Raw genomic sequence first — 56660 nt, 5'->3', positions numbered from 1 at the left:
CCACCGCCGCCGGAGGCGTCGCCTGTGATGGGTATGTCCTCCCGGCAGCTTCGAAAAGCAGGGACCTTTCGTAGCAGCGCCACAGGGATGTGCAAGCAGCGCCGGCCGCGATAGCGGGCGGCGGCGGGTGCGCGGTGCCGGGAGGACATACCCATCGCAGGCGACGCAAGCCACTGAGGCCGACTCTTCGTTCCGGTAGTGTCGGCATATTGCGAATCCGCCGTGTGCTATGGCGCGAATGCGAACTACCTACTTGCATTTCGCGCCGTACTACAGACACTGGCCGGCGAAGAAGCCGGAGAGCGCATGAATTCCGCGATTCCTACTCTGATCACTCAGGCCGACCCCATCGAGCTGATCGCTACCACGGCGGCGCAACTCAATCGGGTGATCCTGGGCAAGGAACACCAGGTTCGACTCTGCATTTCTTGCCTGCTGGCGCGCGGCCACTTGCTCATCGAGGACATCCCGGGCGTCGGCAAGACCACGCTCGCGCATGCGCTCGCCGAATCGCTGGGCATGTCGTATCAGCGCATCCAGTTCACCAGCGACCTGCTGCCCGCCGACATCATCGGCGTGTCCGTGTTCGATCGCGAGACCAGCAGCTTCCAGTTCCACAAAGGCCCCGTGTTCTCGCAACTGGTGCTGGCGGACGAAGTGAATCGCGCCACGCCCAAGGCGCAGAGCGCGCTGCTCGAAGCGATGGAAGAACATCAGGTCACCGCCGACGGCAACACCTATCCATTGGCCGCGCCGTTCTTTGTGATCGCGACCCAGAACCCCGTGTATCAGATCGGCACCTACCCGCTGCCCGAATCGCAACTGGATCGCTTCCTGATGCGCCTCGAATTGGGCTATCCCGATCCGGCGCTGGAACGCCAGCTGCTGCTCGGCCAGGACCGTCGCGATCTGCTGGCCACCCTGGCGCCGACGCTGTCACCGCAGCAACTGTTGCTGATGCAGACCATGGTGCCGAAGGTGCACGTGTCCGAAGCCTTGCTCGACTACGTGCAGGCGATCGTTCGCTACACTCGCGAATCTCCTTTGTTTGAATCGGGCATCTCGCCCCGCGCCTCGATCGGTCTGCTGCGCGCGGCTCAAGCGTGGGCCCTGATTCATGGCCATCAGGGCGTCATACCCGAAGACGTACAAGCAGTGCTGGCCGCTGTCGTCGGCCATCGCCTCAAGCCACGGGACGACGCCGCGCCGAAAACGCCGACCGAAGTAGGTCAGTTCGTTCTCAAAGAAGTGCCGGTGCCCTAGCCACCGCGGCGCCGGACCTCGCCGACCCTCGCATGCCCATCAATCTCGATTTCGGCATCGTTCGTCGCATCCGCCAGTTCTCGCGGCGCTGGGCATTCAAGCGTCACGGCGTGGATCCGGACCCGCTGACCCTGTCGAGCCGGCGCATCTACATCATTCCCACCGGACTGGGCGTCGCGTTCGCACTGATGTTATTTGCGATGTTCATCGGCGCGATGAACTACGCAAACAACCTGGCGCTGGGTCTCACATTCCTGCTCGGCTCGCTGGCGCTCACCGCCATGCACTACTGTCATCGCAATCTGGCCGGCCTGGTGATCCGGTCCGCGACCAGCGAGCCGGTCTTCGCCGGCGGCATCGCGAAATTTCACATTGCGTTGGAGAACACCGCGCCGCTGGCCCGGCACGAGCTCACTGTCGCCAACGATCATGGCATGGCCGAGCCGCAACGCGTACCGGCGAACGGACGGGCCGTGTTCGAGTTGCCGTTGCCTGCCCCCAAGCGTGGCCTGCTGACACTGAACCATTTCGAGACCATCACGCGACATCCATTCGGGTTGTTTCGTGCGTGGTCTCACCTGCACATGAATCTCACGTGCGTCGTGTATCCGAAGCCCAGCCCGCGCGGCATCACACCGCCGCCCGTGGAAACGGACACCGGCGGGGCGCAGGACTCGCTGTTGGGCGATGAAGAATTCGCCGGCATGCGTCCATTCCAGGCAGGCGACTCGCCAAGGCGAATTGCCTGGAAGGCCTACGCGCGCGAGCAGGGTTTGCAGGTCAAGGTGTATGCCGGCACGGCAGTCACCTCGCACGTCTTCGATTGGGACGCACTGCCCGGCCTCGGCACGGAAGCTCGCCTGTCACAGTTGTGCCGATGGATCGAGGACGCTCATGCCGCCGGCAGCGCCTTCGCACTGAAGCTGCCGAATCTGCAGATCCCGGCGAACATCGGGCAGGCGCATCGCCAGCGCTGCCTCACCGCGCTGGCGTTGTTCGACCAATGAACGCCGTCACCCTGGATCATCGACTGGAACAGCTCACGCCGCTCGGCCAGCGGCTCGCGTGGGTGATCGCGGGACTGACGTTATCGGTGCTGCCGCACGTTACGCACATTCCAGCCTGGACGTTGCTGATTGCCGGCGTCGCCGCCGCCTTGCGGATGACCATCGAGCTGAAGCGCTGGCCCTTGCCGCCAAAATGGATTCGCACACTGGTCGCGTTCGCGGCGCTGCTCGGCGTGGTCGCGAACTTCCGCACGATCAACGGCATCGATGCCGGCACATCACTGCTGATCCTCATGGCGGGCATGAAGCTGCTGGAGACCCAGTCCATTCGTGACCTGACCGTGGTGGTCTTTCTCTCGTACTTCGCGCTGTTCGCAGCCTTCCTCTACAACCAGAACATCATGTTGCTGCCGTACATGATGCTCACGGCGTGGCTGATAACGGCGACGCTGATGCGGGTCCATCAGGCGGAGGCCATGTCGATTCGCGAAGCGGCCGGCACGACTGCGAAAATGATTCTGCAGGCACTGCCGCTGGCCGTGCTGCTGTTCCTGTTCTTTCCTCGCTTGCCCGGGCAGTTCTGGGCCGTGCCGCCGCGCGAGAAGGCCTTGACTGGCTTGAGCGAGGAGATGACGCCGGGCGATGTGTCCGAGCTGAGCCTGTCCAGCGCGATCGCGTTCCGGGTGAAGTTCCAAGGCGAACCGCCACCGGCCCGGGAACGTTACTGGCGCGGCCCGGTGCTGCATCACTTCGACGGTCGCACGTGGCGGCGCGTCGCCACGCCGTACTCACAGCAGGACATTGCGACTTCGGGCACCACTTATCGCTATCGCATCACGCTGGAGCCACAGGAACGGAACTGGATTTTTCCGCTCGACATGGTTACTGGCTGGAGCCGCGAGCGCGCATTCCGCACGGGTGACTTCCAGCTGTACGCGCGGCAACCTCAAATCTCCGTGCTCACGTCGTTCGATCTCGAGTCGTCGCCGACCTATGTCACCACCACGGCGTTGCGCAATGACCTGCGATACTTCGACACCGCGCTGCCCAACAATCGCAACCCCCGTACCGTTGAGCTCGCGAGGCAGATGCGCGAGCGCGCGGGCAGCGAAGAGGCTTTCATACAATCGGTGCTCACCAAGTTCGGCAGCGAAGAGTTCTATTACACCTTGCAGCCGCCGGCGCTGGACTCGAACGCGGTCGATGACTTCCTGTTCAACACCAAGCGCGGCTTTTGCGAGCACTTCGCATCAGCCTTCACCGTCATGGCACGAGCCGCGGGAATTCCGGCTCGCATCGTGACCGGCTACCAGGGTGGCGAGTACAACCCAATGGGCGACTACTTCATCGTGCGCCAGTCGGACGCACACGCCTGGTCGGAAGTGTGGCTGGAAGGCAGAGGTTGGCAGCGCATCGATCCCACCGCGGCGATCGCTCCCCAGCGCATCGAGCGCGGGCTGGACGCCGCGATTTCCGAACAGGAGGACGTGCCCGGCAGAGAGCTACGCCAGAGCGCGCTGTTCAGCCAGGCCCGCATGCTGTGGGACGCGGCGAATACGTTCTGGAACGATCAGGTCGTGCAGTTTGGCGAAGTCCAGCAACGCTGGCTGCTGGAGAAGCTCAACGTCAAGGATCCGCGTTGGGAATATCTGGGCGTGGCCATGATCGTTGCCCTGCTCGGATTCTTTGGCGTGCTGTCCGCGTATCTCGCCTGGAAGTTCAAGCCGCGAGCGCGGGATCCCGTCGCGCACGTCTATGAGCAGCTGTGCCGCAAGCTCGCGAAGCTGGGCGTGCCTCGCTTACCCCACGAAGGACCGAATGACTATGTCGCGCGCGCCGCGCAAGCGCGGCCCGAATTGGCCGCACAGTTGTCGGAGTTCGTTTCGGTGTATGTGGGCTTGCGCTACGGCCCGGCGCCGTTGCCGACTCAGTTCAGCCGGCTGAAGTTTCTGGTAAACCAGCTGCAGGCGTAGTGCCACTCGCCACTCGGGTGGCGAGGAACAGAACGATCGCGCCACCGGCGAACAACAACGCCACCGACAGAATGGCCATGCGTGAATTGCCGGTGAGCAGCGCCGTTGTGCCCATCAGCAGCGGGCCCAGCACCGCGGCGAACTTGCCCATCATGTTGTAGAAACCGTAGAACTCGCCGGCGCGATCGGCGGGAATCAAACGTCCGTAGTACGAACGGCTCATCGCCTGCACCGCGCCCTGCACGCAGCCGATGGCCGCGGCCATGACATAGAACTCCGTGACGCTGGTCATGAACACGGCATAGAAAGTCACCGCGCAATACACGCCAATACCCACGAAGATGCCCACCAACGGGCTGAAGCGATCGCCGAGCGTGCCGAACAGCAACGTGGCCGGGAATCCGATGAACTGGATCATCAGAATGCCCGAGATGAGGCTGTCGGCCGGAAAGCCCAGCGCCAGGCCGTAGTCCACCGCCATTTTCATGATGGTGTTCACGCCATCGATGTACATCCAGTATGCGAGCAGGAACAGAATCACCGGGCGATACTTGCGCACTTCCTTGAAGGTGCGCGCCAGTTCCTCGAATCCTTCACGGAACGCGCGCGCAGCGCCGATGGGCGCGCGGTCCTGCGTCCGGGGGAACGTTCGAAAGATGGGAATGGCGAACAACGTCCACCACACGGCGACTGAAAGAAAAGCAACGCGAATGGCCGCTTCGGGATTCTCCAAGCCGAACATGCCCGGCTTGGCGAACATCAGCACATTGATCGTCAGCAACAGCGCGCCGCCCAGATATCCCAACGCATAGCCGAAGCCGGACACCGAATCGATGCGCTTGGGCGGCGCGACCTTCACCAGCATGGAGTCGTAGAAAATCAGGCCGCCCCAGAAGCCGAGCGACGCCACCGCAAACAACACGGCCGCGGCCACCCAATCGCCGACGCCCACGAACCCGAGCATCGCGGTCGGAATGACGCCGATCGCAGTGAACGCTGCGAGGAAACGCAGATGCGCACTGGTCCGATCCGCCAGCGCACCGAGCCACGGCGCCATGACGGCCAGCACGAAACTGGAAACACCGTTGGCGATGCCGAGCCAGAAGGTACTGGTGGTCGCGTCCTGCCCCGCCGTGAGGTACTGCTTGAAGAACAGCGGGAAGAACACGACCATCACGGTGGTCGCGAATGCCGAGTTCGCCCAGTCGTACAGCGCCCAGGCAAAGACCTTCTTGGTGATCAGCGGCGACTTCATGTCGGATGAGTTCGTTACGCGGCGGCTGCCAGATGTTCGCGCGTCTCGCGAAAATCCAGATCCGGCCAGCGTTCCAGGGTGAGTTGCAGATTGACGCGCGTCGGCGCGAGATAGACCAGTGCGCCGGAGTGGTCGATCGCCAGGTTCTCATAAGCCTTGGCGCGGAATTCCTCCAGCTTCTTCGCATCCTTGCCGTACACCCAGCGCGCGGTGTACACGTTGACGTTGTCGAACGCGGCCTGCACGGAATATTCATCCTGCAGGCGGAAGGCGACCACGTCGAACTGCAGTTGGCCGACCGCGCCGAGAATCAGATCGTTGTTGCGCAATGGCCGGAACACCTGGGTCGCACCCTCTTCGCACAACTGATCCAGCCCCTTCTGCAACGCCTTCATGCGCAGCGGATCCTTCAACACCACACGACGGAACATTTCCGGCGCGAAGTTGGGAATGCCGGTGAACATCAACGATTCGCCTTCGGTGAAGGTGTCGCCGATGTTGATGGTGCCATGATTGTGCAAGCCAATAATGTCGCCGGCGAACGCTTCATCGGTATGCTGACGGTCCGCGGCCAGGAACGTGAGCGCATCGTTGATGCGCATTTCCTTGCCGAGCCGCACATGGAACAAGCGCATGCCACGCGTGTACTTGCCGGAGCAGATGCGCATGAAAGCGATGCGGTCGCGATGTCCCGGGTCCATGTTCGCCTGGATCTTGAAGACGAAGCCGGTGAGCTTTTCTTCCATCGGCTCCACGACGCGGCTGGTGGTCTCGCGAGCTTGCGGCCCCGGCGCATGTCTCACGAACGACGCCAGCAGTTCCGTCACACCGAAATTGTTGATGGCCGAGCCGAAGAACACCGGCGTCTGTCGCGCGGCCAGATATTCCTTGGTATCGAGCTCCGGCGCGGCACCGCGCACCAACTCGACTTCGTCACGGAATGCCTGTGCCCGGTCGCCGAGAAACTCCGTCGCCGCATCGCTATCGAGCTTGTCGATGGTCGCGTGCGTGCCCGCCCGCCCCTTCTCGCCGGCCTGATAGACATAGATGCGATCTTCGAGCAGGTGATAGATGCCCCGCAGATCGTGCCCCATGCCGATGGGCCAGGTGATGGGCGCACAGGAAATCTTCAGCACCTTCTCGATCTCGTCCAACAGCTCCATGGGCTCGCGGCCCTCGCGGTCGAGCTTGTTGATGAAGGTCATGATGGGCGTATCGCGCAGGCGGGTCACTTCCATCAGCTTGATGGTGCGCTCCTCGACGCCCTTGGCGCAGTCGATCACCATCAGCGCCGAATCCACCGCGGTCAGCGTGCGGTAGGTGTCCTCGGAAAAGTCCTCGTGGCCCGGCGTGTCGAGCAGGTTGACCATCCGGCCTTCGTAGGGAAATTGCATGACCGAGGAGGTGACCGAGATGCCGCGCTGCTGTTCGAGCGCCATCCAGTCCGAGGTCGCATGCCGGGCGGCCTTGCGCCCCTTCACCGTGCCCGCCAGCTGAATGGCACCGCCGAACAGCAACAGCTTTTCGGTCAGCGTGGTCTTGCCCGCGTCCGGATGGCTGATGATGGCAAAAGTTCTTCTTCTGCCGATTTCCTCGGATAAGGGGCCATTCGCCATCGTCAAGAAACCTCTGAGCGCACCGGCAGTGCGCGCCTGCACGAGTAAAAGGGGGCGAATGATAGCCCAGAACGCTGTCGGCACGATGACCGGGAAAGCAGACGGCTCGCTGACCCGAGGGCGCGCAGCCCCCAATCACATCAAGGACTTATGCCGTGCCCGCGGCAGGCTCAACTCAGGGCGCGTTCAACATGCGAGTGCCGACTTTGACGGAGCCCAGCGACTCGTGCAGCTTGATGGCCACCGGGTTGGAGGGGCGCACTTCCGGAACACGTCCTGCATCTCGGCCTCCTGGGCGCGGCTCAGCAGGAAATCCATCAGGCGCCGGCCGACACCGCTGCCGCGCAGGCCAGTAGCTTTCGCCGAACGTGGCGAGCGTCGAGCGCAACGTGGCAACCATCGTTGTGAGCTGCAATCGTTGCCGGCGAGGGCAGCCAAGCTTGACTTCGGCTGCGGTCGGCGAAAAGATCGAACCACGTGGCCGCCCCAGTTAGAGATGTCACAATCGCGCAAGCGTGTGACATTCAAATCATATCTGGGAAATCTCACTTTGTTGAGCGCTTACGCTGGCGGCACAGCGCGTTGCCAAGCTCAAGGAAGATCCGACTTACCACCATTCAGGAATCCTTCAGTATGGGAGTGACGGAGCTCGCAATCACTGCCTTGCGTCCGAGGGATTTGGAATGGACCGCCGAGACACGCGACCGGCGCGCCAGTCGCTGGCGGAAGATTCTCGGCGATTCGCCGCTTGCCGATTGGCTCGCCGGCTTTTCACCGACTCATCTCTACGTCGGAAGCGAGCTCTGCGAGGAGTTGCTGCCTTCGAGGCGGACCGTGCGGACCGCCATCGACTGCGCGACGGGACGTGGGCTTCAGATTGCGCTTCTGACGCCGATCAGCTCGCCGGGCGCAATACGCCAGCTGGCCGATCTCCTGCCGCTGCTCCCTGATGGCACGGAAGTCATCGTCAACGACTGGGGCGTCGCCTACTTCGCTCGCGAGCACTTTCCCGCACTCGTGCTGGTCGCCGGTCGCCTGCTCTGCAAGATGATCCGGGACCCGCGATTGCCGGGCACCGAATGGGCGCCCCACTGCGCCCACAGCCTCGATTCCGAACACCTGCAGCGCACCTTCCGTCTGGCAGGATTCCGCCGCCTCGAGATCGACGTACCGCCATTTGCGACTGCCGAGTCCTTCTCGCGTCTGCCTCTGCCAGCCGGCGTGCACGTGCCGTTCGCGGTGGTCGCGAAGGGCCGGATGTGCCGCATCGGCTCGATGTCCCGGCAGGGTCCCGAGCGCTTTGCGCCGGGACGCCGGTGTCGCAAAGAATGCCTGCATGTCTCAGCGACGATGACTCGTCCGGCGGCGGTCGACAGCTACCGCACCGTACAGCTCGGCAACACGATTATGAGTCAGCACTCCCGAGGCATGCTCGATGCCGTGGCCACGGCAGTTGCCGACGGGCGCATCACGAGGTTGATCGCGCCGGTGGAGCCGCTGTGAAAATCGTTGCCCCCATCAGCCGGATCCCGGATATCGAAGCAGTGGCGCGGGCGGGCGCGAACGAGCTGTACTGCGGCATCGTCCCCAGAGAGTGGCTGCAGGCGTTTGGAGCGGCCACCGCCAATCGAAGACCAACCGGCAATCTCGCCAGCAGCGAGGACTTGCGGTGCGCAGTGGCCACCGCGCACGAACACGGCTGTACGCTGGCTCTCACCTTGAACGCGCAGCAGTACTCCGCTGATCAGACGGCCGCAGCCCTCGAGATCGCGGCAGCCTTCCTCGAAATGGGCGGCGACGCGCTGATCATCAGTGATCTCGGCCTGATGCAGGCCGTGTCTGAGAGCCTGCCCTCCGCACGCATCCACGTAAGCTCAGTGGCGACTTGTCGCAATGCCAACGCGGTGAGGTTCTACCAGAAGCTCGGCGCCGCGCGGGTGATCCTGCCGCGCGATGTGATGCTCGAGGAAGCCGTCGAGATCGCCGCGGACGTCCCGGATGTCGAGATCGAAGTGTTCGTGCTGAACGACGGGTGTGTGTTTGAGGAAGGTGTGTGCAACACCATCCACCTGCCGAACCAGCTCGGCGGGCCGATCTGTCTCGACAAGTATCACTACGTCTATCGGCGTCGCGACGGGCGCGACCTGAGCGCGCGGCTGCAGCGACTGGCGGCGGAAACGGATCGGGAGTATCAGAAGTGGCTGTGGTATCGCTTTTCCTGCGGGTTCTCGAGCACGCCGGATGGACTGCCTTACGGCCCTTGCGCGCTATGCGCAGTGCCGCGCCTGCGGAGCGGCGGCGTGAGTGCTGTGAAGATCGCCGGGCGCGAGGCGTCCACCGCTCGCAAGGTCGCGAGCGTCAAGATGGTGCGAAAGATTGTGGAGGCGGCAGCTGCCGGCGCGCCGGAGCGGGCGGTCGCGGAGCTGGCCCGGAACCTGCGCCCCTCGCCCGAGCACTGCGCAACCGGCTACATGTGCTACTACCCCGAGGTAGTAACGAGCTTTGTCGAAAATCAGTAAACACTGAGCCCGACACGGCGACCACGGGTGCGAAGCACCCTCACATCAAGGACTCATGCCGTGCCCGCGGCAGGCTCGAAACTCAGGGCGCGTTCAACACACGCTTGTAGACCAGCGCGTCTTCACGGCCGCCCGCGGCCTGATAGTACGCCTTGCGAATGCCGACTTTGACGAAGCCCAGCGACTCGTACAGCTTGATGGCCACCGGGTTGGAGGGGCGCACTTCCAGGAACACGTCCTGCATCTCCGCCTCCTTGGCGCGGCTCAGCAGGAAATCCATCAGGCGCCGGCCGACACCGATGCCGCGCAGGTCGTTGCGAATACAAATATTCAGTATGTGCGCTTCGCCGGCGCCGTAGGACATGATGCCGTAACCGGCGACCTGTCCTTCGAGCTCGACCACGCGGCACAGATAACCGACGCGCACGCAGTCGCGAAACACGCCCTCGCTCCAGGGAAACAAGTACGACGCTCGCTCGACCGTCACCACGGCGGGCACGTCGACCAGCGTCATCGGCCGGAAACGGACCGCTTGATAGAGCGCGCTGCGGTCGATCTCGGCGCTCACGCCATCGCCCCACTTTGCAACGTCTCGAAGGTACGCATGGCCAATAACAGATCGGCCCATGATTTGCGTTTCTCCACCGGACTGCGTAACAGATAAGCCGGATGATAGGTCACCACCATCGGGCGGTTGGTCGCGATTCTATGCACCGTGCCCCGCAACTTCCCAATCGGTGTATCCACATCCAACAAGGTTTGCGCGGCGATGCGCCCGACGCACAGGATCAGCGCCGGATCGACCAGCTCGATCTGGCGGTACAGATAAGGAATGCAGGCACGCACTTCTTCGGGCTTCGGATCGCGATTGTTGGGGGGCCGCGATTTCAGAATGTTGGCGATGAACACCTGTTCCCTGCTCAGGCCCACGGCTTTCAACATGGCATTGAGCAACTGGCCGGCGCGCCCGACGAAAGGCTCGCCTTGCCGATCCTCGTCCACGCCGGGTGCCTCGCCGATGATCATCCAGCGGGCCCGCCGATCGCCGACGCCGAATACACCGTTGGTGCGTGTGGCATGTAGCGGGCACTTCGTGCAGGAACGCACCGCGGTTGCAAGCTCGTCCCAACCCAGGCCCACCACGCCCGATTCATCCAATTCCCGGACCGGCAGCTCTCGAACCGGCGCACGAGGAGTGTCGGCTTCGGCAGCCGGCGCCTTGGCACGAGCCATTGCCGGTGCCATCGACTGCATCGCAGGTTCGGGCGTTGCCTGAATGGGCGCCGGGTCGGCCGCCCGCGACGGAACCGCCTCGGCAACCGCCGCGCGCGCGCTGCCGTCTCGACGTTCCCAGACGTCGATCTCGAGTGCCTTGAGGTAGGCCAGGCGGCGGGAATCCATTGCGAGACGATGCTGTGTGGATGGTTATGGAGGAAGCTTACCGGCAGCCGCCCGGCGAGACCATCGGCAATCGTCAGTCAGGTCGGCGTCTCGGCGACGCGCTTCCTGCGAGTCAGCTTGCGCCACACCCAGTGCAGCGGCGCGGAGGCCGCGTACAGCCCGAACAAGGTGAACAGAGACACCGGCGCCAGCGAGACTGCCACGTAGATCAACGGAATCAGCGCCGCATACACCCAGGGAATGCGGCCCCGCACGTTCAGCTCCTTGCCGCTCCAATAGGAGAACTTGCTGACCATCAGCGCGCCGATACAGATGGTGATGGCGAACGCCAGGGCCAGGGCCGGCAGGCCGGTCACTGGAAACTCGCTGACCAGCCAGATGAAGCTGGCCACCGCGGCCGCGGCCGACGGGCTCGGCAGGCCTTCGAAATAACGCTTGTCCGCCACGGCGGCGCGCGCATTGAAACGGGCCAGGCGCAGGGCCGCGGCTACCGCGTAAAAGAAGCAGGCCAGCCAGCCGAATCGCCCCCAGAAAGTGCCGTAGCCGTAAATGCGCTCGATGCCCCACTGGTACACGACGATGGCCGGCGCCAGGCCGAAGGCGACCATGTCGCAGATGCTGTCGTACTCCTTGCCGAAATCGCTCTGGGTGTTGGTCCAGCGGGCCACCCGTCCGTCCAGGCCATCGGCCAGCATGGCCACGAAAATGGCAATGCCGGCGTTGGAGAAGTTGCCGTCGATGGCCGCGACGATGGCGTAGAAGCCGCCGAACAGCGTGCCGGTGGTGAACAGATTGGGCAGCCAGTACACGCCGCGGCCCGGCCGCTGGTTGGAGTCCTCCACCGGGTCAAGATCGCTGCTGTGATATTCGGCGCTCATGAATTAGCTGGGACGATTAGCTCGGACTCTGGGCCAGTGAATGCGAACGGCGTGGCTTCCATCGCAGGACGGCCGCTGCAGGATGAATGTGTCGCCACGCGCCAGGTTCCGGGAGGTTGCCGCCATTGCAGCTCCCGATCCACCCCTTCCATTTGGGCATGAGTCTCGGCCATGACCTCATGGCGAATCCCGGCTGTGACGCAGCTCGATCTACCGCCGCGGGCGCGCATGATATTGTGCGGCCCGCAACGCGCACAACCTACACGGTTCAGCTCTTTCGTTCAGCTACCTGTTCAGACTCATGGCGTACAGAACAGCGACTGCACCAGGCTGCCTGCTCCTGCTGATGATGGCCTTCATGGCCCTGCCCGCCCTCGCCGATCGCCAGCAAGACCCGGCGCTCGGCCGCTTCCTGCAGAAAACCCTCCAGGAAGCGCCCTGCTTCGAGGATGAATTCGAGAAGAAGGTCTGGCTCGCGGCCATGGAGCCGAAGCTGCTCAAGCTGGTCAAGGACGAGAAAGAGCGCGGCGAGATCCTGCACCACGTGTTTTGCGAGGCGCGCCGCCTGCAGTTGCCGCCGGGGCTGGTCATGGCAGTCATCGACGTGGAAAGCCGTTTCGACCGGTGGGCCGTGTCCTCGGCCGGCGCCGTGGGGCTGATGCAGGTCATGCCGTTCTGGCCCAATCAGCTGGGCATGACCAATCAGGAGCTGGTGCGCATTCCACAGAACGTGCGCATGGGCTGCACCATCCTGAAGTTCTACCTCGATCGGGAAAAAGGCGATTACACCAAGGCGCTGGCGCGCTACAACGGCAGTGTCGGGCGCCGCAACTACTCCGACCTGGTGCTGGTCAGGTTGGCCAATCGCTGGCAGTACCGTTAACTTGGGTTGACGCCAATGGCACTTAGTTAGCGCCCTGCAGTGGTTGGCGGTTAGCGGTTGGGGCAGAACGGAGGCCAGGATTTAGCTCATTTCTGGCTAACCGTAACCGCTATCCGCTATCCGCTATCCGCGAACCGCTGCGACAAAGACGGTTAACTAAGCACCATTGGGGTTAACGCTGCGCGAATCCTACCGGCACGTCGCCGAGATCGTCCAACGACAGCTCCAGCACATCTACGAGCTTCACTTCCGCCGCGGGCGGGCCCTGCCACAACCACTCGAGCAGGGAATGCACTGCCTGGGGCTCACCCACCGCCAGCACTTCCACACGCCCATCGGCCAGATTGCGCGCATAGCCGGAACAGCCAAGCTCGGTGGCCTTGTGCCGGGTGGAAGCGCGGTAGAACACTCCTTGTACCCGGCCGGAAACATAGCAACGGCGCGCGATCAGGGTCGACATGGCGCGAGATTAACCCAGGCGGGCGGGGACGAAAATCGACAAGGCGCGAGAGAAGAATGCTTAGCTGGCGCCGCCGTCGTGGTCGTCCGCGGTGCGCGCCGAGCTGAGGGCTTCGGCGGCCTTGCCTCGGGCGGCAATCGCATCCCGGCGGGCCTGCTTGTAGGCTCGCCGCTGCAGACTGACTTCGGCGCGGTTCAACAAGGCTTCGGCTTCAACCAGCGAAGGCGGTGCGCTGACCGAAGAGCCGGCGGCATCGCGCGCGGCCTTGATGGCCTGCCGGGCATTGCTCATTTCCTGCACGGGAGCGCCTGCGCACGCGGCCAGCCCCATGCACATTCCAAGCATGAGCAAAGTGGAACAACGAAGGACGAGCTGACTTACCATGGCGATTTTTTCAATCGACCGTAGCAATCGCAATCTACACCGTCAAGGCGCCGCTGAATACAATGCAAGCGCCTCGACTGCGAGCCTCGCGTTGCATTCCACCCACATGACGCGTGCAGCGATCGATTTTGGGAGCATCCGCGCGCATGGCTGAAATTCTGGTTTTGTTTTATTCACGCAAAGGCAGCACTGCCGAACTGGCTCGACAGGTTTGCCGAGGCATCGAATCTGTGCCCGGCGCGCGCGCCAGATTGCGCACGGTTCCGCAAGTCACGGCGGTGATAGAGCAACCAGAACCCGCCGTGCCGAGCGAAGGCCCGCCATTCGCCACGCATGACGACCTGCGCGAGTGCGACGGCCTGGTCATGGGCAGCCCCACCCGCTTCGGCAACATGGCCGCGCCGCTGAAGTATTTTCTGGACGGCACCAGCGCGTTGTGGGCCAGTGGCGCATTGGCTGGAAAACCGGCCGGCGTATTTACGTCCACACAGACCATGCACGGCGGTCAGGAAACCACCTTGATGAGCATGATGATGCCGCTGATCCATCACGGCATGTACATCGTCGGGCTGCCTTACACGGAACCGGCGCTGACACAGACGCGCGCCGGCGGCTCGCCGTATGGCGCCAGTCATGTTGTAGGTTCCAACGCCCCGGGCAAGCTCACGGATGACGAACGTGTGCTCGCCTCACTGCTGGGCAAGCGAGTCGCCGAGCTTGCAGTCCGGCTCGGCAACGCCCGATGAGCATCACCGCCGAGGTGCTGGCGCAGCGCGCCCGGATAGCGGTCGTGTCCACTCTCAGTGCATTGATCGCGGGTCTCATCATCTGGCGTGTCCGGACGGGCCTGAGCGTCGGCGATGTCGTGCTCATCGTTGTACTGATATTGCCCTTGCTCGTCGCACTGCCCCGCCTGCTGGCGGGTCACCGGCGCACCTATGCGTGGATGACGCTCGCGGTCACGCCTTTTCTGGTGGTAGGGATCACCGAAGCTGTCGCCAATCCGTCGCAGCGAGTATGGGCCGCGCTTTGCATCATGATCGCATTCTTGTTGTTCGTGTTGCTGATCGCGTATCTGCGAGTCACGCGTCAGCAGAGCTAATCGGCCAGGCGCCGCTCCAGCACTTCCTTCACGAACGGCACGGTCAGCCGCCGTTGCGCTATCAATGACGCCGCATCGAGCTCATCGAGCACGGCATAGAGGTGAGTCATGTCTCGGGGCAACCGCCTCAACATGAACTGCGCGGTTTCGTCGGGCAGCTCGAGGCCGCGCAGCTGAGCCCGTAGCTGCAACGCGGATATCTGTTCGGGTTCGTCCAACGCTTGCAGCGTCAATACCAACCCGCCATTCAAGCGCGAGCCGAGATCGCGGAGCTTGAACGGTAGGGCGGCGGGCGGCGTGGCACCGGAGACGAGCAAGCGCGCGTCACGTTCCTGCAGCTCTTGATGCAAACGAAACAAGGCGCGCTCCCAATTCTCGCGCCCCGCGATCACCTGCGCGTCATCGAGGCAAACGACGGACAGATCGCCAAAGCCCGCCAGCACTTCTTCGCCAAGCGAGATCACATCGGGCAGCGGCAGATACGCAGCGCTGCGCCCTTCGCGGCTGGCTCGCGCGCAAACAGCCTGTAACAAATGAGTCTTGCCAGTGCCCTGCGCGCCATGAATCCAGATGCACGTCGGCGTGCCTGTTTGTTTCGAGGCACGACTTTCGATTGCGAGAAACGTGAGCAAGGCATCGACCACCGGTTGGTTGCGGCCGGCGAAATAACTTTCGAATACCGAGCTGTCCGGTAGACGAATGCCGAGCGGCAGTTGTCCTGGTGAACGCACCATCACGCGAGGCCGCGTTTGCGCCGGCTCGCCTCGATTGCCTTGCGCGTGTAAGTCAGGACGTAATCGATGCCGCTCACCACGGTGGTCACGAACACCAGCGCACCGAGGACCAGCAGTGCTGTATCTGGCGTCCACTCGCCAGCCTTCGCCGCGACCGCGAGCAGCAGATACAGGATCTGGCACAGCGTGTTTATCTTGCTGATGAAGGTGGGATTGCCCTGCGGGTCCCCATAAAGGGCGTTGTAAGTAATGGCTCCCGCGGTGATCGTGACATCGCGCAGGACCGCGGTCGCCGCGAGCCACACCGGCACGATGTCGAGCACGGCCAGGATGATGAACACGCTGACCAGCAGGATCTTGTCTGCCAGCGGATCGAGAATCTTGCCCAGCTCCGACCTCCAGCCGCAGCGCTTGGCAAGAAAGCCGTCGAGACCATCAGTGAGGCCCGCGAATGCGAAGACCCACAACGTGAGCCCGTATTCGCCGATGCCCAGCAGCCATGCGATGGGCACGACCAGCAACATGCGCAGAATGCACAGTGCATTGGGAATATGCCGCATGGCGTGCCGGGATCGAGCCTGATTGAAGTTCGTTAGGTTCGGTCGAGGACGATGGTCTATGGGCGATAACGGAAGGTGAGCCGCTCGCCCGCCGGTGCCGTCTGGTCGTCCTGCGAGACCAGTCGGCTATCGAGCGCGATGGCGCGACGCAAAGTCGCCGCATCACCGCGCACGGCGAGCTTGAAGCGCATGGTGTCGCCCGAGACTTGTTCCAGCGCGACGGAACGCACCAGCGTCATGCCTTCCAGATAGTTCAACGTGCTCGCATAGGCGTCGAGATCGCCGATGCCCGACACCTCGACGAGAACGTTGCCGAGCGAAGAACCCGACGCCGCGAACACGCGAGCAAACGTATCGGCCGCCATGTGAACCCCGTCATCCAGGCCGCCGCTGATCTGTGAAGCGCCGTCCACCGTGACCAGCGTCCACCGCACCATGCCGCCTTGTACGCGACCGAGCAGCGCCGCGTTGGCGCCATAGCGCTCGGCTTCCTCGAGCGCGTTCGACTCGCCGATTCCCTGCGGATCGACTGCCGGCCACTTCAGCGGCAAACCGCGCGCGCGGGCCGCTCTACCGAGGACGTCCTTTTGCGCGTTGGGCTGATCGCCGGTGATCCAATGCGCGTAACCGTCCGGCTCGATCACGTTCAGCAACACGAGCGTGGCGGGCCGCTCGCGGCCCCAGATGGGCAGACCGGCTTCCTGCAGCATGCGGTCCACCGACACACTGTCGAACCCCACTTGCAGCACATTGTCGACGGTAAAGCCGAAGCGTTGGACATACTTGCGTGGATCGTTCAGAGCCGCCCCCAGGCGCTCCGGCGCATCGCGCTGGCCGCTGACGCGGATCACCACGGTCTTCAGTGCTTCGACGAACGCAGCGTCCCGCGCATTGTTCAGGACCGGCTGATCGGCCTCGTAAAGGTCGCTCAGCGTGACCGCGCCCACGGGCGTCGCGATCGTGGCCAGTATCCAGGTCACGCACAACGACAGCCGGCGGAGCAACGCCCTAGTCCCGATCATCTGCCCTACCCATCCTTTAAAAAAGACACGCGAATCGCGGCCGTTAAGCTTCACAGCCCCATCGGCCGCGACGGCGTGTAAAATAACACAGCCCACATCCACTCCCGCCCTCAGCCCCGTCCGATAATTCCGACCCATGCAACCCTCCGAGCCCATCACCTACAAGGACGCTGGCGTCGACATCGAAGCCGGCGACGAACTGGTCGAACGCATCAAGCCGGCGGTCAAGCGCTCGATGCGGCCCGAAGTGCTGGGCGGCCTGGGCGGCTTCGGCGCGCTGTTCGAAATTCCGCTGGACCGCTACAAGAAACCGGTGCTGGTATCGGGCACCGACGGCGTCGGCACCAAGCTGCGCCTGGCCATCGAGACCGGCCGGCACGGCACCATCGGCATCGACCTGGTCGCGATGTGTGTCAACGACGTCGTGGTGCAGGGCGCCGAGCCCTTGTTCTTCCTGGACTACTACGCCACCGGCAAGCTCAGCGTCGATGTCGCCGAGACGGTGGTCAAGGGCATCGTCGAAGGCTGCGTTCAGGCAGGCGCCGCGTTGATCGGCGGCGAGACTGCCGAAATGCCGGGAATGTATGCGGATGGCGACTACGACCTCGCCGGTTTCTGCGTCGGCATCGTCGAGAAGGATCACATCATCGACGGCCGCAACACGCGCCCCGGCGACGTCATCATCGGCCTGCCCTCTTCGGGCCCGCACTCGAACGGCTACTCGCTGATCCGCAAGCTGCTGAAGACCAGCAAGGCCACCACCGCCACGAAGCTCGAAGGCGGCCTGCTGTACGACGCGCTGCTTGCGCCAACTCGCATTTACGTCAAACCGTTGCTGGAACTGACCAAGGTCGTGCCGGTACACAGCTTTGCTCACATCACTGGTGGCGGCCTGACTGAAAACATTCCGCGCGTTCTCCCGCACGGCCTGGAAGTGATGCTGAGCTCGCAGACATGGCAACTGCCGGCGGTGTTCGACTGGCTGCAAAAGGCCGGCAGCATTCCCGAAGCGGAGATGTATCGCACCTTCAACTGCGGCATCGGCATGACGGTGTGCGTCGCTGCCGAACATTGCGACAAGGCCATTCGCTCGCTCACCGATCATGGCGAGAAGCCGGTGGTCATCGGCGAAGTGCGCCGGGGCGACGGCGGCGTCGTCATTCGCCGTTAACTCGCCTGCTGCAGTCCAGATCAGGATGACTTCCGCTGCCAGCGGCTCGCCGCAACAGAAACTTCCGATCGTCATCCTGATTTCAGGTCGCGGCACCAATATGCACGCGATCGCTCAGCAGGCGGCGAGCGGTGCTGTCCCGGTCGAGATTCGCGCGGTCATCAGCGACAAGGCCGAGGCGGCGGGACTTGCGACGGCCGCAGCGATGAACATTCCCACTCGCTCGCTGTCGGCGCGCGACTTTCCGGACCGAGCGAGTTACGACCAGGCGCTCGCCGCGCTGGTTGCGAGCTTCGAGCCGCAGTTGGTGGTGCTCGCCGGCTTCATGCGAATTCTCAGCCCCGGCTTCATCGCCGCCTTCGCCGATCGCATCCTGAACATTCATCCGTCGCTGCTGCCGCTGTATCGCGGCCTGCACACGCATCGGCGCGCACTCGAGGCCGGTGATGCTTTGCACGGCTGCAGCGTGCATTTCGTCACCGAGGAACTTGACGGTGGGCCGCTCGTTATTCAAGCGCAGGTGAAAGTACGGCCGGATGACAGCGAAAGCACGCTTTCAGCGCGAGTTCAGCAGCAGGAATACAGGATCTATTCGCAAGCCATCGACTGGTTCGCGCGCGGGCGCTTGCAACTGCGCGAGCAGCGAGCCTGGCTCGATGGCCGGCCGTTGGATACTCCAGTAGTCATTTCCGCGGACGACTGACGAGGTACTGAATGCGGCGACTGGCTCGGTGGACTACATATTCATTCGCATGTTTGTTTGCGGTGCTGTCGTTCGCAACCGCCGCGAGGTCCGACGCCATTCTCCCCAAGCCCGTCACCGCCACGTATGAAGTGAGCTATCGCGGCATGCGCGCCGGACAGCTGACGTTCAAGCTCTCACGCGACGAAGCGACCGGCCGTTATATCTACGAAACCACCGCAAACCCATCGCTGCTCGCACGGTTCGTCGTCAGCAGCGCCGCAGTGGAACGCAGCGTGATGGAAATCGGTCCGGACGGCGTGCGGCCCATTCAATGGCAGCTGGAGGATGGCAAGTCCAGCACCGCCCGGGACGGGCGACTGCAGTTTGATTGGAACAACCAGGTCGCCACCGGCGAAATCGAGGGCGAGAAGATCGAGCTGCCCCTGGAAGACGGACTGCAGGATCGACTGTCCATCCAGATCCAGGTGGTAACTTCACTGCTGCGCGGCCAGGAACCCGGTGTCATCCCGCTCATCGATGACAACCGCATCAAACGCTACAGCTACGAGAAAAAAGACACCGCCACGATCGACACCAAGCTCGGCAAGCTCGACACCATCCTCTACGAAAGCACCCGCCAGGGCTCCAACCGCCAGTCCCGCTTCTGGCTGGTCCCCAAGATGGAATACCTCGCCGCCCGCGCCGAACAGGTGCGCAAAGGCAAGGTCGAGACGGTCATGACGTTGCTGTCGGTCCAGTAAGCCGCAGCGCATTCTCTCGCGGGCGGCTCACCGTATCGCGCTTACGCGCGCGGCAGAGTGACGCCTTGCTGGCCTTGGTATTTGCCGCCGCGGTCCTTGTATGAGGTTTCACAGACCTCGTCGGATTCCAGGAACAGCATCTGCGCGACGCCTTCGTTCGCGTAGATCTTGGCAGGCAGGGTCGTGGTGTTGGAGAACTCCAGGGTGACGTGGCCTTCCCATTCCGGTTCCAGCGGCGTGACATTCACGATGATGCCGCAGCGGGCGTAGGTGGACTTGCCGAGGCAGATCGTCAGCACGTTGCGCGGAATGCGGAAGTACTCGACGGTGCGGGCCAGCGCGAAAGAGTTCGGCGGGATGATACAAACCTCCGAAGTCACATCCACGAAGCTCTTCGAATCGAAGTTCTTCGGGTCCACGATGGTGGAATTGATGTTGGTGAAGATCTTGAACTCGTTCGCGCAGCGGACGTCGTAGCCGTAGCTCGACGTGCCGTACGAGATGATCTTGCCCTCCACGCCATCCTTGCGGACGGTGCGGACCTGCCCGGCTTCGAACGGCTCGATCATCCCGGAGGCGGCCATGCGACGGATCCAGCGATCGGATTTGATGCTCATTAGGAGATGTGAGAAGTGATGAATGACGGGTAATGAAACAAGAGCCGGAGTAAACCCGAGCGCCGCTCAAGTATCTTCGGTCGAGATGTTGGGGAACGCGGCGGTGGGTTGCAAGCCGGTCACGACCAGGCGCGCCGCCGTCCGGCGCGCCAGATCGATATAAGCCTGGCCCAGCTTGCTGTCGGGCTCGGCAACCACGGTCGGCCGGCCGCCATCGACCTGCTCGCGAATGCGAATATCCAGAGGCAATTGCGCCAGCAGCTCGACACCATATTGTTGCGCCATGCGCTGCCCCCCGCCCGCGCCGAAGATGTGCTCCTCGAAACCGCAATTGGAGCAGACATGCGTGCTCATGTTCTCGACCACGCCCAGCACCGGCACCGCCACCTTCTCGAACATTCGCAGCCCCTTGCGGGCATCCAGCAGCGCGATGTCCTGCGGCGTGGTCACGATCACCGCGCCGCTCACCGGCACGCGCTGTGACAGCGTCAGCTGCGTATCGCCAGTGCCGGGCGGCATGTCCACGATCAGATAATCCAGCTCGCCCCAGCGAGTCGTCTCGAGCAATTGCACCAGCGCCTGGGTCACCATCGGCCCGCGCCAGACCATGGGCTGCTCGACATCCACCAGGAAGCCGATGGACATCACCTTGATGCCATAGGCCTCGGGCGCAATCATGGTCCGCTGGTCGGGACTGGTGGGCTTCTCCTGGCTCAGGCCCATCATCTGCGGCTGGCTCGGCCCGTAGATATCGGCATCCAGCAGCCCCACGGCTGCACCATCATGAGCCAGACCCAACGCCAGGTTGGCCGCGGTGGTCGACTTGCCAACGCCACCCTTGCCCGACGCTACGGCAATGATGTTGCGGATGCCCTGAATGGGCTTGAGATTGTTCTGCACGCTATGAGATACGACGCGCCAGGCGACATCGATCTTCACTTGCGTGATCCAGGGCAGCGAGCGGGCGAGCCGCTCCAATTCGGCCGCGAGCTGCGCGGCGTAGCGCCCCGCTGGAAAGCCCAGCTCCACACTCACGTGTGCGCTGCCGTTGCTGACCTGCACTGCCTTGAGGGTTCCCGCCCGGTCGAGCGTCAGGCCAAGATAAGGGTCCACGTAGCTGCCCAGCAGCTGACGTAGCTCGGATTCGGGAGGCGTGTTGGCGGAGCTCATCGCATTGAACGTTCAGGCAGCCGTGGAGGTCCGGACCCATGGAGGTTGGACGTGGCCGCGAATTGTAGCGGATCGCGCCGCGCCTGGTTTTTCCGATCGTCCCGCAGGGGGACGAGGGGTCGACGCAGCCCCTGCGCAGAGACAGCGAATCGAGAGGAAATGCCCGACCGGACCTAGTGGGCACTTCAGCCGTGGCATAATGCGCGGCAATATTCGCCGCGCACGGCAGCTGCGCCACCAAGATGCGCCACTAAGAAATGGATAACCGGAACACTCGATGAGTTTTTTTTCCGATCTCAGAGCCGAGCGCCTGATCGCCGAGATCCGCGGGATTGGGGACCCGCTGCATCCCGAGTCGCAGAAAGCGCTGCAGAAGCTCATCAAGATCGGCCCGGGCGCCATCCCCAAGATCCTCGATGCCCTGGCCGTGGCCGATCGCAAGGAGACGGCCTGCTATGTCGACGTGCTGAGCCAGCTGATCGACAACAAGAGCTTTCCCATTCTGGTCGAGGGCATGGCCGAGGGCAGCCCGCGCACCCTCGCGGCCATCGGCCAGGCGCTGACCGCCAGCCGCAACTACAGCGCCAACCTGCTGATCGAGCTGCTCGGCCGCGACGACATGCCCAAGCCGCTGCTCCTCGAAGTCATCGGCGCGCAGAAGGGCCGGTTCACAGTGCGCGACCTGCTGCAGCACGCCTACAGCCAGGAAGCCAACGAAAAAGCCGCGCTATTCCGCATCGTGGCCGAGCTCGCGGACGAAGCGGCGCTGCCTGAGCTGATCAGCCGCATCGAAGGCAAGGACTCGACCGCGCGCATCCACATCATCAACATCCTGTCGCGCTTCAACCGGCCCGAGGTGTCGCAGGCCGTCCAGACGCAACTGCGCGACCCGAACAAGATGATTCGGCAAGCCGCGCTGAACGCGCTGTCCAAGATGGATGGTCCGCTCAACATCGAGCCCATCTGCCAGCTGCTGCGCGACCCGGACCTGGAAGTGGCCAACCGCGCCATCGACGTCGTGGTCCGAGCCAAAGATCCGGACACGATGAAATACCTCATCGACGTCCTCAAGGATGAAAACGAATACGCCCGCCGCGCCGGCGTGGAGGTGCTGAACCATCTCGGCACCGCCAACGACATCAAGCATCTGCTGCACGTCATCAAGGACGACGACTGGTGGGTGCGCACTCGCGCCGCCGACGCGCTCGGCAAGATCGGCGGTCCTCGGGTCGTGGATGCCGTGATCGAGCTGATTCGCGACGAAGACGAGGACGTGCGCCGCGCCGCCATCGAGATCCTGAACCAGACCAAGGACGAGCGCGCCATCAACTTCCTGATCGAGGCCACCAAGGACAAGGACTGGTGGGTCAGCGAGCGCGCGGTCGATGCGCTGGCGGAAATCGGCAGCAAGAAGGCCGTTCCCGCGCTGCTGGAGCTGCTGAAGACCGACAACACCCGCTCGCTGCCAACCGTGGCGCGCGCGCTCGGTAAGCTCGGTGACACACGCGTGATCGAATCGCTGGTCGGCCTGCTGGAGCGGCCTGAGAAAGAGATCAAGGTCGAGGTCATCAACGCCCTCGCCCGGCTCGCCGACGACAAGCGCGCCGACGCGGTGCGCAGCTACATTCAAGCGGCAGGATCGAACGCCAACGATCCCACCATCGAGCACGCCGCGATTCGGGCCATCGAAGACATCGATCTGCGTTATTCGAGCACTGCGGTGGCTGCCGCCCTCAAATCGGGACGCACGCTCGCCGAACCGGCGCGCGCCAGCAAGATCGGCTCGGCGGAACCGGCACGCACGCTGCTCATCGACCGCGGCGATGTCGATCAGGTCCTCAAGAAGGTCGAAGAATCCGCGGCCGCCACGGCCAAGCTCGATATCAGCACGCTCAAGCCCGGCGACGTGGTCGAGGGCCGCTACAAGTTCATCGAGAAGATCGGCAAGGGCGCGTTCGGCACCGTGCTGCTCATGGAAGACACGGTGGTCGAGGAGCGGCTGATCCTGAAGTTCCTGAATCCCAACGTGGCGCAGGACGAAGAGATGATGAAACGTTTCGTGCACGAGCTGCGCTACTCGCGCAAGATCACGCACAAGAACGTCATCCGCATCTACGACTTCCTGTACATGCGCGGCAACTACGCCATTTCGATGGAGTACTTTCCGTCGCACACGCTGGGTAGCGAGATCGTCAACGAGAAACCACTGCCGTTGCCTCGCGCCATTCAATACGGCATCGACATCTGCACCGGCATGACCGTCGCACACCACGCCGGCATCGTGCATCGCGACTTGAAGCCGGCGAACATCCTCATCAACAACGAAGGGCTGCTCAAGATCGTGGACTTCGGCGTGGCCGCCGCGCAGAAGGAGGGTGATACCCAGCTCACCAAGACCGGCTATGTCATCGGCTCGCCCAAGTACATGGCGCCCGAACAGATCCTGGGCAAGAAGGTCGACGACCGCGCCGACATCTACAGCGTGGGCGTGATCCTGTACGAGATGGTTACCGGCGTGCCGCCCTACAGCCGCGGCGACCACATGTCGGTCATGTACCAGCACGTCCAGGGCAAGGCGAAATCGGCCATCGAGGTCAACCCGCAGCTGCCCAAGGCGCTGTCCGACCTGGTCTCCAAGGCCATGGCGGTGGACAAGACCAAGCGCTTCCAGAGCATGGAAGAGCTGCGACAGGCGCTGGAGAAAGTGCTTACCTGATCCGATCGGCGCCGATCTTGCGCGAAGTCGCGCCGAACTGCGCTCCACCAGGCTGGTTGAGACTCCCTCACCACCGATCGCCCGGATAGCCCCGCCTGTCAGAATCCGGGTGGCGGCAGCCTGGCTTTACACGGTAGGCTCCAGCCGCCGCGAATCTCCGTCGCTGTAAACGTTGCTGCATGGCCCGAATAGACGCCTTTCTCAAGCTCGGCACCGATCAAGGCTGCTCCGACATCCACTTCGCCGTCGGCGTGCCGCCCATGCTGCGGATGCATGGCGACCTGCTGCCCATCAAGTTTCGCGACCTGAGCCAGGCCGAGCTGGAGAGCTACATCGTCGAGATCATGAGCCGCGCCAACCAGGACCAGCTGCGGCGGGGCCATGACGTCGACTTCTCCTATGTCTCCAGCAACGGCGGACGCTTCCGCGTCAACATCTTCCGCAAGGAAACCGGCGTCGGCGCCACCTTCCGCGCCATTCCTTCCGACGTGCCGACCATCGACCGGCTGTCGCTGCCACCCATCGTCAAGAAGCTGTGCGACAACCATCAGGGCATGATCCTGGTGACCGGCTCCACCGGCACGGGCAAGTCGACCACGCTGGCCGCGATGATCGACTACCTCAACTCGACGCGCCGGCTGAACATCATCAGCCTCGAGGACCCGATCGAGTTCGTACACAAGAGCAAGCAGAGCCAGGTCATCCAGCGCGAGCTGAACACTCACCTGCCCTCGTTCTCCGAAGGCGTCCGCGCGGCGATGCGTGAAGACCCCGACGTGATCCTGGTCGGCGAGTTACGCGATGCGGATACGATTCGCTGGGCAATGACCGCCGCAGAAACCGGCCACCTGGTGCTCGGCACGCTGCATACGACAGGCGCAGTGAAGACCATCGACCGTATCGTCGACGCGCTGCCCGCCGACGAGCGCGAGCAGACCAAGGCGTTCCTGTCGAACAGCTTGATCGCGGTGATCACCCAGGTGCTGGTGAAGACCGCCGATCAGCGTGGCCGCAAGGCGATCTGCGAAATCATGGTGGTGACGCGCGCCATCGGCAAACTGATCATGACCGACCAGACGCACCAGATTCCCTCGCAGCTGCAAATGGGCAAGGACCTGGGCATGCAGATGCTCGACCAGGCGTTGCTCGCCAACGTGCAGTCCAAGGAAATCGACCCCGACGACGCGTATGTGTATGCGAACGACAAGAAAGTGTTCGCGCGCTTCGTCACCGATACCAGCGTGCTGCCCAAACTCGACCTGGCGCCGGGTTGATCATGAGCACAGAACCCAGCCAAGCAGTTACCGGGACGCAGAGCACTTACACGCCGCGTCGGATCGATGAATTCCTCAAGGAAGTGCTGAGCAAGAACGGCTCGGACCTGCACTTCATCGCCGGCGATCCGCCGCGCATTCGTTTGTATGGCGAGCTGCACAACCTGCGGCCCGAGCCACTGACTCCGCAGTTCGTCGAAGAAACATTGCGCGAGATCATGCCGCGCGCGGCGCAGATGCGCCTCGAAGAGAAGCATGGCGCCGACTTTGCCTACATCATTCCCGGCGTCTCGCGATTCCGCGTCAACGTCATGCGGCATCTGTACGGGCTGGGGTGCGTGTGCCGGGCGATCCCTTCCAAGGCCATGTCGCTGGATCAGCTCGGCGTGCCGGACGCGATCCGCAACCTGTGCAAAGTGAACAACGGCCTGATCCTGGTCACCGGCAAGACCGGCTCCGGCAAGTCGACCACGCTGGCGGCGATGATCGACGACATGAACTCGCGCCTGAAAGGTCACATCCTCACCATCGAGGACCCGATCGAGTTCGTGCACCAGCGCAAGAACTGCCTGGTGAGTCAGCGCGAGATCGGCACGCATAGCCCGTCGTTCGCCGAAGCGCTGCACTCGGCTCTGCGTGAAGATCCCGACGTGATCCTGGTCGGCGAGTTGCGCGACTACGAAACGATGAGCATCGCGGTGACGGCTGCCGAAATGGGCATTCTGGTCATGGGTACGTTGCACACCAACGGCGCCGCGCCGACCGTGGATCGCATCGTGAATGCGTTCCCGGCCGATAAGCAGTCGCACGTACGCGCGATGCTCTCGACATCGCTGCGAGGCGTGATTTCGCAGCAGCTGATTCCCCGGGCGGGCAAGCCCGGCCGCGTCGCGGCCCACGAGATCCTGGTGAATACCCCCGCTGTCGCCAACCTGATTCGCCAGGGCAAGCTCGACCAGCTCGAAAACGCCATGCAGAGCGGCGCCGCGTTCGGCATGCGGCTGATGGACAGTGCCATCCAGGACCTGCTCGACAAGGGCGTCATTACCGGCAAGTCGGCGTACCTGAAGGCCATCAACAAGTCGAAGTTCGAGGCCGTGAAGGACATCGGCTAGTCGCTAGTGGCCAGCGGTTAGTGGTCAGTAGGAAGACCGGTCCAGCGATGTCCATTTCCTACTAACCACCAGCCACTAACCGCCAACCGCTGGCCATTGAGGCATAATTCGGCCCTTGTCGCCGCCGAACCCTTGTCCTTTCAATGACCACCCAGCGCAACTATTTCGTTACCACCGCCCTGCCGTACGCCAATGGCCCGTTCCACATCGGCCATATCATGGAGTACATCCAGGCGGACATCTGGGTGCGGTTCCAGCGCCTGCAGGGCCACAAGGTCCATTGGATGGGCGCGGATGACGCGCATGGCGCCCCCATCATGCTCAAGGCCGAAGCCGAAGGCATCACGCCGGAAGAATTGGTCGCGCGCATCGCGGCCGGCCGGCCTCGTGCGCTCAACGGGTTCCTGCTGAGCTTCGATCACTGGCACACGACACACTCGCCGGAGAACATCGAGCTGTCGCAGGACATCTATCGCGCGCTCAAGGCCAACGAACTGATCTACAGCAAGCCCGTCGAGCAGTTCTTCGATCCGGTGAAGAACATGTTCCTGGCCGATCGCTACATCAAGGGCGAATGTCCCAACTGTCACGCCAAGGACCAGTACGGCGACGCCTGCGAAAACTGCAGCTCGGTGTATTCGCCCACCGACCTGATCAACCCGTACTCGACCCTCTCTGGCGCCACGCCGGTGCGCAAGACCTCGGATCATTTCTTTTTCAAGCTGTCCGATCCGCGCTGCGTCGAGTTCCTCACCGAGTGGACCAAGCGTCTGCAGCCTTCGGTGGCGAACAAGGCCGGCGAATGGCTCAGCGGCAAGGGCGACCAGGAACTGGGCGACTGGGACATCTCCCGGGACGAGCCCTACTTCGGCATTCCGATTCCCGACGCGCCGGGCAAATATTTCTATGTGTGGCTGGACGCGCCAGTGGGCTATCTCGCGGCGCTGAAGAACTACTTCACCACCGGCAAGGCCAAAGCCAACGGCGAGACCCGCAGCTTCGAGGAATTCATCAACGCCGATGACGTCCGCCAGATCCATTTCATCGGCAAGGACATCATCTATTTCCACACGCTGTTCTGGCCGGCGATGCTGAAGTTCGCCGGGCGCAAGACGCCCGAGAACGTTTACGTTCACGGTTTCATCACCGTATCCGGCGCAAAGATGTCCAAGTCGCGCGGCACGGGCTTGAGCCCGGTGCGCTATCTCGACATCGGCATGAATCCCGAGTGGCTGCGCTACTACCTCGCGGCCAAGCTCAACGCGCATGTCGAGGACACCGATTTCAATCCTGACGATTTCGTCGCTCGCGTGAACTCGGACCTGGTCGGCAAGTACGTGAACATCGCCAGCCGTTGCGCTGGCTTCATCACCAAACGTTTCGGCGGCAAGCTCGGCGCACTGGACCCGGCGGCCCAACAGCTGCAGCAGGATTTCGCGAGCGACAGCGAATGCTGGAACCGCATCGGCGCACTGTATGAAGGCCGTGAGTTCGGCAAGGCCATGCGCGAGATCGGCAGCCTGCTCGATCGCGTCAATCAATACATCGACACCGCCAAGCCTTGGGAGCTCGCGAAAGTCGCCGGCGAAGAACAGCGGCTGCATCAGGTGTGCTCGACCAGCCTGAACTTCTTCTGGTATCTCACGGTGCTGCTGTCACCGGTGCTGCCTGAAACCGCGCGCAAGGTGCAGGGTTTCCTGCGCCTCAGCGATGAGCAAATGCGCTGGGGCCAGCACAGCTGGTTGCCGGCGGGTCACGAGATTGGCGCATACGAGCATCTGCTCCAGCGGGTCGATCCGAAACAACTGGCCGCGCTGTTCGACACGGGCGAGCCTGAAGTGAAGCCGGCCGCGAAAGTCAAGACGGTCGCGTCCACGACCCCTGCACAAAAGCCTGCCACTTCCGATGAAGTCGGCGCGCTCGCCGAGATCACCATAGACGACTTCGCGAAGCTCGACCTGAGAATCGCAAAGATCCTCGCCGCGGAAACGGTCGAAGGCGCGGACAAGTTGCTCAAGCTCACATTGGACCTGGGCACCGCGCAGCGCACTGTCTTTGCAGGCATTCGCTCCGCTTACACGCCGGAGCAACTGGTCGGCCGCTTCACGCTGATGCTGGCCAACCTCAAGCCTCGCAAGATGCGCTTCGGCACGTCCGAAGGCATGGTGCTGGCGGCCGGACCGGGCGGCAAAGAAATCTTCCTGCTCTCGCCCGATGCCGGCGCGACCGCGGGCATGAAGGTGAAATAGCACTCGCGGAGAGTTATGTCCGCGCTCCTTCTCATTCTGCTCAGTGCCGTGCTCGTGAATGTGATGGCGCTGACGCGCATGCCGGCATGGCGGCCGTTCGAGAACGTCACTGGAATCTACGCTGGCGCGCAGGCCCTGGCAGTGGCTTCATTCGTCGCGGTGCCGTTGGTCGCGGCATTCACGTGGACGGTATCGGCACTGCTGCTGGAGCCTGGCGAGCTTGGGTATCTGCGAACGCTGGCTTTCGTCATCATCGCGGTGGCCGTTGCGCCCTTGGTGGAGATAGCCATGCGTCGCGACGGACGATTTCTGCCACGACGCCCGGGATTTCCGCTGCTGCTCACCACCAACTCGACAGTGCTCGGCGTGGCCCTGATGGTGGACTCCCGGATGCAAAACATCATGGACGCCGTGGGATTCTCGATCCTGGCGGCAGCGGCACTCGGCTTCTTGCTGCTGGCATTCGCAGCGATGCATGAGCGCCTGCAGCACGCGGACGTGCCCGATGTCTTTCGAGATGCGCCGCTCGCGCTCGTCAGCGTCGGCATCATGGCGCTCGCTTTCATGGGCTTTAGCGGATTGATTCAGGAGTGATGCGGGCTCGCTCCGACCAGTCATTATTCATTAGTCACCAGTCACTTCTTTCTTACGGATGATCACGGCGCTTGTCACAATCGTCTTTCTGACCGCGCTGGCGGGTGTCGCTACCGTGGCGACGGCAGGTCGTGCCAGTGAAGTCTCGCTGGCGGAACGCATCGATGCGTTGCTGCCGCAGACGCAATGCCGGCGCTGCACATTCGAAGGCTGCCGTCCCTATGCGGAGGCCATCGCGCAAGGCACCGCCGATATCAATCAATGTCCGCCGGGCGGCGAACGCACCGCCTTGGCGCTGGCCCGGCTCATGGGCGTCGATCCCAAGCCGGTCGGCAAGGAATACGGCGTCGTGCCCGACTATCCCGCTGTCGCTTTCATCGACGAGAGCGCGTGCATCGGCTGCACGAAGTGCATTCAAGCCTGTCCGGTGGATGCGATCATCGGCGCCTCGCGCCACATGCACACCGTCATCGCCGCCGACTGCACCGGATGCGAGCTGTGTATTCCGCCTTGCCCGGTCGACTGCATCGAAATGCAGCCCGCGCCTGCCGCCCCACGATGATCCCGAGTCACGCACTTCCGGGCGGGCTGAGGCTCGACGCTCACAAGGAGCGATCCACCAAACAACCGATCCGTGCCGCCAGCCCGAGCGAGCGTCATGTGATTCCGCTCGATCAACATGCTGGGGCGCCCGCACGGCCGCTGGTGAAAGCTGGCGAGCGTGTGCGCATGTATCAGCCGATCGCGCAGCCGGCTCCAGGCATCAGCGCCTGGCTGCATGCGCCGGTGTCGGGTGAAGTCATTGCCATCGAACCTCGACCTGCACCTCATCGGCTGGGGGCGCCAACGCTCAGCCTGGTCATCGCGAACGATGGCCGCGACGAGCCGTTCGAGAACGCAGCGGCAGTTGTCTCTTTCGAACAGATCTCGCCCACCGAAGCCTGCGAGCACATTGCACGCGGCGGCATCGTCGGCCTTGGTGGCGCCGCATTCCCAACGGCCAACAAACTCGAAAGCTCCCTGTGCGAGGACGGCCCGCGGTTGTTGCTCAACGGTGCCGAGTGCGAACCGTACATCAGCTGCGACGAGATGCTGATGCGTGAGCGTGCCGAGGACATCGTATTCGGCGCGCGTGCGCTCCTACATGCACTGTGTGCGCCCAGTTGCACGATTGCCATCGAAGCTGGCGTTCCTGAAGCACACGAGGCGCTGCGTCGAGCACTCGACAAGGCTGCCGATTCGAGAATCCGCATCAAGATCGTGCCGGCCATCTATCCCGCAGGCGGCGAACGCCAGTTGATCGCGTCCGTGTTCGGTGTCGAAGTGCCCTACGACGGCCTGCCCGCGGATATCGGCATCGTGTGTCAGAACGTCGGCACAGCCGCCGCCGTCGCGCGCTGGATTCGCGATCGCCAGCCGCTGATCAGCCGCATCGTCACGGTCACCGGGGACGGTGTGAGCGCCCCTGCAAACCTCGAAACACGCATTGGCACTCCATTCGCCAGCCTCATTGGAGATTGCGGCGGCTACACCGAGCGCATGTCACGTTTGATCATGGGCGGCTCCATGATGGGAGCGTCACTGCCTCACGACGACATGCCGGTCGTCAAAGCCACCAACTGCATCGTGGCCGCATCCGCCTTGGACCTGCAACCCCGCGGCCCGGAGATGCCGTGCATTCGCTGCGGCGCCTGCTCGTATGTATGCCCCGCCTTTCTGCTGCCGCAGCAACTCCATTGGTATTTGCATCCTTACGATGGGACGCAACTCGATCGACACGGCCTGCTCGATTGCATCGAATGCGGGTGCTGCGACTACGTCTGCCCGAGCCAGATTCCGCTCGCCGAACGCTTCCGAGAAGGGAAACCTTTGCTGGTTCGCGAGCTCGACGCCAAGCGCAGCGCCGACACGGCACGCGCTCATTTCTACGCTCGCAACGAACGCCTGGCGCGCCTGGAAGCCGAGCATCGTGCCAAACTCGCAGCCATGCGCCGGCCGAAACAACAATGACTTTTCCCACTTCACCCGCACCGCATGTGGTCGCACCCAACAGCGTGGGGCGAGTCATGCGCATCGTGCTGTATGCGTTGCTGCCGATGATCGTGCTGCACGTCTACTTCTTCGGCGTGGGCCTGCTCGTGCAGATCTTGCTCGGCTCATTGACCGCGCTGGTTGCGGAGGCCGTGGCGTTGCGATTGCGCCAGAAGCCGGTCGAGCCGTTCTTGAAGGATGGCAGTGCCATTCTCACGGCCGTGCTGCTGGCGCTGTGCCTACCGCCGCTCGCGCCGTGGTGGCTGGTCGTCAGCGGCACCGCGTTTGCGATTCTACTGGCAAAGCATTTGTTTGGCGGGCTTGGCGCCAACCCATTCAATCCCGCGATGGTCGGCTATGCCGTGCTGCTCGTGTCGTTTCCGGTGCAGTTGCTGCAATGGTTACCACCCACCGGCATGGATGCCGAGCAAGCCAGGCTCACCCTCAGTGAAACGATCCAGACCATCCTCACCGGCTCGCTGCCGCCGCGACTGACCTGGGATGCGATTACATCGCCAACGCCACTGGATGCGCTGCGCACCAGCCTGAAGATGGGTATGACCATGGCCGAGGCCCAAGCGGCACCGATCTTCGGCACACTCGGCGGTCGGGGCTGGGAATGGATCAACCTGGCCACCCTCGCCGGCGGCATCGCGCTGCTGGCGTTGCGAATCATCCGCTGGCACATTCCGGTCGCCATGCTCGGTGCCATCGTCGTCTGCGCGTCCCTGATGTATGTAATCGATCCGGGCGCGTATGCGGGCCCGATCTTTCATCTAACGTCGGGCGCCAGCCTGCTCGGCGCGTTCTTCATCGCCACCGATCCGATTTCAGCAGCCACCAGCGATCGCGGCCGCTTGATCTACGGCGTCGGCATCGGCGTGCTGACCTACGTCATCCGCACCTGGGGCGGTTACCCGGACGGCGTGGCCTTCGCTGTGCTGCTGATGAATCTCTCCGTGCCGTTGATCGATCGTTATACGATCCCGCGCATCTATGGCCACGCCCGCTGACAAGCGCAGCTTCATCGTTCCGACGGCGACGTTGGCCGGCATCGCCGCGGTGCTTACGGTTGGTCTTGCAGTCCTGGCGAATGTCACGCGCGAGCGCATCGTTCACAACCAGCAGGCGTGGATCAAGGAACATCTGGACGTGCTGGTGGCTCCGCCCAACTACGACAACGATCCGCTCGCCGATACGATCGAGGTCACCGCGCCTGGCTTGCTCGGCACCCAGGCCCCGGTAACCGCTTATCGCATGCGCAAAGCGGGCCTGCCCGTCGCGGTAGCCATCCGATCGATTGCTCCAAATGGCTATCGAGGACCGATCGAGTTGCTGGTGGCCATCGCCCCTGGCGGACAGTTGCTCGGCGTGCAGATCATTCGCCACAACGAAACGCCGGGGCTGGGCGACGCGTTCGAGAATCGCGACCGCGGCTGGTTGGAGAGGTTTCGCGGACTGTCGCTTTCGAACCCACCCCAACAGCGCTGGAGCGTGCGACGCGACGGCGGCGACTTCGACGCGTTCACGGGGGCCACCATTACGCCACGCGCCATCGTCGGGGCAGTGCGTAAGACTCTGGAGTTCTATCAAGGCAACGAGGACCGTTTGTATCGGGACGGCCGGCCACAATGAACACGCCACCGCCAACCGTCGCACCGTTGAGCACGCAGCCGTCGACAGATGCTGCAGCAAGAGGGCGGCATCACGCATTCAACAGCACAGTGCAACTGCTGGCGCTGTGCCCATTGCTCGCAGTCAGCGACACTGTGGTCAAGGCAGTGGGCTTCAGTGCCATCGTGTTGATGCTGTTGCCGCTCGCAACATTTCTGTTCGACATCGTGCGCCGCTGGCTGGACGACACCATCATCCTGCCGGCCAGCCTGCTGATTACAGCAGGCCTCGTAACCGCTGCCGAGTTGATCACGAGAGCATGGTTTCATGATCTCGGTCAGTCATTCGGCCTGTTCCTGCCGTTGCTCGCAGTGAACATCGTGGTGATCGATCACCTTCAGGCACCCGCGCAGGATCGCCTCGCGCAGCTATCCCGAAGCGTGCGTATCGCGTTGGGCATCTCGCTGACGCTGATCGTGCTGGGGTTTGCACGCGAGCTGGTGGGCCGAGGCTCACTGCTGAATGGCGCGGGCGCGCTCGGCAGCTGGGCCGAACATCTGGAGATCAAAGTGTTCAGCGTCGACATGGGCTTCCTGCTGGCCATGCTGCCGCCGGGCGCCTTCATTTCCTTGGGACTGCTGATCGCGGCCCGCAACTGGCTGGCCCGCCGTCGCAACTCTCACGCCAGTGTTGATCCATGAACAGAAAAAAAATCGCGGCCATTTTCGAGCGGCTCAAGGCCGCCAACCCCAAGCCGACCACCGAACTGGAATATTCCACGCCGTTCGAGCTGCTCATCGCCGTGATCCTGTCGGCGCAGGCCACGGACAAGAGCGTCAATCTCGCGACCCGCGAGCTGTACAAACATGCGAACACGCCGCAAGCCATTCTGGCCCTGGGCGTGGAGGGACTGTCGCGTTACATCAAGACCATCGGCCTGTTCAACACCAAGGCGAAGAATGTCATCGCCACCTGCAAGATCCTGGTGGAACAGCATGGCGGCCAGGTACCCGAATCACGCGAAGCGCTGGAAGCGCTGCCCGGCGTGGGCCGCAAGACCGCGAATGTGATTTTGAACACAGCGTTTGGCCACCCGACCATCGCCGTGGACACCCACATCTTCCGCGTCGCAAACCGCACCGGCCTCGCGCCCGGTGACAACGTCCGCCAGGTCGAAGATCACCTGGTCAAAGTCGTGCCGGAGGAGTATGCGCACGACGCGCACCACTGGCTGATCCTGCACGGCCGCTACACCTGCATCGCGCGCAAACCGAAATGTCCGGAGTGCGTGATCCGCGACCTCTGCGAATACAAACAGAAGACACCGCCCGAGACCAAGCCAGTCAAGCGCAGCATCTTCGCTCCGCGCCCTAAAGTGGCGCCAACCAAACCCAAGCTCGCTCGGAAGCTCCGCAAGCAGCGCGCTTGATTATTTTGCTGAACGACCCAAAGCTATCTGGCCCGAGGCTGGACTCGCCGCATGCCGATCTTCGACACCCAATCCCGCGATCAACTGCGCCGCGCCTACATCGACGCCTGGCGCAAGCACCGCGAGGGTCTGCCGATGGAGCCGCTGGAAGCGCAGATTGCCGACGTGGTCGCGCTCCACCCTGAATATCAAGCACAGCTGGAGCGTTCGGACGACGTCGTTGACCGCGACTACAGCCCGGAGGGTGGGCAATCCAATCCGTTCCTGCACATGGGCCTGCACCTCGCGGTCCGCGACCAGATCGGCACCGATCGGCCGCCCGGAATCCGCGCCGCCTTCGAAGCGCTGGCGGGGCGCATGAGCGAGCCACACGACGCTGAACATCAAATCATCGAGTGCCTGGCTGAAGCGTTGTGGGAAGCGCAGCGCGCCGGCCGGCCGCCCGACGAGCAAGCCTATCTGCGACGGGTGCAGGGACTGGCTTCGCGCCCGGTCAGAGGCCGCTAAATCGCCCGCCCTGCCCGGCGCTGTCAGCGGCCCGGCCCCCTGCTTTCGCATCCAGTGATAGCAGCGTTCGCGGTCCGCGTGGTGGCCCGGCCAGGACGTGAATGGTAGATTCCGCGCCTCCTGCCGATCCCAACCGATTGGCCAACCGAAACGGCGCCAGCCATCGCCAACCATGCCGACCATCAAGCAAGCCGATGTGATCCAGAGCGTCGCCGACGCCCTGCAGTACATTTCCTATTACCACTCGCCCGATTTCATCCAGGCCATGGCGGCCGCGTATGAACGCGAGGAAAGCCCCGCGGCCAAGGATGCGATCAAACAGATTCTGGTGAATTCGCGCATGTGCGCCGAGGGCCACCGGCCAATCTGCCAGGACACCGGCATCGTCACCGTGTTCGTCAAGGTGGGCATGAACGTGCAATGGGGCGACGCCACGATGTCACTGAGCGACATGATCAACGAAGGCGTGCGCCGCGCCTACAGCCATCCGGACAACACGCTGCGCGCCTCGATCGTCGGCGATCCGTTATTCGATAGAAAGAACACCAAGGACAACACGCCCGCGGTGATTCATATGGAAGTCGTGCCGGGCGACACCCTCGACATCGCGGTCGCGGCCAAGGGCGGCGGCTCGGAAAACAAGTCCAAGATGGTGATGCTGAATCCGTCGGATTCCATCGTCGACTGGCTGGTGAAGACCGTGCCGCAGATGGGCGCGGGCTGGTGCCCGCCCGGCATGCTCGGCATCGGCATCGGCGGCACCGCCGAAAAAGCCATGGTGATGGCCAAGGAATCGTTGTTCGAGCCCATCGACATCCACGAGATCCGCGAGAACGGCCCGAAAGACAAGTACGAAGCGCTCCGCCTGGAGATCATGGACAAGATCAACGCGCTCGGCATCGGCGCGCAGGGGCTCGGCGGCCTCACGACCGTGCTCGATGTGAAGATCAAACATTGCCCGACGCACGCAGCGTCGTTGCCAGTGGCGGTGATTCCGAACTGCGCCGCGACTCGTCACGCGCACTTCGTGCTGGATGGCTCCGGACCAGCGAAGCTTGACCCACCCGACTTGGAGTTGTGGCCCAAGCTCACGTATCAAGCATCCGCCGATTCGCGCCGCGTAAATCTCGACGCGCTCACGCGCGAAGACGTGGCCTCGTGGCAACCCGGCGAACGTTTGCTGCTCTCGGGCAAGATGCTCACCGGTCGCGACGCCGCTCACAAACGCTTGAGCACGCTGATCGAGTCCGGCCAGCCCTTGCCGCCGGGCCTGGATTTCAAGAATCGCGTGATCTACTACGTCGGCCCGGTCGATCCCGTGAAGGGCGAAGTGGTGGGTCCCGCCGGTCCGACCACGGCGACGCGGATGGACAAGTTCACCGACATGATGCTCGGCAAGACCGGCCTGATCGCCATGATCGGCAAGTCCGAGCGCGGTCCCGAAGCGATCGCGTCCATTCGCAAGCACAAGGCCGCTTACTTGATGGCCGTCGGCGGCTCGGCGTATCTTGTCTCCAAGGCGATTCGCTCCAGCCGCGTGGTCGCGTTCGGCGACCTGGGCATGGAAGCCATCTATGAATTCGAAGTGAAGGACATGCCGGTGACGGTCGCTGTCGATGCGCGCGGCGAGTCGGTCCACGAGACTGGCCCGGCGGAGTGGCGCCAACGTATCGCCGGGATTCCAGTCAAAGTCGTATAAAACCAGAAGGAGTCGGCGGTGGACGGCACGCTGCAGATCAAATACGCGATCCTGTTGCCTCCCACCGCCCTGGTGTTGCTCACCGGCATCGTGTTCGTGCGGTTGTATCTCGACCGCATCGGTGAAATTCGCGCCCGGCGCATTCATCCGCAGAAGCTGGCGAGCGCCAAGGCGACACAAGAGACCCTGCAGAACGTGGCCGCGTCCGACCACTTTCGCAACCTGTTCGAAGTGCCCGTACTGTTCTATGCGCTGTGCGGGTTCCTCGCCATCACCGGGCTGACCAACCTGTTCTTGCTGGCCAGCGCATGGGGCTATGTCGTGCTGCGCGCCGCCCACGCATACGTGCACTTGGGCACCAACACAGTCATCCGGCGCTTTCAGCTGTTCCTGGCGAGCAGCTTCGTGCTGTACGCAATGTGGGCCGTGTTCGCGGTGCGCCTGCTCACTGCATGAAGCCGACCTTGACGTCCTCCTGAGAGAGCAGACGAATAGGCACGCTGGGCGCACGCCAGATGTCGCGGCAATACTCCTGGATGGTGCGGTCGGACGAGAACTTGCCGCTGCGCGCGCTGTTGAGAATCGACATGCGCGTCCAGTGATCGACATCGCGATACGCCGCGCTTACTTGCGATTGACACTCCAGGTACGACTGGAAATCGGCGAGCACCAGATACGGGTCGTGCCATAACAACCCAGCGATCAGGTCGCGGAACATCTGCGTGTCGCCGCGCGAGAAGAACCCGCTGGCAACCAGATCGATCGCTTCCTTCAGCTCCGGCGTCAGGTAAGCCTGAGGTCGATAGCCACGCGCCTTGATCTCCGCAACCTGCTCCGCGGTCAAGCCGAACAGGAAGAAATTCTCGGCGCCGACTTCCTGGCGGATTTCGATGTTGGCGCCATCCATGGTGCCGATGGTCAATGCCCCGTTCATGGCAAATTTCATGTTGCCAGTGCCGGAGGCCTCCTTGCCGGCCGTGGAGATCTGCTCAGACAGCTCGGCCGCCGGATAGACGCGCTGGCTGTTGCTGACATTGAAGTTGGGCAGGAACACGACCTTGAGGCGATCGTTGATGGCCGGGTCGCGATTGATCACATCGCCGACCGAATTGATGAGCTTGATGATGAGTTTGGCCATGTGATAGGCCGGCGCCGCCTTGCCGCCGAAAATGAAGGTGCGCGGCTGGATATCGGCGTTCGGCTCCGACCGCAGCCGGTGATACAAGGCGATGACGTGCAGGATGTTCAGATGCTGCCGCTTGTACTCGTGAATGCGCTTGACCTGCACGTCGAACAGCGAGTGCGGATCGACCTCGACACCGCTGCGCTCTTTGACGAAGGCGGCGAAGTCGGCCTTGTTGGCGAGCTTGATGGCTCGCCACCGCTCGCGGAAGGCCGCGTCTTCCGCCAATGGCTGCAGCCGGCTCAGCTCGTCCAGGTTCTTGACCCAGGAATCGCCGATCGCATCACTGATCAAACCCGACAGCCGCGGGTTGCTCAATGACATCCAGCGACGCGGCGTCACGCCGTTGGTCTTGTTGCTGAACTTGTGTGGCCACAGCTCGTAGAAGTCTTTCAGCACGTCGTGCTTCAGCAGCTCCGAATGCAGCTCGGCCACGCCGTTGATGGTGTGACTGCCGACGCAGGCGAGGTGTGCCATGCGCACGTACCGTTCACCGTGCTCGTCGATCAGCGACATGCGGGCGAGACGCGACTCGTCGCCATAGAAGCGAATGCGCACCTCGTCGAGAAAGCGCGCGTTGATCTCAAAGATGATGTCCAGGTGCCGCGGCAGCACACGCTTGAACAACTCGAGCGGCCAACACTCCAGTGCCTCGGGCAACAGCGTGTGATTGGTATACGCAAACGTCTTGCAGGTGATCGACCAGGCTTCTTCCCATGGCATCAGGTGCTCGTCGACCAGCAAGCGCATCAACTCGGCGACCGCGATGGCCGGGTGCGTATCGTTGAGCTGCACGGCGAACTTCTCGTGAAAGCGCTCCAACGGCAGTTTCTGCACGCGCATGATCCGCAGCATGTCCTGCAATGAGCACGACACGAAAAAATACTGCTGCTCCAGGCGCAGTTCCTTGCCCTGGATCTGCTCGTCGTTGGGATAGAGCACCTTGCTCAGCGTCTCCGACCAGACCTTGTTGCGGACCGCGCCGCCGTAGTCGCCGCGATTGAAGGTGGAGAAGTCGAAGGATTCGGGCGCCTCGGCCTTCCACAGCCGCAGGGTGTTCGCAGTGTTGTTGCGATAGCCCAGGATGGGCGTGTCATAGGGAACGCCGACCACGACTTTGCGCGGCACCCAGCGAACGTGCAGGCGCTCGTGCTCGTCACGGTACTGTTCGGTGTAACCGCCGATGCGCACTTCGACAGCCCACTCCGGCCGCAGGATCTCCCAAGGGTTGCCGAAGCGCAGCCACTTGTCGGTGCGCTCCATCTGCCAGCCGTCGACGATCTCCTGATGAAAAATGCCGAACTCGTAGCGGATGCCATAGCCCAGCGCCGGTATCTCCAGCGTCGCCATCGAGTCGATGAAGCAGGCCGCCAGTCGGCCGAGGCCGCCATTGCCCAGGCCCGGCTCGTCTTCCTGCGCGAGCAAAGTATCGAAATCCAATCCCAGCTCGCCGATGGCCCCGCGGACCTGCTCGTAGATACCGAGATTGATCAGGTTGTTGCCCAGGTGCGGGCCCATCAGGAACTCCGCCGAGAAATAGGCAACGGTGCGCGAGCCTTGCCTGGTGTAAGCCGCCGCCGTGCTGATCCAACGCTGTAACAGCCGGTCGCGCACGGCATACGCCAGCGCCTGGTAGTAATCGTTTCGGGTCGCGAGCGCCGGGAACTTGCCCTGCACGTAAAAAAGGTTGTCGAGGAAGGCGCGCTTGAACGCTTCCTTGGTCAGCGCGGTCCGTTCGTCCTGGTAGGACGGACGGTCCGCCGCCTCGGCAGGATCGGTCGGGTTCTCGAACACCTTCATGGATGTGGCCATGGAAGCCTCTGTTTTGTGCGGCCAACGAATCCGTTCCATGGTGCAAATATCGTGCGTGATGAAACAGGTGTCGGTGACTGGCGGCAGTCCGGAAGTTACACGCGCCCTCGGGGTCATTCGTGCGCCACACGCACGCACCAGCTTGAGTCGCTGCGGCATGCCCGCGCCTCTTTTGGGTGCGTGTACGTGTGCCTGTTGGGCTCAGCGCGTTCTCAGGCCGCGGCTTTGGCTCGATACGCCGAAAACATGGAGAACACCCACGGCCGGCACGCCAGCAGCAGCGCGACGCTGGTCTTCTCACGCGCGGGCAACTGGACATCCAGCGCGGCGAGGTCGGCAAAGTCCGCAGCCAGCTTGTCGATCTTCTTGAGCAGGATGCGCACCGACGCCGGCGACAACTCGGCGGAGTGAAAGCTCAGTGCTTCGTTGGCTGCCGTGAAGGGCCCCTGCAGAAACTCCGCCCGCACCTGGCGCTCGTACAACTTGCGCACCGGACCATCGGGACGCCAGGCAATGGGCAAGCGTGCGTGCAACTGGACCCGGCGCCTGGCATCGACGTCGATCAACCGCGCCTCGACCAGCTTTGTCAACAGAGCGCGCATCGTTCGGGCATTGAGGCTGAGGCGACGCTCCGCCGCTTCCACCGAACGACCATTCAATAGCAAGTAAAACAAGGCCAGCAACGATGCATCGCTTGCTAGAATGCGCTCCTGCTCCAGCGACAGGCTGAAGCTCTGCGCCTCGCGCGGACCGGCGGACATGCGTACCAGATCGGCGACAGTCATGTCGATGGCCGCGCACACGCGCTCCAGGCGCACCAATGTAAAAGATTCATCCGAGAACAATCGCTTCACCGAAGACTCGCTCAGACCGAGCACGCGCCCGAGCTTCTGGTAGGTCATGCCGCGAGCGCGCAAGCAACGCTTCAAAGTTTCCAACAGGTTCTTGGTCTCGTTCACTGCAACAAATTCCGACAGGTTTTGTACGATGGTGCCAAGGGTACCGTATTCCGGTACTTCGGTTTTCAAAGCTTGTTCGAGGTCTACGGAACGCTAATGTGTCGCCCGTGCCGGGACCGGACGCAACGCACCGACAGTCTGTGTAACGGCATGTTGGAACGATGTTGAATAAACAAGAGGGTTCGATATGAAGGTGTTTCACGCGTTACGTGCTCTGGCCCGGCCGGCATTGCGCTGGTCCGTGCCGGCGCTCGTCATCGCCGCGCCGGGGATTGCCGCGGCTGACGATGTCGGCCACTGGTACATCACGCCGCAGATCGGCGGCATCTCGGTCGACAACGATCGGCCGGTGCAAGACAAAGACTGGCTGTATGGTGTCGCCGTTGGCAAACACCTCAGCCAGGCGCTCAACCTGGAGCTGAATCTCAACGGCTCGCAGATCGGGGGCGGCCCGGGCCGCGGTGACATCAGCCTGTACGGCGGCTCGCTCGATCTATTGACGGTGATGAATCGTGGCGGCGCGGTAGAACCGTTCCTGAGCTTCGGCGCGGGCGTGTTGCAGAACGAGCGCAGCCCAGGCAGCAACGCCACCAACTTGATGGGCCAGGTCGGCGCCGGCATGTTCATCAAGGCCTGGCAGAGCAGCGACGGCGCGAAGAGCTTCGCCTTGCGTCCCGAGCTGAAAGTGCGCTGGGACGAAGACGGCGCCATCGACAACAATCGCGATTACCTCGGTATGCTCGGCTTCCAGTTCTCGTTCGGCGCGCCGCCGGCCAAGCCGGTGGAAACACCGCCGCCGGCTCCGGAACCGCCGCCGCCGCCTCCGCCGCCCCCGCCGCCGCCTGTGGGCGATCAGGACAAGGACGGCGTGCTCGACAACGTTGACAAGTGTCCGGATACCCCCGCGGGTGTCGCGGTCGACGCCTACGGTTGCACCCGCAAGGGTTCGATCACGCTGGAAGGTGTGACCTTCGAACTGAACTCGGCGCGCTTGACACCGGACTCGCGCTCGGTGCTCGACGCGGTCGCTGTGGATCTGAAGAAATATCCGCGGCTGAAGATCGAGCTGCAGGGTCACACCGACAGCTCGGGCGCGGACGCGTACAACCTCAAGTTGTCGCAGCAACGCGCTGATGCCGTGCGCACGTACCTGGTCGACCAGGGTGTGCCCGAGACTCAACTGGTGGCGCGTGGCTACGGCGAGTCGCAGCCCATCGAGGACAACAGGACCGAAGCCGGTCGTGCGCTGAATCGCCGCGTGGTGATGTACGTGCTCGACAACCCCGGCGACGCCGTGGAGGTCCAGGGCGAGGGCAAGGTCGAAGAGCAGCGTTGATGCGCGAGGCTCCGCCGCAACGGCGGAGCCCACTGCTTCGGAGATCGCTTCAGAGATCGAAGGTTCCTGCCATCTCGGGCAGGAACCTTTTATTTACCCGGCCTGGTTGGCGGGAAACTGATAGTCCGCAAACTGCTGCCGCAGCTGCAGCTTGCTGAGCTTGCCGGTGGCCGTCAGCGGCAACTTGTCGACGAACACCACGTCGTCCGGAAGCCACCACTTCGCCACTTTGCCGGCCATGAATTCCAGCAGCTCCGCCGCGGTCGCCGTGGCGCCCGGTTTCAGCACCACGACCAGCAACGGCCGCTCCTGCCACTTCGGATGCGGAATCGCGATTGCCGCCGCTTGCGCCACCGCCGGATGCGAGACTGCCAGGTTCTCCAGCTCGATGGAGCTGATCCACTCGCCGCCCGACTTGATCACGTCCTTGGTGCGATCGGTGATCTGCATGTAGCCCAACGGGCAGATGGTCGCGACATCGCCGGTGTTGAACCAGCCGCGCTCGTCGAATACGTCGTCACCGCTTCGCTTGTAGTAACTCGCGGCGACCCACGGCCCGCGAACCTTCAACGCGCCGAACGACTTGCCATCGCGCGGTACTTCGACTCCGTTGTCGTCCTCCACTCGCAATTCGATACCGAACACGGTACGTCCCTGCTTGGCGCGCAGAGCCTCGCGCTCTTGCTCGGGCAGAGCGTCCGCTTCCGGCGTCTGGCAGCGAAGCGTTCCGAGCGGACTGGTCTCGGTCATGCCCCAGGCGTGCACGACTTCCACGTCGTGCTGTTCGGCCAGTTGCTTCATCAATGCCACCGGCACCGCGGAGCCGCCGCATACGATGCGCCTCAGGCTGTCGATGCGCTTGCCGGTCTTCTCGAGATAGGCGACCAGCCCTTGCCACACGGTCGGCACCCCAGCCGAGAACGTCACTTTCTCTTCCTCGATGAGCGCTTGCAGGGTTTCGGCATCGCCCATCTTCGAACCGGGGAACACCAGCTTGGCGCCAACCATCGGGCACGAGTAAGGCAGGCCCCAGGCGTTCACATGAAACATCGGCACCACCGGCAAGACGACTTCATGGGCCGACAGCGACATCACATCGGACAACGCCGACGCGTAGCAATGCAGGAGCGTGGAGCGATGACTGTAGAGCACGCCCTTCGGTTCGCCAGTGGTACCCGAGGTGTAGCACAGCGAGCTGGCGGTGCGTTCGTCGAATTCCGGCCAGTCGAAAGCGTCGCTCTCGTCGGCGATGAACGATTCATAGCTGCGAGCACGTGGCAACTGCGTGGCGGGCATGTGCGCCTCGTCGGTCATGACGATGCAGCCCTCCAGCTTGGGCAAGCGCGCTTGCAGTTTCTCCAGCAACGGCACGAATACCGGATCGAGCAACAACCAGCGATCCTCGGCGTGGTTGATGATGAAAGCGATCTGGTCTTCGAACAGTCGTGGATTGATGGTGTGGCAGACGTAACCCGAGCCGGACACGGCGTAGTAGGTTTCGAAATGCCGATAGTCGTTCCAGGCCAGCGTCCCGACCCGGTCGCCATGCTGCAAGCCGAGGCGTTTCAGCGCATTGGCCAGCTTGCGCGCGCGAGCGAAGGCATCACGATAGGTATAACGGTGCCTGGGATTGTCGTTGGCGACCGAGACGATCTCCCGGTGCGGATGTTGTAGTTCTGCGTGCCGCGCAATGCTGCTGATCAGTAGCGGCCGATCCATCATCAGACCGAACATTCGTCTCCCCCGTCGCTGTTGGTAGCTTCGGAGTCATACCACAAAAGCGAGGGGGGGTGCTTGTCGCGGCGGATCTTCCGATGCACCGGCCGGACGGTCGGGCTACTGGGGGGTCGCCGGGCCGGCCAGAGCAGCGGCCGTGGGCAGCGCCGGCAGGGAGTCGGCGGCAATGACGGCCGGCGTTTCGGCGAGCGGCGCCGGGGACGATGGCACCGGGGGCAGTGGGGAGATCTGGGCCGGCGGGCCCGACGCGGGCATGGCCTGCTCGTGCATGGCGGGCGCGTTGCCAAAACCGTACCGCACGACGATTCGCGCGATATGCGGATGCTCGCTGCTCCATTGCATGAAGTTCACGCACACGGCCTTGAGATCGGTGCCTTGCGCATATTCGAACGAGCTGCCGGTGAAGCGCGCGCCGCCGAGATCCTGCTCGAAGCTGGCGCGATGCTGGTCCCAGGGGGCCTGCATGGCATTGGGTTGCGCGAACAGCTGGATGCCATCGATGCGCGCATACGCCGGGATCGTGCCGCACAGGGCGATTCTCTGAGCATCCTGCTCTCCGCAGGATCCTGTCGCTCCACCAGCGCGGCAGGCCGGCACATAGACGACCGACTCGACACTATCGGCCACGCCCTCCATGGCCACCGGCAATGTCATCGGAATGTAGCTCTCGTCCGCGGCCCCGGCAGTGTCAGCAGCTTCGGCGCGCGCCGCTTCTCTCTCGCTGGCGATCAGCGAGCGCAGTTCCTTCAGCTCGGTGCGCATCACCCGCATTTCCTCGGCGGCCCGCTCCTTGATGAATTCGGAATAGAGGAATCCGCCAGCCCCGGAGGCCACCATGAGAGCCAGCACGGCCAGCACCGAGCGCAGGGTCGAGCGCTTTTTCGGGCGCACGTCCGCCTTGCTGCTACGCTGCTCCTTGAAGGTGCTGAACAGCTGGAACAGGGCCGTGGTGACGGTGGCCAACGCACCGATCATGGCCGCCAGAATGGTTTCGGAAAGCCCCATCGAAGTCCCTTGACGTTGTGCCGTCCGGCTCGTAGCCCTTTCACGCCCGCCCTTCTCGAACCCAGAGAAACGATAAGCAGCGCGCAAGGCGCGCTGCTTATGTCTCGTCTGGCGCGGGACTGTACTGCGTCACACTTTCCGCCTCTGCCGAGCAGTTGGCAGTTTCGGACCTCGCCGCCGCCATGCGTGCAAGCCAACCCTCGCCCGGCATCCTTCGTTCAGCCTGCGGTTCAGCAACCCCCCGAAACAGCCACGTTATGTCGCTCAGCGCACCGCCTCACGAAGCGATCCACGATGTCCCACGGAGTGCGACCGGTCGCTCATTCCGGAAACCCCTGACTCAATTCCGCGCAGCATGCGCCGTTAAAACGTCAAACACCGAGGTCGCGTCCCTCTCCCGTCGCGGCGGCCGGAGCAAGCTTGTGTCATTGGAGCATGTGTAATGTCTGAAGCCTCGAAGTCAATTCTTGCCGTGGACGATTCCGCGTCCATGCGCCAGATGGTCCGCTACACCTTGGAAGGTGCTGGCTACCAAGTGATTCAGGCTGCCGATGGTGTCGAAGCTTTGGACCTCGCCAAGACGCGAGGTGTCGATCTGGTCCTCACCGACGTCAACATGCCGCGCATGGACGGCATCACGCTGGTCAAGGAGTTGCGCGGCCTGGACACGTACAAGTTCACGCCGATGCTGGTGCTCACCACCGAGTCCGGCCAGGAAACCAAGATGCGCGGCAAGCAGGCCGGCGCGACCGGCTGGATCGTCAAGCCGTTCAATCCGGACCAGTTGCTGGCCACCATCGCGCGAGTGCTGTGACCCGCTGCGCTCACGCCGCGGTGAATCCGCCCATGCTGCCGAACTCAATAGAAATCTCCAACGCCGAAGCAGCGCCGCTGGCGGATTGGACACCCGAACAACAGATCGCGCAGATGCTCGAGCTGTGCGAGGCGCAGATGGAGTCGGCCACCTGCGAGTCCGACCTCGCGGTGGATTCTCTGGTCAGGGCCTTCTCCGGCCTGGCCGAGACCGCCCGCTCCATCAAGGCCGCCGCCGCTGCGTTCACTCCCGAACAACGCGCCGCGCTCGGCAACCTGGACATCATCAAGAAGCTGGAGTCCATCGACCGGCAGATGAGCTCCGCCGTGGTCGCGTTCCAGTTCTATGACAAGCTGACGCAGCGGCTCGGCCACGTGCGTTACAGCCTGTCGACGCTGGCACTATTCGTTTGCGACCGCGAGCAGGCGACTCAGCGCGAACAGTGGCGCCGCCTGTTCACCACGCTCAAACGTCTGTATCGCACCGAGGAAGAGAAACAGCTCTTCCAGATGATGGTGGAAGGCGCATCCGCCGACGAGGCGCGCGACCACATTCATCAGAGCACGCAGACGCTGCGCGTCGCCACCGCTGGCGAAATCGAGCTGTTCTAGCCGCGCATCTGCATCCGTTCCGGGCCGATTCCAGGCCACTACTCCCACGCTTCCCTGAGCTGCCGCAACGTTCACGGCAGCTTTTGTTATTTCATATTGCATAACGTCGCGCTGGCCGACGTGACTTGCGGACATTTCTGCAAATATTTGCAGGGCAACGCAGGCGTGCGACATCGGGCAAAGCGCGAGCTGAGAACCGCGTCTCACTCGTGATTTTTTTGCGCCGCGTTGCAAATGACGGTGTGACGTCCCGCACGCTTTGGAATATTCAGGAGGCTATCGTTGCCTCGTCGATCGATCCGCTGTAACGAGCCGATCAGGAAGATGACCCCGCCGACGCGTCCACGAAGATGCAGCAACAAGGGAGTCCATCATGGCGATCAAGTCTCAACAAATCATCGGCATTGCCGGCGCATTCGTGCTGGTAGGCGCGGCCCTATGGGCATCCTCGACGCTGCTCGATACGGACGAGAACGTACCGAGCGTCGAAATCAACCAGTTGCAGGAACGCTCCTGGGCGGTGGAGATCACCGACCTGGGCGCGGCCGAACCGGCGTCGGAGAAGCGCACCGCGAGCGCGCGTCACTGAGCGAACCGGTCGATTGAAGCAGCGGATCGATCCTGCCATCAATCGGCCGGCGTGATCTCGCCCTCGCCCACCTTTTCGACCATGGTCTTGATGCCATTCTCGAAGCCCGCGCCCGAGCCGTTGTAGAACAGATAAATGGGCTTCTCGTTGCGCAGCAGGTCGATGGCGTTGTGATAGTGATCGAGGTGGTAGTAGAGCACCACCTGCCCCTTGGTCAGCGTGTCCGCCGGCAGCGTCGCGCCGTTCGGTAGAAACACCAGCATACCGATGTAGTTGCCCGCGCCTTTCAGGGCGATCCGCGGCGGAAATCCGTTTGCAGAGTAGAACACCTCGTAGGCGTCGACGCGGGTGAGGGACATTCAGTGGGCTCCTGCCAATGATGACGGGTGGGACTATACCCGAGCACGCCCGTTACACTGGCGCACATGAGCACGATTTATCTGATTCGTCACGGGCAGGCGTCGTTCGGCACTGGCAACTACGATCAGCTATCCGACACCGGCCGCGAGCAGGCGCGGCTGCTCGGCAGCTACTTTGCCGGGTTGGGCGAGCGCATCGACCGGATCTACTCCGGCTCGCTGCAACGGCAGAGAGACACGGCGCAACTCATCGCGGCCGCCCTTGGGGATCCGCCGCCGATCGCCATCGAGCCCGCCTTCGATGAGTACGATAGCGACGCCATACTGCAGGCGTTTGCAAGATCGCTGACGCCCGAAGAACTGGCGGAAGCCGAATGGCCCGGGTTGCACACCGACCGGCGCAAGTTTCAGCTGTTCCTCGAGCGTGCCGCGCGCGCCTGGGTGGAGGCACGGATCGAAGCGGAAGAAATGATTCCCTGGCGAGGCTTTCACGCCCGCGTCACCACAGCCGTTGCGAACATCATGCGCAGCGAAGGCCGCTCGAAAACCCTGCTCATCAGCACCTCCGGCGGCGTCATCGGCACCCTGGTCGCCCAGGTGCTGGGCCTCTCCAATCATGCCGGCCTCGAGCTCAACTGGGCCATTCACAACGCCTCGATCACACGACTGATCTACAGCGTCGAGAGAGTTTCGTTGTCCATGTTCAACGGCCTGCCGCACCTGGATCGTGCACCGTTGCGACACTTGATCACCTACCGCTGATCCACTCAACGGCACGCACCATTTTGGACGCGAGAAATCGCGAACCAGCGCCCATTTTACTTTTCAAGGTTGCTGCATTGCGCGCCGTTACAGAGTTGCCAAGGTGGTGACAACGAGGGCCGCGAGCAATGGGGAAGGCAGCGATGGTACGGCATATGTCCTCAGTGGAGGACTATCGCGCGCGCCTGGCTAGCCTGCAGGGCTCGTGGGACACGCTGTCGCTGTTGTCGCATCTACGTGGCGATGGCGCGGATATGAGCGGCACCCGCCAGGCGTTCGAAGCACTGGCCAACGACCTGGTGCACAGCCTCAGCGAAGAAACCTATAAGAAGGCCATGCTGGCCCTGCGGGCCAAGGCCCAGATTGCCATCGACGTGATCGTCCGCAACCTGTTCGAGCGTACCGCCGACATCGGCTTCCTGGCGATCGACGATGAGATTCGCGACTACCTGCGCCAGCGTCGCCGTGATGGCTCGCAGGCAGGCGAACTGAACGATCGTCTGCGCGGCCGTTTTCGGGAATACATCAGCAAGTACTCCGTCTATCACGACGTGGTGCTGCTCGACACCAGCGGTGAAGTGCTGGTTCGCCTCGACGAGCGATACGAGGTCGCGCGTACTTCGCACGAGCTCCTGAAGAAGACGCTCACCACGCGCCAGGGCTATGTGGAAACCTTTGGCCGCGTCGACCTGCTGCCCGACGTGGAGCGCACTCTCATCTACTCGTTTCGCGTAGGCGAAGGCTCCCGCACCGAAGCCGTGCTGTGCCTCTGCTTCCGCTTCGACGATGAAGTCAAAGGCATCTTCGCCAAGCTGCGGGCCGCAGAAGACTGGTCCGAGCTCTGCTTCCTCGACGAGCACGGCACGGTGCTTGCGAGCAGCGATGCCTGGCAGATTCCCATTGGCGCAACAGTACCGCTGGTGCTCGACACCGGTGGCCGCATAGTTAGGTTCGCGGGCCGCGAGTACCTGGCAGTCAGTTGTCGCACTCAAGGCTATCAAGGCTACATGGGACCTGGCTGGCTCGGCCACGCGATGCTACCCATCGAACACGCCTTCGACGCCCAGACTGGCGCGGACGGCAAGCACATTTCCCGCGAGCTACTGGCTGCGCTGCGCGAGAGCGAGACCATCTTCTCCCCCGCCCTGCGCAAGATTCCCGTGCAGGCCGACGCCATTCAGCGCGAGCTGAATCGCACGGTGTGGAACGGCAACGTGCGCCTGGCGACCAGCACCGACTCCAGCAGCGACTTCACCAAGGTCCTGCTGCGCGAGATCGGCAATGCCGGCCGCCGCACGCAGGAAACATTTGAACGCTCCATCAGCGAACTGCAGGAAACGGTCGTGTCATCCATTCTCGATGACGCACGGTTGTTGGCTTCGCTGGCGGTCGACGTGCTCGATCGCAATCTTTACGAGCGCGCCAACGATTGCCGATGGTGGGCATTGAACGGCGCGCTGAGCCGGTATCTCTCGCAGGGCGGCGGTGATCGTGATCCGAGCGAGATCTTGCGGCACATCAACAGCCTCTACACCGTCTATCATGACATCGTGTTGTTCGACAGCGAGGGCTGCATCGTCGCCGTTTCGAATGCGACGCACGCCGGCAAAGTTGGCAGCATCGTTCGCGAACCCTGGGTCGCGGCGACACTCGAACTGCGCGATTCGCAACAGTACGCGGTGTCGGCGTTTGCACCGAGCGTCCTGTACAACGGTCAGCACACGTTGATCTATGGCGCCGCCATTCGCAACGAGGCACGCCGCGTGGTCGGCGGCATCGGCATCGTGTTCGACTGCGCCCCCCAATTCACAGCGATGCTTCGCGACGCGCTGCCTCGCACCGAGTCGGGCGAATTGGTGAGCGGCAGCATTGGATTGTTCGTCGATGCGCACATGAGCGTGGTCGCGGCCACATCTCGGTATCAGCCCGGCGATACGATCGATCTGCCTCGCGAGATCCTCAACACCAATGAAGGTGCGCCGCAGACCGTATGCATGAACGGCGTGCACTACGCGATCGGCGTGCGCAAGACGTCAGGCTATCGCGAGTACTCGGGCATGGGAGTTTTCAGCCTCATCCTCATTCCGCTGGGTGCGGCGACCGAGCATGTGACTTTGCGCCGCGCCGAAGCGCAGAGCCACCGCAGGCTGGCCGCGCATGAAGCGGTAGTCGACGTAGCCACGTTCTACTGCGGCCAACAACGGCTCGGCCTGATGCGCGATGAAATCGTCGAAGCATTGGATGGCACTCAGATCCGTCCCATTCCGAACGCGCCCGCCTGGCACGCCGGCCTCTTGATGTATCGCGAGGCGCCGCTGCCGGTCATCGATCTGGGCCGTTTACTCAATGCCGGCCGGGGCAGCGACGCGCGCAATGTGATCGCCGTGCGCGCCGCAGGGACGGGGCAATTGTTCGGCCTGCTGGTCGACGAGTTGGCCGACATACCGGAGATCGCGGTCAACCGCATCCTGCCGGTTGGAGAGATGAATACTCGCGGCGCGGCCATTCTCGATCGCGCGGTCCGGCCCGAGCACCCCGAAGAGCCGGTGCTCATGCTCATGAACATCGAGCAGCTGTTGATCTATGCGGGCGCCGCCGGCTTCAAGCTTGCGCCAGCCACCGCATCGGACACTCAGCTCGAGGCAGCGAGCTGAGATCAGCCCGCGCGGCGTCCCAGATTGAGCTGACGAATCAATCCGCCGTAGTAGGCATCCTTGAGCGAATTGCGGCGCTCTTCGAGCGCGGCATCGGCTTCACGCTGAACCGCCAGTCGCGTCGCTTCTTCGGCCTTGGGTGAAGACAGGAATTCCTGCGCGCGCCGGAAGGCCTGGCCCACGTCGCACTTGTAGTAGGTCCGCGTGGCGAGCACCTGGCGCGTTTCGTTGCTGGTGCCGCGATTCCAGATCCACAGAGAATTCACCGTGAGCCGCTCGCGTTGGACGCTGAATTCCTGATCCGCCCCAAAGGCACGGCTCACGAAGACATTGGGCGCCTCCGCCGTCAAACGCATGGATGCCAGGCTGCCGATCCGCCGGGGATCGGCTTCGGAAAGCACGGTGAACTCGGTGATATCCGCGCCGGCGGCGGAGTACTGCACGATGGTCTCGCTGGCATTCGCGTCCTCGCTGCACCACATGCCTTCCAGGGCCGCGGCCGAGCCAGAGGTCGCATGCGCCGCCTGCGAGCTCAAGGCGGCCAATAGCATTGGAATGAGGGCCTGGGCGACAGTTCGACCGAGGGTGCGTACCGATCTCGAAGCGTTTGACATTTAGCGAATCGCGGCTCGACTTTGGACGGAGTCACCTGGAGCAAGTTGCATGCCGGCAGCGTGCAGACGCTTGGCGGGCCACTGATTTGCCGGATTGCTTATGCGCCGCCGCGGATGATTTGGCAAGAACTTCGACAGTCGTTGCCCGAGCAATGTCAAGTCGACGCCAGCACGAACCGGCGGCTGATGCCGGTCGTAGCCGACGGCGCGATCCACACCTCGAACTCGCCAGGCTCGGCCACGAATTCCATCTGCTGGTTGTAGAACGCCAGCTCCTGCCGCGTCAGCGTGAACCGCACTTCGGCGGACGCGCCCGGAGCCAGTCGAATCTTCTGAAAGCCTTTCAGCTCCCGGATCGGACGAGTCATGCTGGCGACACGGTCGCGAATATAAAGCTGCGCGACTTCCTCGGCCTCACGCTGGCCGCTGTTGGTGATTCTCGCGGTGACCGTCAACGTTCCGTTCCAGGGAAGCGTCTGCGTGTCGAGTTGTGGCGGCTCGTAAGTGAAACGCGAGTACGTCAGCCCATGGCCGAACGGATACAGCGCTTCGTTGGAAACCTCGCGATAGCGCGCCTTGTACGCTGGCTTTGCGTCAACCTGCGGGCGGCCCGTGGTGCGTCGATTGTAGAAGTACGGCTGTTGTCCGGAGTCCTGCGGAAAGCTCACTGGCAACCGGCCGCTGGGACTGTAATCGCCGAACAGCACATCGGCGATGGCGTTGCCGGTCTCGGTACCGAGAAACCAGGTAGTGACGATTGCCTGCGCATGACGCACGGCGCCTTCAAGTGCGAGCGCGCGACCATTCCGGAGCAGAACGACTATCGGTTTGCCCACAGTCGCGACCGCTTCCGCGAGCCGCTGCTGAGGCTCGGGAACGATGATCTGGGTTCTCGACTGCGCTTCCCCGGACATGTTCTGTCCTTCGCCGATTGCGAGCACCACGACGTCGGCTGTCTTCGCCGCGGCCACTGCGGCATCGACACCGCCGTCCAGGGGTTTTTCGATCAACGAGCCCTGCACAACCGTCAGCAGCGATTTGTCCGCCAGCGCGGCGCGCATGCCCTGCTCCACGCTCACTACATTGTCCAAGCTGGCGAACGGTGCCCAAGGGCCGGCGAGATTGAGCGTGTCGGCGCCGAACGGTCCGATCAACGCGATCTTCCGTCCCGATTTTGGCAGTGGCAGCAGGTTGTCTTCGTTCTTCAGCAGCACGATGGAGGCCCGACCGCTTTGCCGCGCGACAGCTCGCAACTCTGGTGTCATCGTGTTGCGCCTTTCGACTTCGGGATTGAGCGATCGATAAGGATTATCGAACAAGCCCAGCAGATACTTGGTGCGCAAGACGCGCCGCACGGATTCATCGACCACGGCCAACGCCAGCTCGCCACTGGTGACCAGGTCCGGCAGGTATTGATTGTAGAAGTCGCTTTGCATGCTGATGTCGATGCCGGCGAGGATGGCGAGCTTGGTTGCCTCGCGATCGTCCTTCGCGACACCGTGCGCGACCAGTTCCATATCGGCTGTGTAGTCGGACACGACCATGCCACGAAACTTCCAATGTTCTCGCAACAGCTCCGTCATCAACTTGCGATTGGCCGACATGGGCACGCCGTTGATGTCGTTGAACGAGCTCATCGTTGACAATGCGCCGGCGTCGAACGCCGCCTTGAAGGGCGGCAGATACACTTCGTGCAGCGTCTGCTCCGACATCTCGACCGAGTTGTAGTCCATGCCGCCCATGGCCGCGCCGTAGGCGACGAAATGTTTGGGACAGGCGAGCAGGCTGTCCTCGTCGGTGAGGCTCTTGCCTTGAAAGCCCCGCACTCGCGCGGCCGCCAGCACCGAGCCAAGATACGTATCCTCGCCGGAACCTTCCGCCACGCGCCCCCAACGCTGATCGCGGCAGATGTCCACCATCGGTGCGAATGTCCAGTGCAAGCCGTTGGCCGTCGATTCGATTGCGGCAGCACGCGCGGTGCGCTCGGCCAGCTGCGGATCGAAGCTCGCAGACTCGCCCAGAGGAATCGGAAAGACCGTGTACAGACCGTGCAATACGTCGGCGCCGAAGATCAGCGGAATCTTCATGCGCGATTCTTCGACCGCGATCCTTTGGATCGCACGCGCGCCGGCCGCGCCGAGCCCGTTGAACACGCCGATCAAGCGCCCCTCGCGCACTCGTTGCGCGAGATTTCCTTCGACCGGCGGGCCCGCCTCCGGATTGATCTGCATCTTCGGCACCTGGCGCGTGCCATCGGAGAAAATGCTGAGCTGCCCCGCCTTCTCCTGCAGGGTCATTTTCGCGATCAGCGATTCAATATGAGCTTCGGCGCGGGCGCTGAGGGAGCTCGCGGACGCAACCCGCTGCGCCAGACCGAGCAGTGCGAGTGAGGACGTACCGAGCAGAAAATTCCGACGGGAAACGAAGTTGGCTGAGGTCATCGGCGCATCCTGCCACGACCCGCGCGAGCGGCAAGAGGCGCCGCCCGTTTTCGCCCGAATGAGCGAGTCGTCCATGCAAGTCCTGCATGGCCGGCGGTTGGCGGTTGGCGGTTAGCGGTTAGCGGTTAGTGACTCGCGGTCTTGTCCAACCAACCACCAGCCACCAACCGCTATCCGCCAACCGCTGGCATCAGGCCAATCTCACGTCTTGCGCCGACAACGGCAGCGAGCGCACCGGCTTGCCATCGATCTGCGCCAGCGCATTCGCCAGGGCCGGCGCAATCACCGGCGTGCCCGGCTCGCCCACACCCGTCGGCTTGTTCTTCGAGGGCACGATGTGAGTTTCGATCGCCGGCATCTCGTTGATACGCAGCACCGGGTAGTCATCGAAGTTGCTCTGTTCGACGCGGCCTTCCTTCAAGGTCACCGCAGCGGGGTATCGGGTTCGGCGTCCGTTTCGACCCTCCGACCGTTGATATCGAGCGTGAGCATGGCAAACCTCGGGGGGGTGGCTGAGAGCTACCGCGGGGCACGAATCTTGACCCTCCGAAACTGCGACGGGATTGCCCGATCCTGCGGTGTTTCGCAAAACACAGTCGCGCGAATCGAGAGTCAGCGTGTCATCTCTGGCTGATCGATTGCTCCCTCGATGCGATGTGCGTACGCTCGCGTCCGCACCAGCGATAGTCGCTCACCGGGGAGAACTGCATCGTGACAATGGAAGTACGAGCCGCGATCGTACACGGCCCGAATCAGCCGTTCGTCATGGAGACCTTGCAACTGGACGCGCCGCGCGCAGGCGAAGTCCTGGTGCAGATCAAGACGACCGGCCTGTGCCATTCGGATCTGCACATTCAAGACGGCAAGCTGCCCTGGGAATTTCCGGCGCTGCTGGGCCATGAAGCGGCCGGCGTGGTGGTCGAATGCGGACCTGGCGTGACCCGGTTCAAGCCCGGCGACCACGTCATTCCGTTCCTGATTCCTCACTGCGAAACGTGCGCCTACTGTCATTCGACCAAGACCAACCTGTGCGTCGAGGCGTTGGCACGCCTGCGGCCGGGCGAGTCGCGCTTTTCGCTGAATGGCAAGCCGGTGTCGCAGCTGTGGGGGTTGGGGACTTTCGCCGACTATTCGGTGCTGCCAGCGAACATGCTGTCCAAGGTGCGTGACGACGCGCCCTTCGATCCGATCTGCTACATCGGCTGCGGCGCGACCACCGGGTTGGGTGCCGCGCTGTTCGCGGCCAAGGTCGAAGCCGGCAGCTGCGTGGTCGTCTTCGGACTGGGCGGCATCGGACTGAACGTCGTGCAGGGCGCACGACTGGCGGGCGCGAAAAAGATCGTCGGCGTCGACACCAATCCAGGCAAGGAAGCCATCGCACGCCACTGTGGCGCCACCGACTTCGTCAATCCTTTGGCAGTGGAGAGGCTGACCAGTCACTTGATGAAGCTCACCGGCGGCGGTGCCGACTACACGTTCGAATGCATCGGCAACCCGCAGGCCATGCGCCAGGCTTTCGAATGCACCCATCCCGCCTGGGGAACGAGCTATGTGGTCGGCGTCGCGCCGCAGGGCGCCGAAGTCACCTCCTATCCCACCCATCTGATGATGGGACGACACTGGACCGGCTGCTACATGGGTGGAGCGCGCCTCACCCGGTTGCCGGAGATCGTCGATTGGTACGTCGACAGGAAGATCGATCTCGATTCGCTGATCACGCACCGTCTGCAGCTCGAACAGATCAACGAAGGCTTCGAGCTGATGCGCAAGGGCGAGTCCATCCGCTCGGTCATCACCCTCTAGCCGCGCACACGATCGTCACTCCAGCCAGGCGCGCGAGAAGTAGATTTCGTCGACGCGCGGCGAATCATCGACGCGGAAGATGATCATGCCGGCGACTCGCCGCAAGTCCAGCTCTCGCGCTTGCGGTGCGGCCGCGATATCCTGCAATGGAATGCGAAACACTCGACGAGTGCCGGGCGGCAACTCGAATCGCCGGTTGAATCGGTCGCTCATCTCGTTGTCGTGAGCGGCGTCGTGAACGCGCACCACGAACTGCAGACCAAGCCCGGTCGGATTGGTGAGATCGATCGCCAATGTCGAGTAGCCGCTCCAGTCCGGCGGCAGCTCGATGAAATCCATGCCGGGATAGGGTCCATCGAGCAACCGCACGTGCATCGCCCGCTCCCCTGCTTTGCTGGTCCAACGCGACGGCATCCGAGCAGGCGAAAACTGCGCCCATTGTTGCAGGATGAAGTAGCGGTCGTAGCGCTCCGTGAAATCCGCCAGCACGGGGAATCGCTGATCGCGTTGTTGATACTTGATGGCCGCTCGCGTGACTGGAGCGGCGGCAACCGCCAATGCGACAATGCCGATCACGGCGGCAACAGCTCGCACGGCCCGCCCATGGCGTAACAGCCGCACTTGTTCGTCGAATACCGCGAAGAGGCCAAGCAGCGCGACTGCGCCGATGACGTCATTCAGTGCGTCCTGGAGGCTGGCATCGCGCCCCGCCGGCAGTTGCAGCAACTCGGTCAGCAACCCCAAGGACAATGCAACGGCCAGGGCCACCGCGTATTGCTTTGCCGGCCGCCATGTCGCGAACCGCGGCTGGGCGCGAATGACGACCAGACTCAGCAATGCCACGCATCCGAAGATGGGCGCGTGAGCTGAGTTGTGCAGCGTCCTGATCCAGCGCGTGTCGCCCGGGACTGGCGCAAACACCACGGCACACAGCAGAATGCCGATCGCCAGCAGCGCAATCCAGTACGCGCGCTTCATGAGGATGGTCCGAGAGAGTGAGCAGTAGCGAATCCAACGTAGCCGCCCCCGCTGTGCCTCGCGATGCGGCCAGCGTGCTCCTGCTGCGCGAACAGGCAGACGACATCGAAGTCCTGCTGACACGACGCCACGAGAACATGGCGTTCATGGGCGGCATGTGGGTGTTCCCCGGTGGCACGTTGTGTCCGGCGGACTCGTCCGCGGAGGTATTGCGACTGATTCCCGACTCTGCCCGCTCGCAGTGCCACCACCTGCAGGACCTGGAGGGCAACGCTCTGCCCGAAGCCACGTGCATGGCACTGGCGATCGCGGCC

Annotated in this window: 53 protein-coding genes and 1 pseudogene (1 of these 54 only partly in view); 33 read left to right on the top strand and 21 right to left on the bottom strand. The window is 63.1% G+C overall.

The features are described from left to right. Positions 1-306: 306 nt before the first annotated feature. Genes VGE08_RS16920 through VGE08_RS16910 form a run of 3 tightly spaced genes read left to right on the top strand, consistent with a single transcriptional unit; the run spans position 307 to position 4243 of the window. Entirely contained in the window at positions 307-1263 is a 957-nt protein-coding gene (locus tag VGE08_RS16920; RefSeq protein WP_331069091.1) for a MoxR family ATPase, read from the top strand. A gap of 32 nt (positions 1264-1295) precedes the next feature. After that, positions 1296-2270, top strand: a complete 975-nt coding sequence (locus VGE08_RS16915) for a DUF58 domain-containing protein (RefSeq protein WP_331069090.1) — start codon at positions 1296-1298, stop codon at positions 2268-2270. Next, positions 2267-4243 (top strand): DUF3488 and transglutaminase-like domain-containing protein, encoded by a 1977-nt coding sequence (locus VGE08_RS16910; protein WP_331069089.1) that lies wholly within the window; start codon positions 2267-2269, stop codon positions 4241-4243. Before VGE08_RS16915 ends, VGE08_RS16910 begins: the two co-directional genes overlap by 4 nt. On the opposite strand, the gene VGE08_RS16905 is transcribed toward VGE08_RS16910, so the two are convergent. Beyond that, positions 4203-5498: an MFS transporter gene (locus tag VGE08_RS16905; RefSeq protein WP_331069088.1), complete on the bottom strand. Its 1296-nt coding sequence runs from the start codon at positions 5496-5498 to the stop codon at positions 4203-4205. The genes VGE08_RS16910 and VGE08_RS16905 overlap by 41 nt on opposite strands. 14 nt (positions 5499-5512) lie before the next feature. After that, on the bottom strand, positions 5513-7114 hold the full coding sequence (locus VGE08_RS16900) for a peptide chain release factor 3 (RefSeq protein ID WP_331069087.1): 1602 nt from the start codon (positions 7112-7114) through the stop codon (positions 5513-5515). A gap of 633 nt (positions 7115-7747) precedes the next feature. On the opposite strand from VGE08_RS16900, the gene VGE08_RS16895 reads away from it, so the two are divergent. Then, positions 7748-8617, top strand: coding sequence for a hypothetical protein (locus VGE08_RS16895; protein ID WP_349258724.1), 870 nt, complete (start codon positions 7748-7750; stop codon positions 8615-8617). Next, the gene (locus tag VGE08_RS16890; protein WP_331069085.1) at positions 8614-9633 is read left to right on the top strand and encodes a U32 family peptidase; all 1020 of its coding nucleotides are present in this window, start codon (positions 8614-8616) and stop codon (positions 9631-9633) included. Before VGE08_RS16895 ends, VGE08_RS16890 begins: the two co-directional genes overlap by 4 nt. A gap of 82 nt (positions 9634-9715) precedes the next feature. On the opposite strand, the gene rimI is transcribed toward VGE08_RS16890, so the two are convergent. From rimI to pssA, 3 genes are all read right to left on the bottom strand, one after another. Beyond that, positions 9716-10201, bottom strand: coding sequence for a ribosomal protein S18-alanine N-acetyltransferase (rimI, locus tag VGE08_RS16885; protein WP_331069084.1), 486 nt, complete (start codon positions 10199-10201; stop codon positions 9716-9718). Further along, a complete protein-coding gene (locus VGE08_RS16880; protein ID WP_331069083.1) occupies positions 10198-11034 on the bottom strand; it encodes a uracil-DNA glycosylase in 837 nt (278 codons plus the stop codon). Before VGE08_RS16880 ends, rimI begins: the two co-directional genes overlap by 4 nt. 77 nt (positions 11035-11111) lie before the next feature. Continuing rightward, positions 11112-11912, bottom strand: coding sequence for a CDP-diacylglycerol--serine O-phosphatidyltransferase (gene pssA, locus VGE08_RS16875; RefSeq protein ID WP_331069082.1), 801 nt, complete (start codon positions 11910-11912; stop codon positions 11112-11114). Positions 11913-12213: 301 nt separating this feature from the next. On the opposite strand from pssA, the gene VGE08_RS16870 reads away from it, so the two are divergent. Further along, positions 12214-12795, top strand: a complete 582-nt coding sequence (locus VGE08_RS16870; protein ID WP_331069081.1) for a transglycosylase SLT domain-containing protein — start codon at positions 12214-12216, stop codon at positions 12793-12795. Between the two features lie 172 nt (positions 12796-12967). On the opposite strand, the gene VGE08_RS16865 is transcribed toward VGE08_RS16870, so the two are convergent. Both VGE08_RS16865 and VGE08_RS16860 read right to left on the bottom strand, forming a co-directional pair. Next, positions 12968-13255, bottom strand: a complete 288-nt coding sequence (locus tag VGE08_RS16865; protein ID WP_331069080.1) for an acylphosphatase — start codon at positions 13253-13255, stop codon at positions 12968-12970. A gap of 60 nt (positions 13256-13315) precedes the next feature. Beyond that, a complete protein-coding gene (locus VGE08_RS16860) occupies positions 13316-13585 on the bottom strand; it encodes a DUF4398 domain-containing protein (RefSeq protein WP_331069079.1) in 270 nt (89 codons plus the stop codon). Positions 13586-13785: 200 nt separating this feature from the next. Between VGE08_RS16860 and wrbA the strand changes: the two genes are divergently transcribed. Together wrbA and VGE08_RS16850 are read left to right on the top strand one after the other, a co-directional pair. Beyond that, complete coding sequence (gene wrbA / locus VGE08_RS16855) at positions 13786-14385, top strand: NAD(P)H:quinone oxidoreductase (RefSeq protein WP_331069078.1); 600 nt, start codon at positions 13786-13788, stop codon at positions 14383-14385. Beyond that, positions 14382-14741 carry a DUF2069 domain-containing protein gene (locus tag VGE08_RS16850; RefSeq protein ID WP_331069077.1) on the top strand — a complete coding sequence of 120 codons (360 nt, stop codon included), beginning with the start codon at positions 14382-14384 and terminating at the stop codon, positions 14739-14741. Before wrbA ends, VGE08_RS16850 begins: the two co-directional genes overlap by 4 nt. Here VGE08_RS16850 and hda read toward each other — a convergent pair. The 3 genes from hda to VGE08_RS16835 are packed head-to-tail and all read right to left on the bottom strand — an operon-like array spanning position 14738 to position 17057. Continuing rightward, entirely contained in the window at positions 14738-15475 is a 738-nt protein-coding gene (gene hda, locus VGE08_RS16845; protein ID WP_331069076.1) for a DnaA regulatory inactivator Hda, read from the bottom strand. The genes VGE08_RS16850 and hda overlap by 4 nt on opposite strands. Further along, positions 15475-16035, bottom strand: coding sequence for a CDP-alcohol phosphatidyltransferase family protein (locus tag VGE08_RS16840; RefSeq protein WP_331069075.1), 561 nt, complete (start codon positions 16033-16035; stop codon positions 15475-15477). The genes hda and VGE08_RS16840 overlap by 1 nt, the downstream gene beginning before the upstream one ends. Positions 16036-16091: 56 nt before the next feature. After that, the gene (locus tag VGE08_RS16835) at positions 16092-17057 is read right to left on the bottom strand and encodes a DUF2066 domain-containing protein (protein WP_331069074.1); all 966 of its coding nucleotides are present in this window, start codon (positions 17055-17057) and stop codon (positions 16092-16094) included. Between the two features lie 136 nt (positions 17058-17193). Here VGE08_RS16835 and purM point away from each other — a divergent pair, with 136 nt between their 5' ends. From purM to VGE08_RS16820, 3 genes are read left to right on the top strand one after another with little or no spacing between them, the layout of a single operon-like run. Further along, positions 17194-18228 carry a phosphoribosylformylglycinamidine cyclo-ligase gene (gene purM, locus VGE08_RS16830; RefSeq protein ID WP_331069073.1) on the top strand — a complete coding sequence of 345 codons (1035 nt, stop codon included), beginning with the start codon at positions 17194-17196 and terminating at the stop codon, positions 18226-18228. A 25-nt stretch (positions 18229-18253) separates the two neighbouring features. After that, positions 18254-18931: a phosphoribosylglycinamide formyltransferase gene (purN, locus tag VGE08_RS16825; protein ID WP_331069072.1), complete on the top strand. Its 678-nt coding sequence runs from the start codon at positions 18254-18256 to the stop codon at positions 18929-18931. Positions 18932-18942: 11 nt separating this feature from the next. After that, positions 18943-19674 carry a DUF3108 domain-containing protein gene (locus VGE08_RS16820; protein ID WP_331069071.1) on the top strand — a complete coding sequence of 244 codons (732 nt, stop codon included), beginning with the start codon at positions 18943-18945 and terminating at the stop codon, positions 19672-19674. A gap of 41 nt (positions 19675-19715) precedes the next feature. Here the strand turns inward: VGE08_RS16820 and dcd are convergent, their stop codons facing one another. After that, positions 19716-20291 (bottom strand): dCTP deaminase, encoded by a 576-nt coding sequence (gene dcd, locus VGE08_RS16815; RefSeq protein WP_331069070.1) that lies wholly within the window; start codon positions 20289-20291, stop codon positions 19716-19718. Positions 20292-20357: 66 nt separating this feature from the next. Then, positions 20358-21461 carry an iron-sulfur cluster carrier protein ApbC gene (gene apbC, locus VGE08_RS16810; protein ID WP_331069069.1) on the bottom strand — a complete coding sequence of 368 codons (1104 nt, stop codon included), beginning with the start codon at positions 21459-21461 and terminating at the stop codon, positions 20358-20360. Between the two features lie 277 nt (positions 21462-21738). Here apbC and VGE08_RS16805 point away from each other — a divergent pair, with 277 nt between their 5' ends. The 14 genes from VGE08_RS16805 to VGE08_RS16740 all read left to right on the top strand — a co-directional run bounded on the left by VGE08_RS16805 (position 21739) and on the right by VGE08_RS16740 (position 37145). Next, on the top strand, positions 21739-24177 hold the full coding sequence (locus VGE08_RS16805) for a protein kinase domain-containing protein (RefSeq protein WP_331069068.1): 2439 nt from the start codon (positions 21739-21741) through the stop codon (positions 24175-24177). A 179-nt stretch (positions 24178-24356) separates the two neighbouring features. Then, entirely contained in the window at positions 24357-25451 is a 1095-nt protein-coding gene (locus VGE08_RS16800; RefSeq protein WP_331069067.1) for a PilT/PilU family type 4a pilus ATPase, read from the top strand. Positions 25452-25453: 2 nt separating this feature from the next. Then, entirely contained in the window at positions 25454-26566 is a 1113-nt protein-coding gene (locus tag VGE08_RS16795) for a type IV pilus twitching motility protein PilT (RefSeq protein WP_331069066.1), read from the top strand. A gap of 143 nt (positions 26567-26709) precedes the next feature. Continuing rightward, positions 26710-28815 carry a methionine--tRNA ligase gene (gene metG / locus VGE08_RS16790; RefSeq protein WP_331069065.1) on the top strand — a complete coding sequence of 702 codons (2106 nt, stop codon included), beginning with the start codon at positions 26710-26712 and terminating at the stop codon, positions 28813-28815. Between the two features lie 15 nt (positions 28816-28830). Further along, positions 28831-29409: an Rnf-Nqr domain containing protein gene (locus tag VGE08_RS16785; protein ID WP_331069064.1), complete on the top strand. Its 579-nt coding sequence runs from the start codon at positions 28831-28833 to the stop codon at positions 29407-29409. Between the two features lie 58 nt (positions 29410-29467). Further along, entirely contained in the window at positions 29468-29971 is a 504-nt protein-coding gene (rsxB, locus tag VGE08_RS16780; RefSeq protein ID WP_331069063.1) for an electron transport complex subunit RsxB, read from the top strand. Then, a complete protein-coding gene (gene rsxC, locus VGE08_RS16775) occupies positions 29968-31419 on the top strand; it encodes an electron transport complex subunit RsxC (RefSeq protein WP_331069062.1) in 1452 nt (483 codons plus the stop codon). The genes rsxB and rsxC overlap by 4 nt, the downstream gene beginning before the upstream one ends. Next, on the top strand, positions 31416-32453 hold the full coding sequence (gene rsxD, locus VGE08_RS16770; protein WP_331069061.1) for an electron transport complex subunit RsxD: 1038 nt from the start codon (positions 31416-31418) through the stop codon (positions 32451-32453). The genes rsxC and rsxD overlap by 4 nt, the downstream gene beginning before the upstream one ends. Next, positions 32437-33075 (top strand): RnfABCDGE type electron transport complex subunit G, encoded by a 639-nt coding sequence (locus VGE08_RS16765; protein ID WP_331069060.1) that lies wholly within the window; start codon positions 32437-32439, stop codon positions 33073-33075. The genes rsxD and VGE08_RS16765 overlap by 17 nt, the downstream gene beginning before the upstream one ends. Continuing rightward, positions 33072-33755: an Rnf-Nqr domain containing protein gene (locus tag VGE08_RS16760; RefSeq protein WP_331069059.1), complete on the top strand. Its 684-nt coding sequence runs from the start codon at positions 33072-33074 to the stop codon at positions 33753-33755. Before VGE08_RS16765 ends, VGE08_RS16760 begins: the two co-directional genes overlap by 4 nt. Then, the gene (gene nth, locus VGE08_RS16755; protein ID WP_331069058.1) at positions 33752-34483 is read left to right on the top strand and encodes an endonuclease III; all 732 of its coding nucleotides are present in this window, start codon (positions 33752-33754) and stop codon (positions 34481-34483) included. The genes VGE08_RS16760 and nth overlap by 4 nt, the downstream gene beginning before the upstream one ends. 51 nt (positions 34484-34534) lie before the next feature. After that, positions 34535-34990, top strand: coding sequence for a DUF1841 family protein (locus VGE08_RS16750; protein ID WP_331069057.1), 456 nt, complete (start codon positions 34535-34537; stop codon positions 34988-34990). A 172-nt stretch (positions 34991-35162) separates the two neighbouring features. Continuing rightward, positions 35163-36689: a fumarate hydratase gene (locus VGE08_RS16745; RefSeq protein ID WP_331069056.1), complete on the top strand. Its 1527-nt coding sequence runs from the start codon at positions 35163-35165 to the stop codon at positions 36687-36689. An 18-nt stretch (positions 36690-36707) separates the two neighbouring features. Next, a complete protein-coding gene (locus VGE08_RS16740; RefSeq protein WP_331069055.1) occupies positions 36708-37145 on the top strand; it encodes an MAPEG family protein in 438 nt (145 codons plus the stop codon). Here the strand turns inward: VGE08_RS16740 and VGE08_RS16735 are convergent. Together VGE08_RS16735 and VGE08_RS16730 are read right to left on the bottom strand one after the other, a co-directional pair. Beyond that, complete coding sequence (locus VGE08_RS16735) at positions 37135-39672, bottom strand: glycogen/starch/alpha-glucan phosphorylase (RefSeq protein WP_349258728.1); 2538 nt, start codon at positions 39670-39672, stop codon at positions 37135-37137. The two genes, VGE08_RS16740 and VGE08_RS16735, sit on opposite strands and share 11 nt — an antisense overlap. Positions 39673-39896: 224 nt before the next feature. After that, entirely contained in the window at positions 39897-40712 is an 816-nt protein-coding gene (locus VGE08_RS16730; RefSeq protein ID WP_331069053.1) for a helix-turn-helix transcriptional regulator, read from the bottom strand. 118 nt (positions 40713-40830) lie between these two features. Here VGE08_RS16730 and VGE08_RS16725 point away from each other — a divergent pair, with 118 nt between their 5' ends. Beyond that, on the top strand, positions 40831-41979 hold the full coding sequence (locus tag VGE08_RS16725; protein WP_331069052.1) for an OmpA family protein: 1149 nt from the start codon (positions 40831-40833) through the stop codon (positions 41977-41979). Positions 41980-42072: 93 nt separating this feature from the next. On the opposite strand, the gene VGE08_RS16720 is transcribed toward VGE08_RS16725, so the two are convergent. After that, positions 42073-43713 carry a 3-(methylthio)propionyl-CoA ligase gene (locus VGE08_RS16720; protein WP_331069051.1) on the bottom strand — a complete coding sequence of 547 codons (1641 nt, stop codon included), beginning with the start codon at positions 43711-43713 and terminating at the stop codon, positions 42073-42075. A 102-nt stretch (positions 43714-43815) separates the two neighbouring features. Next, positions 43816-44721 carry a hypothetical protein gene (locus tag VGE08_RS16715; RefSeq protein WP_331069050.1) on the bottom strand — a complete coding sequence of 302 codons (906 nt, stop codon included), beginning with the start codon at positions 44719-44721 and terminating at the stop codon, positions 43816-43818. A 442-nt stretch (positions 44722-45163) separates the two neighbouring features. On the opposite strand from VGE08_RS16715, the gene VGE08_RS16710 reads away from it, so the two are divergent. The 3 genes from VGE08_RS16710 (at position 45164) to VGE08_RS16700 (ending at position 46735) form a co-directional block, all read left to right on the top strand. Continuing rightward, positions 45164-45535, top strand: coding sequence for a response regulator (locus tag VGE08_RS16710; protein WP_331069049.1), 372 nt, complete (start codon positions 45164-45166; stop codon positions 45533-45535). Positions 45536-45567: 32 nt separating this feature from the next. Beyond that, on the top strand, positions 45568-46146 hold the full coding sequence (locus VGE08_RS16705; protein WP_331069048.1) for a hypothetical protein: 579 nt from the start codon (positions 45568-45570) through the stop codon (positions 46144-46146). 373 nt (positions 46147-46519) lie between these two features. Next, a complete protein-coding gene (locus tag VGE08_RS16700) occupies positions 46520-46735 on the top strand; it encodes a hypothetical protein (RefSeq protein ID WP_331069047.1) in 216 nt (71 codons plus the stop codon). A 38-nt stretch (positions 46736-46773) separates the two neighbouring features. On the opposite strand, the gene VGE08_RS16695 is transcribed toward VGE08_RS16700, so the two are convergent. Continuing rightward, complete coding sequence (locus tag VGE08_RS16695) at positions 46774-47094, bottom strand: hypothetical protein (RefSeq protein WP_331069046.1); 321 nt, start codon at positions 47092-47094, stop codon at positions 46774-46776. A 66-nt stretch (positions 47095-47160) separates the two neighbouring features. Here VGE08_RS16695 and VGE08_RS16690 point away from each other — a divergent pair, with 66 nt between their 5' ends. Continuing rightward, positions 47161-47856, top strand: a complete 696-nt coding sequence (locus tag VGE08_RS16690; protein ID WP_331069045.1) for a histidine phosphatase family protein — start codon at positions 47161-47163, stop codon at positions 47854-47856. Positions 47857-48011: 155 nt separating this feature from the next. After that, a complete protein-coding gene (locus VGE08_RS16685) occupies positions 48012-50510 on the top strand; it encodes a chemotaxis protein CheW (protein WP_331069044.1) in 2499 nt (832 codons plus the stop codon). A gap of 2 nt (positions 50511-50512) precedes the next feature. On the opposite strand, the gene VGE08_RS16680 is transcribed toward VGE08_RS16685, so the two are convergent. From VGE08_RS16680 to VGE08_RS16670, 3 genes and pseudogenes are all read right to left on the bottom strand, one after another. Next, on the bottom strand, positions 50513-51061 hold the full coding sequence (locus VGE08_RS16680; RefSeq protein WP_331069043.1) for a hypothetical protein: 549 nt from the start codon (positions 51059-51061) through the stop codon (positions 50513-50515). Between the two features lie 218 nt (positions 51062-51279). Further along, positions 51280-53421 carry a glycoside hydrolase family 3 N-terminal domain-containing protein gene (locus tag VGE08_RS16675; protein ID WP_349258727.1) on the bottom strand — a complete coding sequence of 714 codons (2142 nt, stop codon included), beginning with the start codon at positions 53419-53421 and terminating at the stop codon, positions 51280-51282. A 334-nt stretch (positions 53422-53755) separates the two neighbouring features. After that, a pseudogene (locus VGE08_RS16670) lies at positions 53756-54010 on the bottom strand (hypothetical protein); the annotation flags it as partial. Between the two features lie 272 nt (positions 54011-54282). Here VGE08_RS16670 and VGE08_RS16665 point away from each other — a divergent pair. Continuing rightward, the gene (locus VGE08_RS16665; RefSeq protein WP_331069185.1) at positions 54283-55368 is read left to right on the top strand and encodes an alcohol dehydrogenase catalytic domain-containing protein; all 1086 of its coding nucleotides are present in this window, start codon (positions 54283-54285) and stop codon (positions 55366-55368) included. Positions 55369-55383: 15 nt separating this feature from the next. On the opposite strand, the gene VGE08_RS16660 is transcribed toward VGE08_RS16665, so the two are convergent. After that, the gene (locus VGE08_RS16660) at positions 55384-56346 is read right to left on the bottom strand and encodes a VanZ family protein (RefSeq protein WP_331069040.1); all 963 of its coding nucleotides are present in this window, start codon (positions 56344-56346) and stop codon (positions 55384-55386) included. A 17-nt stretch (positions 56347-56363) separates the two neighbouring features. Here VGE08_RS16660 and VGE08_RS16655 point away from each other — a divergent pair, with 17 nt between their 5' ends. Continuing rightward, a protein-coding gene (locus tag VGE08_RS16655) for a hypothetical protein (RefSeq protein ID WP_331069039.1) crosses the window boundary here: on the top strand, positions 56364-56660 show its start. Its footprint extends 612 nt past the window's final position; the window shows 297 of its 909 coding nt (coding positions 1-297); its start codon is at positions 56364-56366; its stop codon lies off the right edge, out of view.

It is taken from the genome of Steroidobacter sp., from assembly GCF_036406195.1.
Taxonomy (GTDB): domain Bacteria; phylum Pseudomonadota; class Gammaproteobacteria; order Steroidobacterales; family Steroidobacteraceae; genus Steroidobacter.
Note: the sequence above shows the minus strand (reverse complement) of the source record. Positions and strands in the feature narration are given on the sequence as shown.

Coding starts and splice junctions, on each gene's coding strand:
- VGE08_RS16765 (WP_331069060.1), top strand. CDS start 32,437: ATGGCCACGCCCGCTGACAAGCGCAGCTTCATCGTTCCGACGGCGACG.
- VGE08_RS16700 (WP_331069047.1), top strand. CDS start 46,520: ATGGCGATCAAGTCTCAACAAATCATCGGCATTGCCGGCGCATTCGTG.
- rsxD (WP_331069061.1), top strand. CDS start 31,416: ATGACTTTTCCCACTTCACCCGCACCGCATGTGGTCGCACCCAACAGC.
- VGE08_RS16870 (WP_331069081.1), top strand. CDS start 12,214: ATGGCGTACAGAACAGCGACTGCACCAGGCTGCCTGCTCCTGCTGATG.
- VGE08_RS16695 (WP_331069046.1), bottom strand. CDS start 47,094: ATGTCCCTCACCCGCGTCGACGCCTACGAGGTGTTCTACTCTGCAAAC.
- VGE08_RS16725 (WP_331069052.1), top strand. CDS start 40,831: ATGAAGGTGTTTCACGCGTTACGTGCTCTGGCCCGGCCGGCATTGCGC.
- VGE08_RS16895 (WP_349258724.1), top strand. CDS start 7,748: ATGGGAGTGACGGAGCTCGCAATCACTGCCTTGCGTCCGAGGGATTTG.
- VGE08_RS16820 (WP_331069071.1), top strand. CDS start 18,943: ATGCGGCGACTGGCTCGGTGGACTACATATTCATTCGCATGTTTGTTT.
- VGE08_RS16805 (WP_331069068.1), top strand. CDS start 21,739: ATGAGTTTTTTTTCCGATCTCAGAGCCGAGCGCCTGATCGCCGAGATC.
- VGE08_RS16860 (WP_331069079.1), bottom strand. CDS start 13,585: ATGGGGCTGGCCGCGTGCGCAGGCGCTCCCGTGCAGGAAATGAGCAAT.
- VGE08_RS16785 (WP_331069064.1), top strand. CDS start 28,831: ATGTCCGCGCTCCTTCTCATTCTGCTCAGTGCCGTGCTCGTGAATGTG.
- VGE08_RS16690 (WP_331069045.1), top strand. CDS start 47,161: ATGAGCACGATTTATCTGATTCGTCACGGGCAGGCGTCGTTCGGCACT.
- VGE08_RS16680 (WP_331069043.1), bottom strand. CDS start 51,061: ATGCTATTGGCCGCCTTGAGCTCGCAGGCGGCGCATGCGACCTCTGGC.
- VGE08_RS16905 (WP_331069088.1), bottom strand. CDS start 5,498: ATGAAGTCGCCGCTGATCACCAAGAAGGTCTTTGCCTGGGCGCTGTAC.
- VGE08_RS16760 (WP_331069059.1), top strand. CDS start 33,072: ATGAACACGCCACCGCCAACCGTCGCACCGTTGAGCACGCAGCCGTCG.
- VGE08_RS16710 (WP_331069049.1), top strand. CDS start 45,164: ATGTCTGAAGCCTCGAAGTCAATTCTTGCCGTGGACGATTCCGCGTCC.
- dcd (WP_331069070.1), bottom strand. CDS start 20,291: ATGAGCATCAAATCCGATCGCTGGATCCGTCGCATGGCCGCCTCCGGG.
- VGE08_RS16735 (WP_349258728.1), bottom strand. CDS start 39,672: ATGAAGGTGTTCGAGAACCCGACCGATCCTGCCGAGGCGGCGGACCGT.
- VGE08_RS16675 (WP_349258727.1), bottom strand. CDS start 53,421: ATGACCCTGCAGGAGAAGGCGGGGCAGCTCAGCATTTTCTCCGATGGC.
- VGE08_RS16920 (WP_331069091.1), top strand. CDS start 307: ATGAATTCCGCGATTCCTACTCTGATCACTCAGGCCGACCCCATCGAG.
- VGE08_RS16840 (WP_331069075.1), bottom strand. CDS start 16,035: ATGCGGCATATTCCCAATGCACTGTGCATTCTGCGCATGTTGCTGGTC.
- hda (WP_331069076.1), bottom strand. CDS start 15,475: ATGGTGCGTTCACCAGGACAACTGCCGCTCGGCATTCGTCTACCGGAC.
- VGE08_RS16880 (WP_331069083.1), bottom strand. CDS start 11,034: ATGGATTCCCGCCGCCTGGCCTACCTCAAGGCACTCGAGATCGACGTC.
- VGE08_RS16685 (WP_331069044.1), top strand. CDS start 48,012: ATGTCCTCAGTGGAGGACTATCGCGCGCGCCTGGCTAGCCTGCAGGGC.
- purN (WP_331069072.1), top strand. CDS start 18,254: ATGACTTCCGCTGCCAGCGGCTCGCCGCAACAGAAACTTCCGATCGTC.
- wrbA (WP_331069078.1), top strand. CDS start 13,786: ATGGCTGAAATTCTGGTTTTGTTTTATTCACGCAAAGGCAGCACTGCC.
- VGE08_RS16835 (WP_331069074.1), bottom strand. CDS start 17,057: ATGATCGGGACTAGGGCGTTGCTCCGCCGGCTGTCGTTGTGCGTGACC.
- VGE08_RS16660 (WP_331069040.1), bottom strand. CDS start 56,346: ATGAAGCGCGCGTACTGGATTGCGCTGCTGGCGATCGGCATTCTGCTG.
- rsxC (WP_331069062.1), top strand. CDS start 29,968: ATGATCCCGAGTCACGCACTTCCGGGCGGGCTGAGGCTCGACGCTCAC.
- VGE08_RS16800 (WP_331069067.1), top strand. CDS start 24,357: ATGGCCCGAATAGACGCCTTTCTCAAGCTCGGCACCGATCAAGGCTGC.
- nth (WP_331069058.1), top strand. CDS start 33,752: ATGAACAGAAAAAAAATCGCGGCCATTTTCGAGCGGCTCAAGGCCGCC.
- VGE08_RS16750 (WP_331069057.1), top strand. CDS start 34,535: ATGCCGATCTTCGACACCCAATCCCGCGATCAACTGCGCCGCGCCTAC.
- metG (WP_331069065.1), top strand. CDS start 26,710: ATGACCACCCAGCGCAACTATTTCGTTACCACCGCCCTGCCGTACGCC.
- VGE08_RS16665 (WP_331069185.1), top strand. CDS start 54,283: ATGGAAGTACGAGCCGCGATCGTACACGGCCCGAATCAGCCGTTCGTC.
- rsxB (WP_331069063.1), top strand. CDS start 29,468: ATGATCACGGCGCTTGTCACAATCGTCTTTCTGACCGCGCTGGCGGGT.
- VGE08_RS16865 (WP_331069080.1), bottom strand. CDS start 13,255: ATGTCGACCCTGATCGCGCGCCGTTGCTATGTTTCCGGCCGGGTACAA.
- VGE08_RS16915 (WP_331069090.1), top strand. CDS start 1,296: ATGCCCATCAATCTCGATTTCGGCATCGTTCGTCGCATCCGCCAGTTC.
- VGE08_RS16850 (WP_331069077.1), top strand. CDS start 14,382: ATGAGCATCACCGCCGAGGTGCTGGCGCAGCGCGCCCGGATAGCGGTC.
- pssA (WP_331069082.1), bottom strand. CDS start 11,912: ATGAGCGCCGAATATCACAGCAGCGATCTTGACCCGGTGGAGGACTCC.
- VGE08_RS16745 (WP_331069056.1), top strand. CDS start 35,163: ATGCCGACCATCAAGCAAGCCGATGTGATCCAGAGCGTCGCCGACGCC.
- VGE08_RS16910 (WP_331069089.1), top strand. CDS start 2,267: ATGAACGCCGTCACCCTGGATCATCGACTGGAACAGCTCACGCCGCTC.
- apbC (WP_331069069.1), bottom strand. CDS start 21,461: ATGAGCTCCGCCAACACGCCTCCCGAATCCGAGCTACGTCAGCTGCTG.
- purM (WP_331069073.1), top strand. CDS start 17,194: ATGCAACCCTCCGAGCCCATCACCTACAAGGACGCTGGCGTCGACATC.
- VGE08_RS16795 (WP_331069066.1), top strand. CDS start 25,454: ATGAGCACAGAACCCAGCCAAGCAGTTACCGGGACGCAGAGCACTTAC.
- VGE08_RS16715 (WP_331069050.1), bottom strand. CDS start 44,721: ATGGGGCTTTCCGAAACCATTCTGGCGGCCATGATCGGTGCGTTGGCC.
- VGE08_RS16720 (WP_331069051.1), bottom strand. CDS start 43,713: ATGTTCGGTCTGATGATGGATCGGCCGCTACTGATCAGCAGCATTGCG.
- VGE08_RS16900 (WP_331069087.1), bottom strand. CDS start 7,114: ATGGCGAATGGCCCCTTATCCGAGGAAATCGGCAGAAGAAGAACTTTT.
- VGE08_RS16705 (WP_331069048.1), top strand. CDS start 45,568: ATGCTGCCGAACTCAATAGAAATCTCCAACGCCGAAGCAGCGCCGCTG.